The organism is Glycomyces arizonensis DSM 44726 (assembly GCF_000482705.1).
In the GTDB taxonomy this organism is placed as follows: Bacteria; Actinomycetota; Actinomycetes; order Mycobacteriales; family Micromonosporaceae; genus Glycomyces; species Glycomyces arizonensis.
Map to the genome: position 1 here is coordinate 54,861 of NZ_KI519474.1, position 56,183 is coordinate 111,043.

The window sequence follows — 56,183 nt, forward strand, 5'->3', positions numbered from 1 at the left end:
GGTAGGCGCCCAGCAGCCGCGCCAGCGCCGCCGAGGTGGCGGGGGAGGACTCCGAGGGCTTCACGACCACCGCGTTGCCGCAGGCGAGCGCGCCGGCCAGCGGCGTCAGCGTCAGCTGCACCGGGTAGTTGAACGGCCCGATCACCAGCACCAGGCCGAGCGGCTCGCGCAGCAGGTACGACTTCGCGGGCTGGAGGTGCGGCGGCGTGTGCACCCGCTTGGGCCGCAGCCACGACCGCAGGTGCTTGCGCATGCTGCGCACCTCGGCGGCGACGAAGTCGATCTCGGCGAGGAACGACTCGGGCGCGGCCTTGCCGAGGTCCTCGCCGAGCGCGGCGGCCAGCTCGTCGCCGGCCTCCTTGAGCATGCGGTCGAGCCCCTTGAGCTGCGCGAGGCGCCACGGGATCGGTTTGGTGCGCCCCGCATCGTAGTGGGAGCGGAGGCGGGAGACGGTGTCCGAGAGGTGCGCGCTGGCCATGCTGCGAGCGTATCGGGTTCCGGCCTCCGGCGCCGGTCTCGGCGCCTGGCTGCACCCGTTGTTGCGCCGCGCTCCTTGTGGCCTGGTGCACAAGTCGGGCGGCGCGGCGCGGCGGTATGAAAGGATTCCGGCATGGCTGCCGCGATCCGAACACACCTGCTGTCCTGGACCGCTCTCGTGCCCGTCGCCGGGGTGATCCTGCTCGCCCTGGCCTGGGGCCGCGTCCCGGGCGCCTTCGTGGTCGTCATCGTGACCGCCGCGCTGGCCGGGTCCGTCCTGGCCGCCGTCCACCACGCCGAGGTCGTCGCCCACCGGGTCGGCGAGCCGTTCGGGTCGCTGGTGCTGGCCGTCGCGGTCACCGTCATCGAGGTCGCGCTCATCGTCACCCTCATGGCCTCCGGCGGGCCCGAGTCGTCCTCGCTGGCGCGCGACACCGTCTTCGCCGCGGTCATGATCACCGTCAACGGCATCGTCGGCCTCTCGCTCATGGTCGGGGCCGTCCGCTACGGCACGACCGTGTTCAATTCCGAAGGCGCGGGCGCGGCCCTGGCGACGGTCGCCACGCTCGCCACGGTGTGCCTGGTGCTGCCGACGTTCACCGTCTCCGAGCCCGGCCCGGAGTTCACCCCCTCGCAGCTGGTCTTCATCTCGCTGGCCTCGCTCGCCCTGTACGCCATGTTCGTGTTCACGCAGACCCGGCGCCACCGGGACTTCTTCCTCCAGATCGACGACGAGGGCGTCATCCGCGAGGAGGAGCACGCTGTCCCGCCGAGCGGGAAGCGCGCGCTGTTGAGCCTGGCGCTGCTCATGGTCGCGCTCGTGGCGGTGGTCGGGCTCGCGAAGGTCGACTCGCCCGCCATCGAGGCGGGCGTCAAGGCCGTGGGCTTCCCGCCCTCGTTCGTGGGCGTGGTCATCGCGCTGCTGGTGCTCCTGCCCGAGACGATCGCGGCGGTCAGGGCGGCGCTGCGCAAGCGGATCCAGATCAGCCTCAATCTCGGCTACGGCTCGGCCATGGCGAGCATCGGCCTGACGATCCCGACGATCGCGGCGGCCTCGATCTGGATGGAAGGGCCGCTGGTGCTCGGCCTGGGGTCGACGCAGCTGGTGCTCTTGGCGCTGACGGTGGTCGTCAGTGTCCTGACGGTGGTGCCCGGGCGGGCCACCCGGCTCCAGGGCGGGGTGCACCTGGTGCTGCTGGCGGCGTTCCTGTTCCTGGCCGTCAACCCCTAGCCGCGCCAGGCGGCCCACACGTCCCAGCCGAGGCGGGCCAGGAGCGCGAGGACGACGACGAGCAGGATGACGCGGACGAAGCCCGAGCCCTTGGCGATCGCGGTGCGCGCGCCGATCCATGAGCCGATCATCGTCGCGGCGCCCATCGACAGGCCCAGCACCCACCACACGTGGCCCTGGACGGTGAACACGACGAGCCCGCCGAGGTTCGTGGCGACGTTGACGACTTTGGTGTGGGCCGCGGCGGTCACGTAGTCGAAGCCGAGGATCGTCGTGAACGCCACCGACAGGAAGATGCCGGTGCCCGGGCCGATGAGCCCGTCGTAGCAGGCGATCGCGACGCCGCACACGAGCATGACCGCGGCCGAGCGATGCGGGGTGCGCAGCTTCGGCTGCGGTTCGAGGCCGAGTTTCGGGCGGGCCATGACCAGGACGAGCACGGCCAGCAGGATCGCGATGACGATGGGCTTCAACGCCTGCGAGGAGATGGCCGTGGCGGCCGCGGCTCCCGCGCCGGCCCCGGCGAGCGCGAGCGCGACGGTCGGCCACAGCATCCGGTGTTCGAGCTTGATCTTGCCCGCGTAGGTGGCCGCGGAGATCGAGGTGCCGCAGATGGAGGCGAGCTTGTTGGTGCCCAGCAGGACCGCGGCGGGGGCGTGGGGGAAGGCGACCATCAGCGCGGGCAGCTGCACGAGCCCGCCGCCGCCGACGACCGCGTCGATCCAGCCCGCGAACAGCGCGGCGGCCACCAGGAGGGGGATCAGGGAGGCGTCGAGCTCGATGGGCACGGGCCAGAGCTTAACCACCTGCGTCTCGGTCGACACGCCGATGAGGTGAGGAACACGTGTCGGTCCGTAATCGTCTGCTATCAACAGGTGATGGACTTGACGAAACCCATGACCCACTTGGTGAAACGCGGATACGAGTATACGTTCACGCCGGACGCCGGGCAGCGGCGGAACCTCGAGGAGACGCTGGAAGCGGTTCGGGCCGTTTACAACTGGTCCCTGTCGGTGTTCCAGAGCGAGTGGCGGCGCAGGCACCGGAAGCTGACGTACGCCGAGATCTCCGCGAAGCTGACCAGGTGGAAGAACCAGCCGGCGAACCGGTGGGTCAAGGAGTATTCGTCGGTGCCGCTGCAGCAGATCGCGCGCCAGCTCCACACCGAGTACCATGCGTTCACCAACAAGCGGCGGCCCGAGCCGGTGCCCAAGGAGCACGGGGAGCAGCAGGTGCTGGTGTACTCGCGGGCCGGGTACTACCTCAAGGGGCGCGAGGTGAAGCTCGCGAAGCACCAGACGCCGCTGGCGATCCAGTGGGGGCTCGAGCGGCCCAGCCGCGACGACATCACCTCGATCACGGTGATCCGGGAGGACGAGCACGCGTGGCGCCTGTGGATCGTGGCCGAGGAGTTCATCGAGGTGCCGCGCCAGAAGCCCCCGGAATGCGGCGAATGCGGCCGGGTCCTGGAGGTCTAGACCGGGGCAAGACCCCTATAGCCTATAACCACATTATAGGATATAACTTATATCCTATAATGTGGTTATAGGCTATAGGGAAAAGGTGTCGCGAGGGCGAAAAGGTGCCCGGTCGGGGAAACCCTTCAAACCCCGACCGGGCGGTGGTGACTCAGCGCGGCGTTGACAGGGGAGCCGGCGTTGCTGAGCCGTGTCGAGGAGACGTGGCGGACCCTGGCGGCTTCTCAATCGGGCCCGTCGCGCGCTCTCGGCGTCTATTCACTTGAGCGGCGGCGCTTGCCGCCGCAGTCCCGTCCCGGCTCTGGCGAGCCGCCGCGCTGCGCGCGGGCCGCTTCCCACTGTGCTCTCTGCTTCGGGAAGCGGCAACGCTCACTGTCGCAGCTCTGCCACCGCGACCGTGAGCCGCTTTCCGAAGTCCTCATCGGCCTTCGCGAAGTTCCCGATCGCCCGCTCGACGATGTCCTCGCGGCTCACCTTCGCCAGCGAGGAGGACAGGTTCGCGATGAGGCGGTCCTGCTCGCCGTCGGTCATGAGCCGGTACAGGTTCCCCGCCTGCACGAAGTCGTCGTCCTCGGCGTGGCGCGGCGTCTCCCACTCGCCCGTGGCCCCGCTGACCTCCACCGGCGCCCACAGCGGCTGACCGGTCTGGTCCGGGCCGCCGAAGGAGTTCGGCTCGTAGTTCTTCTGGCGGCCGTGGCGGCCGTCGTAGGCGTAGCCGTCGCGGTTGTTGTTGCGCGCCTCGGTGGCGTGCGGGCGGTTCACCGGCAGGCTGTCGGCGTTGATGCCCACGCGGTAGCGGTGCGCGTCGCCGTAGGCGAACAGGCGGCCCTGGAGCATCTTGTCCGGGCTCGGCCCGATGCCCGGCACGAAGTGCGCCGGGGAGAAGATCGACTGCTCGACCTCGGCGAAGATGTTCTCCGGGTTGCGGTTCAGCTCCAGCTTGCCGATCTCGATGCGCGGGTAGTCCTCGTTCGGCCACACCTTCGTCAGGTCGAACGGGTTGAACCGGTACGTCGCGGCCTCGGCGGCCGGCATGATCTGCACGGAGACCGTCCACGACGGGAACTCGCCGCGCTCGATCGACTCGCGCAGGTCCCGCTGGTGCGAGTCGGGGTCGCTGCCGGCCAGCTCGTCGGCCTCCTCCTGGGTGAGGCACTTGATGCCCTGGTCGGTCTTGAAGTGGTACTTCACCCAGAACTGCTCGCCCTCGGCGTTGACCCACTGGTAGGTGTGGGAGCCGAAGCCGTCCATGTGCCGGTAGGACGCCGGGATGCCCCTGTCGCCGTGGACCCACGTCACCTGGTGCACCGACTCGGGGCTCAGGCTCCAGAAGTCCCAGACGTTGTCGGGCTCCTGGCTGCCGGTGTACGGGTCGCGCTTCTGGGTGTGGATGAAGTCGGGGAACTTGATCGCGTCGCGGATGAAGAAGACGGGCGTGTTGTTGCCGACCAGGTCGTAGTTGCCCTCTTCGGTGTAGAACTTCAGCGCGAAGCCGCGCGGGTCGCGCACGGCGTCGGCCGCGCCGAGGTTCCCGGCCACGGTCGAGAAGCGCAGGAACGTCTCGGTCTCCTTGCCGACCGTGTTCAGGAACGCGGCCCTGGTGTAGCGCGAGACGTCGGCGGTGGCGGTGAAGGTGCCGTAGGCCCCGGCGCCGCGGGCGTGCACGACGCGCTCGGGGATGCGCTCGCGGTTGAAGTGCGCGAGCTTCTCCAGCAGCACCTGGTCTTGGATGAGGAGCGGCCCGCCAACACCGGCCGCTTCGCTCTGGTTGTTGTCGGCCACCGGCGCGCCGGACTCGGTGGTCAGCGGTCCCGCGGTGTTGTCGAACTGATCGCTCATGAAGCGCCCTTCCTCACTGTGTTGCATCGGAGTCCGGGCCGGATGCGTGCGGCCGGCCGGGCCTCGGTTCCTTCGACTCGATCCTAGCTTAGACTTCGTCTAATGAAAGATCCAGTCCCACGTCAGTGGTGTCACAGTGTTTCTGCTGCTAGAGTGGGATGGACTCCCGAAAAACGCCCTGAGAGACGACCATGAGTGACCTCGTTACCCGGTTGCGCCGGCACCAATGGCGCATGACTCCGCAGCGTCGAGTGATCGCCGAGACGCTCGACGGGGCCCACGTGCACTACACCGCCGACGAGATCCTCGAACGCGCCTGCGAGCGCATGCCCGAGCTCTCCCGCGCCACCGTCTACAACACCCTCAACGAGCTGGTCGCCCTCGGCGAGGTCCTCGAACTCAACTTCGACGGCCGGTCCAAGCGCTACGACCCCAACGTCGACCACGAGCACCACCACCTCATCTGCGACGGCTGCGGCGCCACCAAGGACGTCCACACCGTCGCCGACCCGCTCGACTGGCTCCCGGGCGACGAACGCCACGGCTTCGCCGTCGCCAAGGCCTCCATCACCTTCCGCGGCCGGTGCCCCGAGTGCCGGGAGGCCCGCTGAGCGCCCGCCGCGCCGCGCGAAAAACCGGACGCCTCCCGACTTCGCCGCGCCGCTCGCTAGGCTTCCTCGCATGAGGCTGACGCAGGAACCCTGGAAATCCCCGATCTGGCGCTCCGGCCCCGCGTTCCTGTACTCCCAGCGGCCCCTGGCCCGCTACGTCGGCCGCCCCGCCGCCGAGTTCCTCAAGATCGAACCGGCCGCGGGCATCGTCCTCCTCGTCTGCGCCGTGGTCGCGATGCTGTGGGCCAACTCCCCGTGGGGCGGCTCCTACACCGGCCTGTGGGGCATGGACGTCACGCTCCAGATCGGCGACTTCACCCTCTCCCACACCCTCCACGACTGGGTCAACGACGGGTTGATGGCGATCTTCTTCTTCGTGGTCGGCATGGAGATCAAGAGCGAGATCGTCTCGGGGGAGCTGCGCAACGTCCGCACCGCCGTCACGCCCATCGCCGCGGCCGCCGGCGGCATGATCGTCCCGGCCCTGATCTACACCGGCTTCAACTTCGGCGGCGAGGCCTCCGGCGGCTGGGGCATCCCCATGGCCACCGACATCGCCTTCGCGCTCGGCGTCCTCGCCCTGTTCGGCAGCCGCATCCCCTCCCCGGCGCGGATCTTCCTGCTCACCCTCGCCATCGTCGACGACCTCGGCGCCATCGCCGTCATCGCCGTGTTCTACACCGACGACCTGTCCACCGGCTGGCTCGCCGTCGCCGCGGCCCTGGTGCTCGCGGCCGTCGCGATGCGGCTGCTCAACGTCTGGTCGGCGCCGGTCTACCTCGTCATCGGCGTCGCGCTGTGGGTGGCGATGCTCGAATCGGGCGTCCACGCCACGATCGCCGGGGTCGTCATGGGGCTGATCATCAGCGCCAAGCCCCTGCTCGACCCCGCCGTCGCCCACGCCGAGGCCCAGCGGATGGCCGAGGGCGGGCTGACCGCCGCCGAGACCGAGCGGCTCGTCAAGCTCACCCGCGACGCCGCCGCGCCGGCCGAGCGCATCCAGGAGCGCTTCCACCCGTTCTCCTCGTTCGTGGTGCTGCCGGTGTTCGCGCTCGCCAACGCCGGGGTGGCGCTCTCGGGGGACCTGCTCGCGGACGCGGCCACCTCACCGGTGACGATCGGGATCGCCGTGGGGCTCGTGGTCGGCAAGATCGTCGGCGTGGGGGCCACGACCTGGCTGGTCGTCAAGACCGGCCTGGGCCGCCTGCCCGAGGGGACGTCGTGGCCGCTGGTGGGGGGCCTGGCGACCGTCGCGGGCATCGGCTTCACCGTGGCGCTGTTCATCACCGAGCTGGCCTTCGGCGGCGGCGACGCCGAACTGCTGACCGACGAGGCCAAGATCGGCGTCCTGGCCGCCTCGCTCATCGCCGCCGTCTTGGGCGCACTGGTGCTCGGGGCGGCCGCCCCGAGACGCGGTGAGGGTGATCGGGACGCCACCGACGGGGGTTAGGCTTGGCTCAGTTCACGAGCGACTCGAACCTAGAGTGAGGACACCGCATTGGCGCCGCAGAATCTCATGTCCCAACCCCCCGCCACACTGCTCCCCGAGGACGCCGAGGCCAGGAAGTACCTCGACGGGCATTCGCCGGAGGACACGGTCCGGCATTTCCCGTGGTTCTGCGCGGCCTGGGCGCGGCTGGCCAAGAACGCCATGGAGGCCGAGGACGACGTGACGGCGTACGCGTTCGCCCGTACCGGCTACCACCGGGGCCTCGACCAGCTGCGGCGCAGCGGCTGGAAGGGCCACGGTCCGATTCCCTGGGAGCACAAGCCGAACCGCGGGTTCCTCAAGTCGCTCTACCAGCTCTCGCGCGCCGCCGCCTCGATCGGCGAGGCCGACGAGGCCGCCCGCTGCGCCCAGTTCCTGCGCGACTCGGACCCGGCCGCCGCCGACGCCCTGACGTAAGGCTCGCCTTCGGCGCAGTCCGGCCCGGTCTCCCGCCCGCTCCGCGGGGCGGCCGCACTGCCGGGCTCGCGGATATGCAGCGATACGGCTGGGACCCGGACGGCATGCCGTCCGGGCCCCAGCCGTCCCCTGTCAACCGCCGCGCTTGCGCGGCCGCGTCCAGCTTGTGTACGGCGCCGTCGGAACGCGGGGCGGAGCCGGCCCTCAGGCGAGGGTGATGCTCCCGTTCTCGACGCTGATCGCCACTTCGGTCAGGCCGGTCTCGGCCGGGCCCTTGAGCAGTTCGCCTTCCATGCCGAACTCGGAGTGGTGGTTCGGGCAGATGATGACGCCCTCGTCGTTCGGGGCGTCCACGATGGTGCCCATGTGCGGGCAGACGGCCGAGAACGCGAGGAACTCGTCGGCGCTCGGCTGCACGATCACGGTCTCGCCGGCGACGATGCCGCCGCCGACCGGCACGTCGGCGGTCTGGGCCAGCGCCTCGGCGCCGCCCTCTCCGCCGCCGTCACTGCCGCTGCCGCCGGTCTCGCCGCCGCTCCCGCTCGAGTCGCCGACGGGTTCGGCGGTGCCGCAGGCGCTCAGGGCTCCCGCGGCGCCGATGCCGGCCAGGCCGCACATGAGTCCGCGCCGCGAAGCGAGGATGCGCCGTGCCACCGCGCGGCCCGTGTCGATGTCGGTCATTGCTGCTCCTCAGTGCCGCCGCGCAATATCGCGGCTTATATGCCTATAGGTGGGTTTGGAGGGGGACCATCCCATTGAGGCGGCCATGCGGCAACAGTACGTCCGCGACATCGAGCTTGTCACACACATACTTCAGATTTCAAGTATTTTGTTGAAGTTTTAATAAAACTCCCAGGGATCGCGCAATGACCATGCGCTGCACCTCGTTCGTGCCCTCGCCGATCTCCAGGATCTTGCAGTCGCGCCAGGCCCGGGCCACCGCCGTCTCGTTCATGAACCCGTAGCCGCCGAAGATCTGCGTGGCCTCCCGGGCGTTCTCCACGGCCGCCTGGCTGGCGTACAGCTTCGCGATCGCCGCGTCGGTGCCGAACGCCTCGCCGCCGTCGGCCCGCTCGGCCGCGTCCAGATAGGCCAGACGCGCGGTGTGCGCCCGCAACCGCATGTCGGCGAGCATGAACGCGATCGCCTGGTTGTCCGCGATCGGCCTGCCGAACGCCTCGCGCTCCTTGGCGTGGGCGAGCGCCTCGTCCAGGCACCCCTGCGCCATCCCGGTGGCGAGCGCGGCGATGGCGACCCGCCCGGAGTCGAGCAGTTCGAGGAACTGCGTGAAGCCACGGCCCCGCTCGCCGACGAGGTTCTCGGCCGGGACGCGGCAGCCGTCGAAGTAGAGCGGCCGCGTGTCCGAGGCCCGCCAGCCCACTTTGGAGTACTCGGGGCCGATCTCCAGGCCCGGCGTGCCCGGCTCCACCGCGATGCACGAGACCTCATCGGGGCCAGTGGAGGCGGTGGCGATGACGAGGTCGGTCATCGATGTCCCGGCGTTGGTGATGAAGCACTTCGCGCCGTCGATCACCCACTCGCCGTCCTCCAGGCGGGCGCGCGTGTCGGTGTGGCCCGCGTCGGTGCCGCCGCCCGGTTCGGTGAGCGCGAACGCGCACAGCCCCTCACCGGCGGCCAGGCTCGGCAGCCAGCGGCGGCGCTGCTCGTCGGTGCCGAACTTCGCGATCGCCTCGGCGCCGAGCGTCACCGACGCCTCGACGGTGACGGCCACCGAGGAGTCGACGCGGGCGATCTCCTCGATGGCGAGGCAGAACATGAGCAGCCCCGCCTCGGCCCCGCCGTGCTCCTCGGGCAGCGTGACGCCGAAGACCCCGAGCTTGCCCAGCTCGCGGACCAGATCGGCGGGGAAGACGCCCCGCTCGTAGTAATCGCCGATCACGGGACGGATCTCCGTCTCGGCGAACTCCCTCACCGCGGCGGCGAACTCCGCCTGCTCCGGGCTCAGTCTCATGGCTCCTCCTACACCGGTGTTATCGGATGTCTGCGGTCCCCGAACCGACGGTCCTTGTGGGACAGTCGGCGGTAGCGTGCGATCAGGTCCCCGCGCAGCTGCGCGGGCTCGACGATGTCGTCGACGACCAGTTCCCCCGCGAGGCGGCGCAGATCGATGTCGGCCTCGTACTCCTCGCGCCTGTCGGCGATGAACCGCTCGCGCTCGGCCGCGTCCTCGATCTTCGCGATCTTGTTCGCGTACACGGCGTTCACGGCCGCCTCGGCGCCCATGACGGCGATCTTCGCGGTCGGCAGTGCGATCACCGCGTCCGAGCCGAACGCGGGCCCGGACATCGCGTACAGCCCGGCCCCGTAGGCCTTGCGCACCACGACGCACACCTTCGGCACCGTCGCCTCGGCGACGGCGGCGATCATCTTGGCGCCGTGGCGGATGATGCCGCCCTTCTCGAACTCGCTGCCCACCATGAACCCCGGCACGTCGGCCAGGAACAGCAGCGGCACGTTGAACGCGTCGCAGGTGCTGACGAAGCGGGCGGCCTTGTCGGCCGAGTCGGTGAACAGCACCCCGCCCTTCACCGCCGAGTTCGAGGCCACGACGCCGACGGGCCTGCCGTCGAGCCGCGCGAAGGCGCAGACGAGCTCCCCGGCCCACCTGGCCTGGACCTCCAGGACCGAGTCGCGGTCGACCAGTCCCGCGATGAAGTCGTGCATGTCGAACGGCGTCGACTCCCCGGGCGGGACCACCGCTTCCAGGTCGGTCTCGACCGGCGGGCGGGCCGCGCGCGCCGGCGGCGGCTGCGTCCAGTTCGAGGGCAGGTACGACAGCCAGCGGCGCACCGTCGCGATCGCCTCGTCCTCGTTGCGGCACAGGAAGTGCCCCACGCCGGACTGCTCGCAGTGGACGCGCGCCCCGCCCATCGCCTCCAATGTGGTCTGCTCGCCGGTGACCATCTCGACCATGCGCGGGCTCCCCAGGTACATCGAGGCGTTGCCGTCCACCATGGCCACGACGTCGCAGAACGCCGGGATGTAGGCCCCGCCGGCGGCCGAGGGCCCGAACAGGGCGCACGCCTGCGGGATCTGCCCCGAGGCTCTCACCTGCTCGTGGAAGATCCGGCCCGCGCCCCTGCGCCCGGGGAACAGCTGCACCTGGTCGGTGATGCGCGCCCCGGCCGAGTCGACCAGGTACACGAGCGGATGCTGCTCGACCTGGGCGGCCTCGATGGTGCGGATGATCTTCTCGACCGTCCTGGCGCCCCACGACCCGGCCTTGACCGTCGAGTCGTTGGCGATCACGCGCACCGGGCGCCCCTGCACCGTCGCCGACCCGCACACCACGCCGTCGGCCGGCAGCGTCGGGTCCGGGTTGGCCCACAGGGCGTCCTCGGTGAACGAGTCGACGTCGGTCAGGCGCCGGATGCGCTCGCGGGCGTGGTACTTGCCCGCCGCGGCGGCGGCCCGGTGGTACTTCTCGGCGCCTCCGCGCAGGATGCCCTCGCGTTCGGCGGTGTAGTCCACGATGCGCGCCCCTTTCACAGCCACGGAACTTAACGATCGTTAAGGTTATCTCATTGTGTCCCGGGAATGAACCGCTGTCAACGCCTTCCCGTCACCGCTTGTGCACGACCCGCTCCAGCGCTTAGGCTCGAAAGGCGATCCCCTCCTCGGCGACGCCGGCGAGTCCCGCACCCCGGGACGGCCGAACCCGTGGCGCCCCGTACCGGGGCGGCCCCGACCCGGAGACCCATGAGCACCGAGACCAGCGAGACCGCAGCGTCCCCCGAACGGCGGCCCACCGGCCGCACCGCGTCCGAGCACCGGTTCCTGCCCGAGATCGAAGGCCTGCGCGGGGCCGCCATCGTCGTCATCGCCGTCTACCACATCTGGTTCAACCGCGTCTCCGGCGGCGTCGACGTCTTCTTGCTCCTGTCGGGCTTCTTCATCACCGGCAGCCTGGTGCGCGCCGTCGAATCGGGCACCCACGGCGACGCCCGCGGAGCCGTGAATTGGTATGGCATCGACCCGGCCCGCTACGCGGCCCGGATCGTGCGCCGCATCTTCCCGCCCGCGCTCATCGTCGCCGCCGCCACCCTCGTCATGGCCGTGGTCTGGCTGCCGCGGGCCGGCTGGAACCAGCAGGTCGGCGACGTCCTCGCCTCCGCGTTCTACATCGGCAACTGGCGCCTCGCCGAGAACGCCGTCGACTACCTCTCGTCCAACAACGGCGCCAGCATCATCCAGCACTACTGGTCGCTGGGCGTCCAGGCCCAGTTCTACCTCCTGTGGCCGATCCTCATCGCCGCCTGCGCCTGGATCGCCGTCCGCACCGGGCGCAGATTGCGAGGCATCCTCGCGATCGCCCTCACGGCCGTGTTCGCCGCCTCCTTCGCGTTCGCGCTGTGGGAGGTCGCGAACAACCAGGCGTACGCCTACTTCGACACCCGGGCGCGATTGTGGCAATTCGCCATCGGCGGCCTCCTGGTCCTCGCGCTCCCGCACCTCAAGCTCGGGCGCCGCACCGCGGGCGCCCTGAGCTGGGTCGCCGTCGTCGCGCTCGCCGCCTGCGGCATGGTCCTGGACTCGACCCAGTTCCCCGGGCTCGCCGCGCTGTGGCCGGTCCTCGCCGCGGCCGCCGTCATCGCCGTCGCCACCGCCCAGCCCGGCGCCGGGGCCGGGCGCCTGCTCCAGACCCGCCCGCTCCAGTCGCTCGGCCGCCTGTCCTACGCCCTCTACCTGTGGCATTGGCCGGTCCTCATCTGCTACCTCGCCACCACCGGCCGGGACCTCGCCACCCTCGCGGGGGGCCTCGGCGTCATCGCCGTCTCCTTCGTGCTCGCCGCCGCCACCCACTGGGCGCTCGAGGTGCGCCTGAAGGCCAGCGGCCTCGGCCAGCGCACCATTCCCGGGGCTGCCGCGCTCGGCGCCGCGAGCCTCGCGCTCGCCCTGGCCGCGTGCGGCTCGCTCGCCGGGTACATCGCCTACGAACGCGACCGCCTCGACCCGGGGAGCGCCGACGCCGACACCTACCCCGGGGCCGCCGCGCTCGCCGAGGGCCTCGACGTCGACCAGGCCGACTTCATCCCCTCCACGCTCGACGCCGCCGACGACCGCGACCCGGCGCTGTCGGGCGAGTGCAACCAGACCATGGAGGGCTACGAGCTGGTCCGCTGCGACTTCATCGGAGACACCTTCGTGCAAGGCGACGAGCGGCTGCCCGGTCCGGCGGACGAGTCCGGGGCCGAGCGGACGGTCGTCATGTACGGCGGCTCGAAGATCTGGCACTGGCTCCCGGCCATGCAGGCCGCCGCCGAGCGCAACGACTGGCACGTGATCACGTTCATCAAGAACGCGTGCATCATCGCCACCGAGCAGCCGAACATGGACGAGGAGCGCTACCGCTCCTGCGCGGCCTGGAACGACGCCGCCGTCGAGGCGATCGTCGCGATCGCGCCCGACATCGTGTTCACCTACGGCTCGCGCGTCGGCTACGACGCGGTCGAATCGTTCCCCGCCTACAACGAGCGCTACGAGCAGCTGCTCGTCAGCGGCGCCGAGGTGGTCGCCGTCCGCGACACGCCGAGCCCGCGGTTCGACATGCCCACGTGCGTCGACCTCGAAGGCGCCGACGCCGAGGAGTGCACCGTCGACCGCGGCGCCTACTATCCCGACGAGGACGCCTTCGACGACCTCGCCGTCCCCGAGAGCGTGCACAAGATCGACTTCACGGACTACCTCTGCTCGGCCGCCGAATGCCCGCCGGTGGTCGGCAACATCCTGGTCTACCGCGACGACGCCCACATGACGAACACGTATGCGGCCACGCTCGCCCCCTACCTGGAAGCTGAGATGCTCGCCGCCCTCGGCCACGCAATGGAGTTATAACCTATAACCTAATCATATAGCCTATAACCTCAAAAAATACTATAGGCTATAATCACCGTGTGGCTATAGCCTATAACACCATCAAGGTAAGTGCAGTGCCGCGAAGTCGGCAACACGCCGACACCCATCCGTCAGACCGCCGCGGCGCCTCAGGCCACCACGGCATCGAGGGCGATCTCGACCATCTCCGAGAACGACTCCTGGCGCTCGGCGGCCGGGAGTTCGGTGCCCTTGAGGATGTGGTCGGAGATCGTGCACACCGCCAGCGCCCGGGCCTTGAACTTCGCGGCGAGCGTGTAGATCGCCGCGGCCTCCATCTCGATCGCCAGGATCCCGTAGTCGGTCAGCAGTTCCTCGACGTCGGGCGCGTCGGTATAGAACGTGTCCGAGCTGTACAGCTGCCCCACGTGCAGGTTGACGCCCCTCGCCTCGGCGGCGTCGACGGCGGCGCGCAGCAGCCCGAAGTCGGCCACCGGCGCGTAGTCGACCACGCCCTTGAAGCGGATGCGGTTCATGCTCGAGTTCGTCGACGCCCCGATCGCGGCCACCACGTCGCGCAGCTCGATGTCATCGTGGACGGCCCCCGCCGAACCCACCCGCACCAGCGTCTTGACACCGTAGACGTCGAGCAGCTCGTGCGTGTAGATCGACGCCGAAGGCTGCCCCATGCCGGTGCCCTGGACCGAGACACGATGGCCCTTGTAGGTGCCGGTGAAGCCGAACATGTTCCTGACCTCGCTGTAGCAGACCGCGTCGGTCAGGAAGTTCTCGGCGATCCACTTCGCACGCAGCGGGTCGCCGGGCAGCAGGACGCTCTCGGCGATGTCGCCGGGCGATGCGGAGATGTGCGCTGTCATGGCGCCAGCATGCCACAAACATCCCATGAATTCGCGGACAGTGCCTGTGAGCCAGATCCCCGATACCCGCTTGCCGCCCCGGTACGACGATCCGGTAGCCTTTTCCGCGGTGGCGTGTCCGAGCGGCCGAAGGAGCTCGCCTCGAAAGCGAGTAAACGTTCACGCGTTTCGTGGGTTCAAATCCCACCGCCACCGCCATTTGGCCCCAGGTCAGCACCGGCATTCAGCCGCTGATCTGGGGTTGCTCTTTTTCGGCATCGCCTGCCGTCGCACCGGACCGCATGCCCTCGCACCTCGATTCCCCCACCCCACCGATCCGAGAGGTCCACGCGCCTCCCGCCTCACGCGAGGCGTTCGGCCCCCCGCCCCGAGCCCTGATGTCCCCCGGCCGCCCGGAGCGCCGCTGGCGCCGCCCGTCTAGGCTGTCCAAGTCGAGCGGCAATGAAAGGCGGGCGAGGAGTGGGCCGGTCCTCAACGGGCGCGAGAGTCTTCAGCGCCATACTCATGGCGGCCTCCCTGGCACTGGCGGCCATGCTGCTCGCTCACCGGTTCATCCCCAACCGCTGGTACAACCTCGGTAGCCTCATCGAGACGTTCCTGCCGTGGTTCGGCCTGCTCATCCCGCCGCTGATCATCCTCGCCGCCATCCGCCGCCGCCCCCTGGCCATCCTCATCGCGCTCCTGCCCGGCCTCGTCTGGCTCAAGCTCTACGCCGGCCTCCTCCCCGACAAGGACGACGGCCCCGGCGACTTCCGCGTCATCACCCACAACATCAACGCCACGAACACCGACACCGAGGCCACCGCCGACCGCCTCCTCGACGCCGACCCCGACATCCTCGCCCTCGTCGAGGTCACCGAGCACCAGCGCGAGGAATACGACCGAATCCTCAGCGAGCACTACGCCTACTCGGCCTTCTACGGCACCATCGCCCTCTGGTCCGACCAGCCCATCGCCGCATCGAACGAGATCAACCTCGAACTGGGCTGGACCCGCGCCTTCCGCGCCGAGATCGACATCGACGGACAGCCCGTCGCCTTCTACATCGCGCACCTCCTGTCGGTCCGCGTCAACACCGAGGGCTTCACCGCGGACCAGCGCAACCGCACCGCCCAACTCCTCGGCAGGGCCATCGCCGCCGAGCAGCTCGACCGCGTCGTCCTCCTCGGCGACCTCAACGGCACCGCCCAGGACCGCGCCCTCGCGCCCATCACCTACCAGCTCGAATCCGCGCACGCCACCGCCGGCAAGGGCTTCGGCTTCACCTGGCCCGCCCAGCACCCGCTCGCCCGCATCGACCAGGTCCTCTACCGCGGCCTGGAGGCCACCGGCGCCGACGTCCTCGAAGCCACCGCCTCCGACCACCTGCCGGTCCAGGCCGACTTCGGCTTCTGACCCGTGCAGCTGACCTCGTGCAACCATCGGCGTCCGCCGACGCGTCTTGAAGACGTGAGGGACGCGGGCACTCGATCCCACCCGCGGTGGCCGCGCCGCTCGCTTGACCTCGTTTCCTCCCCAAGGCGAAGGCCCGCAGGCCCGTCCGTCGACGGCACCGGCGGGCCTTCGCCGCGCGATCAGTCGTTGCCCGGCCCCGGCGGGTTGTCGCCGCCCGGGCCACCTTCATTGCCGCCGCCCTCGCCGCCGGGGCCGCCTTCATCGCCTGCCGGCTCCTCGTAGCCTGAGCCGTTCGAGACCAGGATGTAGATCGGGCTGCCCTCCGGCGCCGAACCGGTCACCGAGGTCGAGAACGCCTGCCCCTCCTTGCATTCGGAGTCGAACTTGCCCGGCGCGATCGACACGTCGAAACCGGCGCTCGCCACTCGGGACTTCGCCGAGCCGGGATCCTCGCAGCCGATGCCCGGGATCGAGACGAGGCCCTCGCCGTTGATCATCTCGTCCGAGGGCGCCGACCAGCCCTTCTCGTCCAGGCCTTCCACGGCGGCCTGGAGGACGTCCACACCGGTCTCGCGGACCACCTCGTGGAAGCCGGAGGCGAGGTTGTCGTTGGCCGAGTTGTCCGGGTCGCCGACGAACGTGGCGGTGGTGGCGTTCGGGGTCGAGCCGATGAACCAGTAGGAGCGGTCGGCGTTGGCCGTACCGGTCTTGCCGATGACGGGGCGGCCGAAGCCGTCGGCCTCGCGGGCGGTGCCGCCGACGCAGCGGGTCTTGTCGGCGTTGTCGTAGACCGGGCAGTGGGCGGCGCTGACGGCCGCCAGGGCGACGTCCTCGTCGATGACCTGCTCGCAACTGGGCGCCGAGGCCTCGGCCCACTCCTCGCCGTCGACGGTGATGACCTTCATCACCGGCAGCGGGTCGCAGTGCAGGCCCCCCGCGGCCACCGTGGCGTAGGCCTCGGCCATGTCGAGCGGGGTCGTATTGTCGGCCATGCCGAGGGTGAACACGCCGTAATGCTCGTCGATGAAGTCGTCGGGGTCCGCCTCCGCGTCCTCCGCGTCGTGGCGGGCCTGTTCGACGCCGCTGGTGGAGCCGAAGTCGATGCCGAGCCGCTCGGCCATCTCGACGGCCTTGGAGGTGCCGATCATCTCCTGGAGCTGCACGAAAGCGGTGTTGGAGGACTTGCCGAACATGCCCCAGAAGTCGAGCAGCTGGTTGGCCGAGTAGCCCTCGGTGGTGGGGCACCAGTTCCAGAACGGGTTGTTGTACTCGTCGTACTGCTTGTTGCATTTGACGTCTTCGTCGGCTCCCTCGCCGACGGTGTACTGCGAGGTGTACTGCTTCGGCGACGACAGGGTGGTCTTGAGCGGCCAGCCCTGTTCGAGCGCGGCGAGCATGGTGAACATCTTGAACGTCGACCCGGCAGGGAAGCCGGAGACCTCGTCGTTGCCGCTCAGCAGCGGGATGGTGGTGTTCGGGTAGTTCGAGGGACCCTCCTCACCGTCGGTGCGCGGGCCGTTCCCGCTCTGGTCGAGGCTGTAGACGCGGTTGACGGCCATGGAGCGGACGTGGCCGGTGCCCGGGGTGATGGCGACCGAGCCGAGCGCTCGGGGATCGTCGTCGTCGATCTCGTCGTGGATGGCGTCCATCGCCGCCGACTGGAGGTCGGGATCGAGCGAGGTGACGATGCGGAAGCCGCCGCGCTTGAGCAGGCTGAGCCGGTCGCGCTCGGTCTCGCCGAAGAGCTCCTGGCTCGCCCACCACTCCTTGAAGTAGTCGCAGAAGAAGCCCCAGTTCGCCGTGGCGACGTCGACGCATTCGGAGCGGGTCTCGCGCGGGTTGAGGCCCAGCGGCTGCGCCTTGGCCTCGTCGGCCTCGGCCTGGGAGACCATGTCGAGCGACGCCATGCGGTCGAGCACCCAGTTACGCCTGTCGACAATGAGGGAATCATCACCCTCGCCGTCGAGGAGGCCGTCGGCGTAGGACGGGAATTTGGGGAGCGAGGCGAGGGTGGCGGCCTCGTGGAGCTCGAGTTCCGTTGGGGGCTTGTTGAAGTAGGTGTAGGAGCCGGCGTTGATGCCGTAGGCCTGGTTGCCCAGGTATATGACGTTCAGGTAGCCCTCAAGGATTTCCTCTTTGGACATCTCGTCCTCGATCGCCAAGGCGTACCTGGCTTCACGGAGCTTCCGCTCGTAGGTGTCCTCGGACGCCTCGATGACTTCGTCGATGGTTGAAGCGGAGTAGATGAGGGTATTACGCACGAACTGCATAGTGAGGGTCGAGGCGCCCTGCGTGTCGCCGCTCTGATTGGCGACGGCGGCGCGCACGATGCCGGCCCAATCGACACCGGAGTGTTCGTAGAACTTGGAGTCCTCCGCGGCCAGGAGGGCGTCGATCATGAGGGGATCGACCTCGTCGAGGGAGACCTCGCGACGGTTCTCCTCGTAGAAGGAGGTGATGAGCGTTTCTCCGTCGGAAGCGTAGACGTAGCTCGTCTGCGGAAGGGTCGGCTGGGTGAGCTCGGTCGGCAGCGACTCGAACGAGTCGATGCTGTCGCTGGCCACGATGCCTCCCGTCGCGACGAGCGGGAAGGCAGCCGCTGCCGCGAGGACTCCCGCGAGGACTCCACATGCGAGCAGGGCTATGGCGTCCCCAAGGGGACTCCGGTCGCGTTTCAACGTCTCCACCGCCTCAGATTAGAACGAACTTGCGATAGCCAGGGACGCTGGGTTGTCAGGTGCCCGGCTTTGATACGCCGCTCGCACTGAGACGAGATGCCCTCGTATCGCGATCGTTATTATCGCGAGGCGCCATCGCGATCCAAACCCTAGGGGTGAAGCCATCCCACAAAGTCCGATTTTAGTCTCGGAGAGTAGTCAAACACTTACAAGAGGTGTAGGGTCCGTTCTTGACAGCGACGTTGTGTGATCGAAAGATTACTGGCGCGAAGCTGTCGGGGGGTATGAAGGGAAAATCTCACGGGGAGGTCATGCAGATGGGACTGCTGATCGACTGGACGACCAAGGCGCTCTGTCAAGAGGGCGACCCCGATGCACTGTTCGTGCAAGGGGCTGAACAGAACAATGCGAAGAAGATCTGCCGCGGCTGTCCGGTCCGGCTCGAGTGTCTCGCTGATGCGCTCGACAATCGAATCGAATTCGGAGTGTGGGGCGGCATGACCGAACGCGAACGACGTGCACTATTGCGCAAACACGCCGACGTCCGATCCTGGAGGTCGGTCTTCGAAGTGGCACTGGAAGAGGAGCAGCGGAGCGCCAGGAAATCCAGCCGGCGCCGCATTCCGGTGGACCTCAACTTCTTACCGCCAGGCCGCCGAAAGGCGGTGAGCGGCCGACCGCGCCCGCGACGGAGACTTCCGTCCGGGCGCGTTGTCATGTCCGCGCCAAGCAGGGCGCCGCGGCTCCTCCCCGGCCAATCCAAAACGCGAACCGGCCATGTCCCGGCCGAGCGAAGCCCCCACCGCGGCGCTACGCCCTCCATCTGGAGCGCGTTGCGGTGTCCCCGGAACTTATCCACAGGTGAGGAAGGCGACCGCAACCTTTCGGAGAACCCGCCGGACCAGCGCAAACACCGCCGAAGCCAAAAGTTATCCACAGGCGAAAAAACATGCCTTGAAAGTCTTGACTTCGCGTGGGAGGGTCCATACAAAAACGGATACCGGAAGTAGTCACCCCATCACAGTCTTTCCCCTAGGTGGTCGGCAGGCCAGCGGTGCAGTGGGATCCGCGGACACCGCATAGAAGATCGCGCGGGGTAGCTCCCCGCGCGGCGCCTGCCGACCGCCGCCGCGGTAAACGAGCGCGGGTGTGCTGGGCGCCCAGCACACCCGCCGCTCACCCTCTCGCGATAGCCCTTCACACGCCCGAGACGCGACCTGGCGATGACCGCCACCCGCCCCGGGCGACATTGGGCGACGGCGTTGTTCGCGATGCGCAGCTGTGTGACGGCTACCCGCGCCCTGGGGCCGACATGCCTTTCGCGCACTCGTGAAGCACCGCCGGCTGCCCGTGCGGGCTGCGGGGGTTCAAATGCCTCCCCGTGCGCGTGAAGTGCTGGGCTCGCGCGTATTGCGCTCGTTCCCAGGCCCAGCGGTCCGTGCCCCGGTTCGGCCGCGGGGCTCGCGCGCGTACTGCGCTCATTCATCTTGGGCCAGGCACGGTTACTCGACTCACGCGGGGCTTGCGCGTACTGCGCTCATGGTGAGGCGGGCCTTTGCGCGCGAGGTGCGTGCCTGCGTTCATGCTCCCCCGGACCGGAGATACGGCGGGCCTTTTGCGCGTGGGGTGCTGTGGGCCTTTGACCAGGTGTGGTTATCGGTCTCGCGGGTCCTTATCGAGTGTTCGCGGCCCCGGAGGCCGTGGCGCCGAAGCTTCTCAGGCCTTCGAGGTCGACCACCTCGGAGCCGAGGGTCGGGAGCCATACCTGGGGGATGTTCGGGCAGGCCGCGCCGTAGCGGGCGGCCACCCGCTGTTCGGCCGTGCGGCGCCGGGCCAGGTCGGCGTGGGTTCGCAGGGCCGCCGCCACCGGGTTCTCGGGGTCGTCCTCCTCCAGCGCCGCCGCCGCGCCCAGGGCCCGCTCGGCGGGCAGCGATGCCCGGACGGGCGTCAGGCGGTTCAGGATCATCCCGTCCAGCGGCATGCGCTCCTCGGTGAGGCGCCGCGAGAAGTACACCGCCTCGTTGATCGCCGCCGGCTCGGGCGTCGCCACGACCAGGAACGACGTCTGGTCGTCCTGCAGGGCCCGGAACGTCGCCTCGGCCCGTTTGCGGAAGCCGCCGAAGGTGTCCTCCAGGCTCGCGGTGAACTCGGCGACGTCGGTCAGGAGGTGGCCTCCGAGGATCTTGTTGAACACCCGCGTGAAGACGGCCGCGCTCGCGCCCATCAAGGACAGCATCGAGCGCCGCGACCCCGGGGTGGAGGCGGACAGGAGCCGGATGATCCGGCCGTCCAGGAAGCGCGCCAGGCGCGCCGGGGCGTCGAGGAAGTCCAGGGCCGATCGCGACGGCGGGGTGTCCAGGACGATCAGGTCCCATCGGCCCGAGGCCTGCAGCTGCCCGAGCTTCTCCATCGCCATGTACTCCTGCGTGCCCGAGAAGGTCGAGGAGACCGCCTGGTAGAAGGGGTTGGCGAAGATCTCCGCGGCGCGGTCCTTCGTCGTGTGCGAGGCGACCACGTCGTCGAAGGTGCGCTTCATGTCGAGCATCATCGCGTCGAGCGAGCCGTCTTCGAGGCCCTTGACCGGGCGCGGGGTGTTGTCGAGGGCCTCCATGCCAAGCGACTGGGCCAGCCGGTGGGCCGGGTCGATCGTGAGCACCACGGTCCGGCGCCCGTGCCGCTCGGCCGCGCGCAGCGCCAGCGCCGCGGCCGTGGTGGTCTTGCCGACGCCGCCGGAGCCGCAGCACGCGATGACGTGCTTGCCCTCGTCGCTCAGCAGTGCGTCCAGGTCGAGGTCACTCATGATCGTCCTGCCTCCAGGGCCGCTCGGCGGGTTTCACTTGCCACCCCTTCGTGTCCGGCCGTGTTCGGCGATGCGCCGGTCGGTTGTCTGCGGGCCGCGTTGCTGGTGGTGCTCGGCACCCGGTCGTGTCGGCCTTGTTCGGCCGCGAGCCGGTCGGCTGTCTTGCGCGGCGCTGCGGGTCCTATTCGCCACGGTCGCCTGCTTCGGGCTCGGTGGCCGCCCGGCGGGTCTGGCCGAGGCTGGTGCGCAACGCGCCTGCGAGCTGGTAGAGGCCCGAGAGGTCGACGCCTTCGGGCAGGAGCGCGAGCTCGTCGATCGGGCGGCCGAGCGTCTCGAGCCGGTCCCGGTAGGAGTCGACCGCTTCGATCTCGACGCGGCTCGACTCGTACTCGTCGAGGAGGTCGGCGATGAGCGCCTCGTCGGACGGGAGGCCGGTCCGCCGCAGGCCGTCGCGCAGCTGTTCGGCGGTGACGCCGACGGCCTTGGTGCCCGTCACCTTGTTGAGCACCACGTGGCCGACCGGCAGGTCGGCGGCGAGGAGGTCGCGGTGGGCGTCCACGGTCTCCTGCACCGGCATCGCGGCGGGGGTGGTGACCAGGTGGACGGCGGTGAGCGAGGAGTGCAGCAGCCGCGACACCGACCGCGAGTGCTTCCCGATCGGGCCGGTCTTGGCGAGGCGGCCGCTCTCGACGGTGACGTTGAGGAACTTCACGACCCGCCCGGTCGGCGGCGCGTCGAGGACGACCGCGTCATAGGCCATCCTGCCCGCCTCGGTCCGCGAGACCGCCTCTTTGAGCTTGCCGGTCAGCAGGATGTCGCGCAGCCCCGGCGCGATCGTCGTGGCGAAGTCGATCGCCCCGAACTTGCGCAGGACCCGCCCGGCCGAGCCGAGCTTGTAGAACATGGTCAGGTAGTCCAGCAGCGCCTCGTCGGCGTCCACGGCCTGGCCGAACACCTCGCCGCCGTCGAGGCCCGCGGCCAGGTGCCGGTCGGCGTACGGCAGCGGGGGAGCGTCGAAGAGCGGCGCGATGCCTTGGCGCCCTTCGACTTCCACCAGCAGCACGCGGCGTCCGGGCCCGGCGAGGGCCAGCGCGAGCGCGGCGGCCACCGTGGTCTTCCCGGTACCGCCCTTCCCGGTGACGATATGCAGTCGCGGTACGGGAGGAGCGGCACTCATTTACCGGAGTGTAGTCACCTGACGGCCATATCGCACACTTGCCACTGCGGGTGGGAGTCCTCGGCGACGAGCGTGAAAGTCCAGGTGATGTCCCTGCCGCCGGTGCTGAGGTCGGCGGCGACGGTGGCCTCGCCCACGCTGCGGCCCGTCTCGGTGACGTTCGACCAGTCCACGCCGGTCTTCTCGTTGATCGCGGCGAGGTCGGCGGTGGCCTCGCTGAGGTCGCGGTCGGCCTTGTCCTCGCACAGCCATCCGCGCGCGGCCTCGGCGTCGTGCTCGTCGAGCAGCGCGCGGAGGAACTCCTCGACGGAGTGCTCGGGCGTGTCGGAGACTTCGGCGACGCCCGCGGCGCCGGCGAACAGGTTCGTCCCGACCACGGCGACGGCGCCGGTGAAGGCGGCGGCCGCGGCGAAGGTCAGGTAGGTCCACATCCGGCCGTGCCGGGCCGGATCGCCGGGCCTTCGCTTCCCGGCCTGGGCCGGTGGTGCGGGTTCGGCGTCGATGCGGGCGGGCCCGCCGCCGTCCCGGTCCTGGCCGGCGGTGCCGGCTTCGCTGCCTTCGGGCCGCTGGGCGACCGTGCTGTCATGCCGCTGGGCGGCGGTGTCTGGCGACACGGGTACTCCCTGTATGAGCGATTCACTGTTGGGGAGGCGACGCACTCTGAGCGTAGCGGTGCGGCGTCGGCGAATCAAGACGCCGTACTGTGGGGCGCATGGATAAATGGGAGTACGCCACCGCACCGCTGCTGATCCACAACACCAAGCAGATCCTCGACATGTGGGGCGAGGACGGATGGGAGCTCGTCACGGTGCTGCCCGGTCAGAACTCCGAGCAGCTCGTGGCCTACTTCAAGCGCAGGAAGGAGCAGTAGATGGCCGGTGTCGAGGCGGCGCTGGAGCGCCTGGGCCTGACGCTGCCCGCCGTGGTGCCGCCCGTGGCGGCCTACCAGCCGGCGGTCAGGTCGGGCGATTACGTGTACGTCTCCGGCCAGCTCCCGATGGTCGGCGGCGAGTTGGCCGCCACGGGGAAGGTCGGCGCCGAGGTCGACGTCGAGCGGGCGTACGAGCTGGCGCGGATCTGCGCGCTGAACGGGATCGCCGCGATCGCCTCGATCGCGGACCTGGACGAGGTGGCCCGGATCGTGAAGGTCACCGGTTTCGTCGCGTCCGCTCCGGGTTTCATCGAGCAGCCGAAGGTCATCAACGGCGCCAGTGAGCTGCTGGGGGACGTGTTCGCCGAAGCTCGCGAGGCGGACGGGAGGCGCAGCGGCGAGGCGGGGCGCCATGCCCGCAGTGCCGTGGGCGTCGCCGAGCTGCCGCTCGGCGCTCCGGTGGAGGTCGATCTCGTCGCCGAGTTGAGGCCGACCGCGAAGATGCGCCTGGTGTAGCGGTGGGCCTGGTCTAGCGAAGGACCGGCGGCCCCGGCCGCCGATGCCGGGTCGGCGCCGCTCGGCGCCGACCCGTCCTGTTCATCCGATCGAGGGAATGACGCGGGTCTCGACTTCGCCGAGGGCGATGGTCGTGCCGCGCGGCCCGGGCGCGGTGGCGGTGATCCTGACGACGTCGCCGTCGCGGAGCCGCCACTGCGGCGATCCGGCCTCGCCGGAGCCGAACAGCATCCCCGGACGCAGCACCGCCCCGTTGGCGGTCAGCTGCGCGAGCTGCTGCGCGGGCGTCCAGTACGCGTCGCCGAAGTCGGCGCCCGCCACGGACACGCCGTTGACTTCGATGCTCAGCCGCAGGTCGAAGCCGTACCGGTCCGATTCCTTGAGGTAGGGCGGCATGTCCATGTCCTGGAGGGGCGCGGCGCTGCGGGCGGCGCCGAGCGCCTCGATGGGGGTGATCCAGGCGCTCATCGACGTGGCGAACGACTTGGACGCGAACGGGCCGAGCGCGTCGGTCTCGAGTTCGGCGAAGTCGCGGGCGGTCCAGTCGTTGAGGAGCACGGCCCCGAACACGTACTGGTCGAACGCGTCGGGCGCGACGGGGCGGCCCAGTTCGGATTCGGAGCCGACGATGAAGCCGACCTCGGCTTCGATGTCGAGCGCCGCGCTGGGGCCGAAGACGATCTCGCCGCGTTCGTCGCGGCGGTGCCCGGAGGGCCGCACGAGTTCCATCCCGGAGGGCATGACGGTGGAGGCGCGCCCGTTGGAGCCGCGCGGCCGCTTGCGGGTGTCGGAGGCGCGCGTGGTGAAGTCGACGAAGTCGGTCACCAGCAGCGGGGCGTGCATCTGGACCTGGTCGAGCGGGGTGAGCCACCGGCTGGCGGCGTCTTCCAGGCTCGGTTCGGTGACGGCCTGCTGGACTTGTCCGCGCACCTTGGCCCAGACGTCGCGTCCGAGGGTGAGCAGCCGGTTGAGGGCGGGGTCGCGCAGCGCGGTGCACGAGGCGCACGTCTGGCAGTCCCCGGCGAGGACGGCCTTGTGCATGTCGAGGACCTGGTCGGCGATGCGGACCCCGATGCGCGGCATGGGCTCGTCGGCGGTCGAGAAGACCCCGTAGGGGAGATTGTGGACGTTGTACGGGCTCTGGTCGGCCCCGGGCACCCAGCTGTTCACGCGTTTCCTCCATCGTCGATGCGCTTCGGAGGATTAACGAGCGCGGAGCGGTGAGGTCACTCGGTGCGACGGTGTCGACGTAGAACTGTGAACCAGGCCACCCAGCATCCGACGGCGATGACGGCGAAGCCCAGCCGCGTTCCGGTGCCCATGTCGCCGCCGAGCAGAGCCGGGACGGCGAAGACGATGGCGAGTCCGAGCAGGATTGACCGGCCGAGGGCGCCGCGGAAGAGGCCGGGCCCGTAGATCTTGGAGCGCCAGTCGGGGTCGTCGGGGTCGGCGTCGACGAAGGAGCGGGCCTGGCGCCGCGCCTCGGGCGGCAGGCGGTACTCCTCGGTGTCGGCGCCGATGCCGGTGGCGTCCGGTTCGAGGTCGGCGGCGGCCTGCCGGGAGCGCTGGGCCAGGTCGGTCAGGGCGAGGCTTTCGGCGACGGCGGCGAGCGTCAGGTGGGTGCGCGGCTGGTCGGGGGCGAGGTTGACGGCGTTCCACGCGGCGTCGAGGGCGGGCTGGCCGGCTCCGGCCCTGCGGGTGATGAGCGCGTAGTGGACGTGGTGGATCCACGAGGTGCGGTCGAGGTCGAGCAGGCTCGCGGCGGCCTGGAGGGCCTCGTCGCGGCGGTCGGCGTCGGCGAGGGCGTAGCCGCGCACGATCATGGCGCGGCGGTGCCGCGGCTCGTGGGCGAGGGCGGCGCCGGCGAAGACGAGCGCCTCGTCGGGGTCGCTCTCGGCGAGGGCGATGACGCCGGCCATGGCGTTGGCGTCGGGGTCGAGCGGGTCGAGGCGCAGGGCCGCGTCGACCTCGTCCCGCGCCTCGCGGACGCGGTTGAGGTCGTACATGAGCTCGGCGCTCTTGAGGTGCTCGGCGACGGTGCGCCGGGTGGGGTCGTCGTCCATGACTACTTCCGGGTGCGAGCATCGGTCTTGTAGAGCAACGCTACCGCGGTCGCGGCCAGGCCCTCGCCGCGTCCGGTGAAGCCCAGGCCGTCGGTGGTGGTGGCCGAGAGCCTGACGGTGGCGCCGACGGCGGCGGCGAGCGCGTCCTCGGCCTCGGCGCGGCGGGGCGCGATCTTGGGGCGGTCGCCGATGATCTGGACGGAGACGTTGCCGATCCGCCATCCGGCGTCGCGGACGCGGCGGGCGGTCTCGCCGAGGAGGGCGGCGCCGGAGGCCCCGGCCCATTCGGGGCGGGAGGTGCCGAAGTTGGCGCCCAGGTCGCCGAGCCCGGCGGCCGACAGCAGCGCGTCGCACACAGCGTGCGCGGCGGCGTCGCCGTCGGAGTGCCCGGCCAGACCGGGGGTGCCGGGCCAGTCGAGGCACGCCAGGCGGCACGGCTGCCCGGCGTCGAAACGGTGCACGTCAGTGCCGTGCCCGACGACCACGGACGGAAATTCGGGACTCACTCGTGTGAAGTTCGGTCGAGAGCCGCAGCTACTGGACGGGGGCCTCCGAGAGGAGGACCTTGTCGAGTACGTTCTCGGCTTCGGCCTTGACGCAGTCCTCGGCCAGCGCGATCTCTCCGACGAGGATCTCGCGGGCCTTGGAGAGCATGCGCTTCTCACCGGCCGACAGGCCGCGCTCGCGGTCCCTGCGCCACAGGTCGCGGACGACCTCGGCGATCTTCAGGGGCGAGCCCGAGGCGAGCTTCTCGACATTGGCCTTGTAACGCCGCGACCAGTTGGTGGGTTCCTCCGTGTGCGGGGCCCGCAGCACGTTGAAGACCTCGTTGAGGCCTTCCGCGCCGACGACTTCCCGGACGCCGACGAGTTCGACGTTCTTGGCTGGAACCTTGACCGTGAGGTCACCCTGCTCGACACGCAGCACGAGGTATTCCTGTTCAATACCGCCGATGACGCGAGTTTCCACAGCTTCAACGAGTGCGGCCCCGTGGTGGGGGTAGACAACGGTCTCGCCGACACTAAAACCCATAGGATCGAAACCCCTTTCGCTGTGTCTAGCCTAACACGTCATCGGGGCTTTCCCCGACAGCGGATCGCCATAAATGCCCTGGTCAATTGGTATGTGACTGACTACTCTACGGCACCTTGGGGTCCCGGAGCCGACGAGCCCGAGACAAATGAGGCCTGCGTCGCTCACTCGGACGGGGCGGCATTCACCGTCATCCGGGTGTGCGCAAAGGGCGCCGAGCGCCGCGGGTGAGACCCACTCCTCGGGCCGCGCCCGGCCCGGCGAGCGCGCGGCGGCCCGTCGTCTAGGCTGTCGACAGCATGCCTGTAGGACTCAGGGAGGACCACCAGTGGCCAGGGGAATCAGCACGGCGACCATCGCCCGTCGCGCGGCGGCGCTCGCGATCGCGGCGGCCGCGGCGACCGGGCTGTCGGCCTGCGGCGCGGGTCAGGTGACCCAGACCGACACCAAGCAGACGGCGATCGCCGGCGTCAACATCGACGAGGGCGAGCTGTCCCTGCGCGACCTCCAGGTCGAGTACGCCACCGGTGAGGGCTTCGAGGAAGGCGGCGCCGCGCCGCTGCGGGTGTGGATCGCCAACGACAGCGACGAGTCGGTCAGCCTGACCGGCATCGAGACCGACGCGGCCGAGAACGTCACCCTCGTCGACGTGGGCGGGCCCGGCGTCGACGTCCAGGAGACCACCGAGCCCCCCGAGAGCAGCGCGACGTCCGAGGCGCCCGCCGCCGGCGACGACGAGGCCACCGACGACGCCACGGAAGCGACCACGGACGGCGCGAGTGACCAGGCCACCGATGAGGCCACTGACGGCGCGACCGAGGGCACCACGGATGAGGCGACCGATGGCGCTACGGACGAGGCGACGGACGGCGCCACCGAGGGCACCACGGAAGCGCCCACCGGCGAGCCCACCGAGGACGCCCTGACCGGCTCGCCCGAGTTCGACATCGAGATCGCCCCCCACGCGTTCGTCCGCCTCGACAAGGGCGTCGAAGACAGCGACTACCTCCTGCTCGAAGGCCTCGCCGAGCCGCTCCTGCCCGGCCAGAACATCACCGTGACGTTCGTGTTCTCCAACGGCCAGGAGATTGCCGTCGAGCTCCCGGTCGGCCAGCCGATGACCGGCGACCAGGACGACCGCTCGTACCTGGAGCACCCCGGCGTCGCCCACTAGGGCCGCCGCACGCGTCTTCGAGGCTTCGCTCCCGCTCGCCGGGGGCGAAGCCTTTTCGCTTTCGCCTCATCTTGCGAGCGGCCAGCGCCGCTCGACGGTCTCGGCCCGCCCCCGGCGCTGGAAGTACGCCTCCAGCGAAGCCGCGTCCTCGGCGTGCCAGCGCACCTGCGCCTCGTGCAGCTCCCGCGGCTCCATGGCGCCGATCTCGGGGAAGCCCGCTCCCAGGACCCGCGCCAGCGCCACCGTCGCCGCCGCGTCCCCCGCCGCCGAGTGCGCCCCGTCGAGCGCCACGCCGTAGTGCGCGGCCGTCGCCCCGAGCGTGCGCTTGCCCTTGCGGAACCGGTCGACGCGCTTGTCCAGCACCGCCGGGTCGACGACCGCGGCCCGCTCCCAGTCGGGCGCGGGAATCCCGTGCCGGTCGAGCTCGAACGCCAGCATCGTGAAGTCGAACCCGGCCCGGAACGCCACCAGCGGGGTGCCCGCGTCGATCGCCGCGGCCAGGCTGGAGGCGATAGCGGCCAGCGCCTTCGCCGGTGGCTCCCCCTCGGCCCTGACCTGCTCGTCGGTGATGCCGTGGACGCGGGTGGCGCCCGGCGGGATCGGCACGCCCGGGTCGATCAGCCACGTCTCGCCCATCCAGGCCGCCTGCGGCTCGCCGGGGCCGACCGCCTCGACCGTCACCAGCGCGGCCTGCACGATCCGGTCGTCGGCGCACACGACGCCGGTGGTCTCGGTGTCGAATCCAAGAAGCGGGCCTTCATACCAATGCATGCTCATGGCGACACCTTAACCGCCGGGTGTGACAACGCCCGATACGATCGCTGCTGTGCGCAAAAGCGCGTAAATCCCTTCTTATACATATAAGCGATCCCCTGGAGGAGCATTGGACTTTCTCGATCCAGTCATCGACCCCATACAGTCGTGGGCGGACGGCCTCAACGCGGACTACGGGGAGGGCGTCGGCAAGGTCAGCGAATTCGTATGGGGGCCGTGGCTGCTCATACCCCTGCTGGTCCTCGTCGGCGTCTACCTCACGACGCTGCTGGCCGGCATCCAGTTCCGCCGCCTCGGCTACGGCCTGTGGCTCGCGCTGTTCAAGCGGCACGAGAACCGCGAGTCCGAAGGCGACATCAGCCACTACCAGGCCCTGTCGGTGGCCTTGGCCGCCACCGTCGGCGTCGGCAACATCGGCGGCGTCGGCGCCGCCATCGCCCTGGGCGGGCCCGGCGCCCTGTTCTGGATGTGGGTGACCGGCCTGGTCGGCATGGCCACCAAGTACTCCGAGGCGCTCCTGGGCGTCAAGTTCCGCCAGGTCAACCGCAAGGGCCAGCAGACCGGCGGCCCGCAGTGGTACCTCTCGGAGGGCATCAGGGGCCCGCTTGGAAAGATCCTCGCGATCGCCTTCGCGATCTTCGCCGTCGTCGCCAGCTTCGGCATCGGCAACGCCGTCCAGTCCGGGAACGTCGCCGGGGCCGTCCAGGCCCAGCTGCCCGAGGACACGTTCTGGACCCCGTCGTGGACGGGCGTGACCATCTTCGTCCTGGTCGGCCTGGTCATCCTCGGCGGCATCAAGTGGCTCGGGCGCGTCGCCTCGGCGCTCGTGCCGTTCATGATCGTGTTCTACATCGCCGGTTCGCTGGCGGTCCTGGTGCTCAACGTCGACGCGCTCGGCGACGCCTTCGCCGAGGTCTTCGAGCAGGCGTTCACCGGCGGCGCCGCGGTCGGCGGCTTCACCGGCGCGGCGATCCTGACCGTCATCCGCGCCGGGGTCTCCCGCGGCCTGTTCTCCAACGAGTCGGGCCTGGGCACCGGCGGCATCGCGGCCGCCGCGGCCAAGACCGACCAGCCGGTGCGCCAGGCGCTGGTGTCGATGACGCAGACGTTCATCGACACACTCATCGTCGTCACCCTCACCGGCCTGGTCATCGTCGTCAGCGGCGTGTTCGGCACGACCCACGTCGTCGACGGCGAGGAGCAGCTGCTCGGGGACGCCGCGCTCACCCGGCTGGCGTTCGAGACGGGCCTGGGCGGCGTCGACACCACCGGCGGCACCATCGGCGGCCTCATCGTCACCATCTCGATAGCGACGTTCGCGTTCTCCACACTCATCGGCTGGTCCTACTACGGCGAGAAGTGCCTGGAGCGGTTCCGCGGCGACTGGCTGATCCTGCCCTACCGGATCGTGTTCGTCGTGGTCGCCTACCTCGGCGCGGTCACCAGCCTCGACCTGCTGTGGGCGTTCTCGGACATCGCCAACGGCCTGATGGCGCTGCCGAACCTCATCGGCCTGGTGCTCCTGTCGCCGCTGGTCTACCGCGAGACGAAGCGGTTCTTCGCGCAGCCGGACTGGCGGATGCTGCCTTCGGACGCCGTCCCGGACGGCCCGGAGGCGAGAGGGGACGCATTGGAGACGGCATCGGAGTCCAAGTCGGATTAGGGCCGTGTCGTAGTCCGCGCCTAGCATGGTGGGCATGTCTGAGACCCGGCCCGGCGGGGCGAAACTGGAGGCGGTCCTCGAACGAGTCACGTACGCGAACGAGGAGACCGGCTACACCATCGCCCGCGCCTCGGCCGCCGGGTCGGGCAGCGAGCTGCTGACCGTCGTGGGCCCGCTGCTCGGCGCGCAGGTCGGCGAGAGCCTCGATCTGACCGGACGCTGGACCAGCCACCCCAAGTACGGCCGCCAGTTCGAGGTCTGGTCGTACCGGACGGTCCTGCCGGCCACCGTCCAGGGCATCGAGCGCTACCTCGGCTCGGGGCTCATCAAGGGCATCGGGCCCAAGACCGCCGGGAAGATCGTGGCCCACTTCGGGGTCGACACGCTCGACGTCATCGACGCCTCCCCTGAGCGCCTGGTCGAGGTGCCCGGGCTCGGCCCCAAGCGCACCAAGTCGATCGCCGCGGCCTGGGAGGAGCAGCGGGCCATCAAGGAGGTCATGGTCTTCCTCCAGTCGGTGGACGTCTCCACGTCGCTGGCCGTGCGGATCTACAAGAAGTACGGCGACGCCTCGATCGGGGTGGTCAAGCACGAGCCGTACCGCCTCGCCAACGAGGTGTGGGGCATCGGCTTCAAGACCGCCGACGCCGTCGCCCGCGCCGTCGGCATCGCGCACGACGCGCCCGAGCGGATCAAGGCCGCGCTCCAGTACACGCTCTCGGAGGCCGGGGACGCCGGGCACTGCTTCCTGCCCGAGCCGAACCTCGTGGCCGACACCGTCGAGCTGCTCGGCCTGGAGGCCGCGCCGGTCGCCCAGGCGCTCGGCGAGCTCGCCGAGGACGGCGAGCACGTCATCGCCGAAGCGGTCCCGGTCGGCGACGCGTCCGTCCCGGCCCGCTACCTGGCGCCGTTCTACCACGCCGAGCGCGGCCTGGCCGCCGGGCTCCTCGCCCTGCTGCGCGCGAACGAGGACCGGCTCGGGGTCTTCGCGGGGGTCGAGTGGGACAAGGCGTTCGCGTGGCTGCGGCGGCGCCGCGACGCCGAGCTGGCGCCGGAGCAGGCCGCGGCGGTGCGCCTGGCGCTGACCGAGAAGGTCGCGGTCCTCACCGGCGGGCCCGGCTGCGGCAAGAGCTTCACCGTCTCCTCGATCGTCGACCTCGCCCGCGCCAAGGGCGCCAAGGTCATGCTCGCCGCGCCCACCGGGCGGGCCGCGAAGCGCCTCGCCGAGCTCACCGGCCACGAGGCCACCACGCTGCACCGCCTCCTCGAACTGCGGCCCGGCGGCGAGGCGGCCTTCGACCGCGACAAGCCGCTCGACGCCGACCTCCTCGTCGTCGACGAATCATCCATGCTGGACACGATCCTGGCGAACAAGCTCGTCAAGGCCGTGCCCGAGGGCGCGCACCTGCTGTTGGTGGGCGACGTGGACCAGCTGCCGAGCGTCGGCGCCGGGGAGGTGCTGCGCGACGTCCTCGCCGCCGAGACCGTGCCGCGGGTGCGCCTGACGCGGATCTTCCGCCAGGCCGCCGAGTCCGGCGTCGTCGCCAACGCCCACCGCGTCAACGCCGGGGAGTTCCCGGCCCTGGAGGGCTACGGCGACTTCTTCTATTTCGCGTGCGACGACAACGAGCTCGTCGCCGACCGCGTCGTCGACATCGTCGCCCGCCGCATCCCGGCCAGGTTCGGGCTGCACCCGGTGCGCGACGTCCAGGTCCTCACGCCGATGCACCGCGGCGGCCCCGGCGCGGGGAACCTCAACCTCCAACTGCAGGAGGCCCTGACGCCCACCAGGGACGGATCGCCCGAGCGCCGCTACGGCGGGCGCGTCTACCGCGTGGGCGACAAGGTCATCCAGATCCGCAACAACTACAACAAGGGCGCGAACGGCGTCTTCAACGGCACGGTCGGCGTCGTGGAGGCCATCGACACCGAGGCGCAGACGCTGCGGGTGCGCACCGATGAGGACGAGGAGGTCGACTACGAGTTCGCCGAGCTCGACGAGCTCGTCCACGCCTACGCGATCACCGTGCACCGCTCCCAGGGCAGCGAGTACCCGGCCGTGGTGGTCCCGGTGACCACGAGCGCGTGGACCATGTTGCAGCGCAACCTGTTGTACACGGCGATCACGCGGGCGAAGCGCCTCGTGGTGCTCGTCGGCTCGAAGAAGGCCCTCGCGGTGGCCGTGCGCACCGCGGGCACCGGCAAGCGCCACACTGGATTGACGCACCGCCTGGCGGCGTGAGACCCGTCTAGCGGTCGGCGGCTTCCTCGGCCGCCTTCGTCCGCTCGGCGGCGGGGTAGACGATCCAGTGCTCGCCTTGCTCGTCCTTCTTGTAGGAGCGCTGCGTGATCACGACCATGAGGCCGACCAGGCCGCCGCCGACGACGAAGAGCGCGAGGCTGACGATGTTGACCAGACCCATGACGACTCCCTATCGGTAATTCGTGAACTGGAGTGCGACGTCCAGCTCTTTGCCCTTGAGCAGCCGGATGACCTCCTGGAGGTCGTCGCGCTTCTTGCCGGTGACGCGGAGCTTGTCGCCCTGGATCTGCGGCTTGACGCCCTTGGGGCCCTCGTCGCGGATGATCTTGCCGATCTTCTTGGCGTGCTCGGTGCTGATGCCCTGCTGGAAGGCCACGTCGATCTTGGTCTCCTTGCCGGACTGGCGCGGCTCGGAGGCCTCCATGGCCTTCAGGGAGATGCCGCGCTTGACGAGCTTCTCCTTGAGCACCTCCAGGGCGGCCTTGACGCGGTCCTCGGTCTCGGCGGACAAGACCGCGGCCTCCTCGCCGCTGCGCTCGACGCCCGCGCCGGTGCCCCGGAAGTCGAACCGGGTCGACAGCTCCCGCTGGGCCTGATTGACGGCGTTGTCGAGCTCGGCCAGGTCGATCTCGGAGACGATGTCGAACGAGGCGTCAGCCATGGAAACCAGTCCTTCCGGTCGGTGGGGGCGACGGGCGTCGCGCGTGGTCGGGCGCGGCCCGCCGTGACCGGAAGCCTACCCGCCGGGGGCGGCGGCGCGAAGGCGAGCCGTGCTGGGCGGCAGGGGGGAGTGAACGCGATCTCATCGGGGGAGAACCCGGTTGCGGTGCCCCGGTGCGGTGACGCTATCCTTGCTCTCGCTACACAGCACGGCAGGTTGCCCGAGCGGCCAAAGGGAGCTGACTGTAAATCAGCCGGCATTGCCTACGTAGGTTCGAATCCTACACCTGCCACCCGCGCGTGAACGGCCCGTGACCTGGCAAGATCCGGTCGCGGGCCGTTTCGTCGTCGGCGATGCGACCGTCGAACAGCTCGGCGAGGCGCCGCCGGTCCGAGACGCCGAGCTTGCGGTAGGCGTTCGACAAGTGGTATTCGACGGTCCGCTTCGAGACGAACAGCCGCCGGGCCGCCTCCGCGTTCGTCGCGCCCGCCGCGGCCTCCCGCGCGACCTCGAACTCCCGCGGCGTCAACCGCGTGATCGGCGAGGGCCGCGCATGGCCGGGCCCGACCCGCCGCTCGCCGCACGCGGCCAGCTCCGAGCGGGCGCGCTCGGCCCACGCCGCCGCGCCGAGCGCGTCGAACACCGCCTCGGCCTCGCGCAGCCGCACCCGCGCGTCCGCCTTCCGACGCAGGCGGCGCAGCCGCTGGCCCCACAGCAGCCGGGTGCGCGAGGTCTCGAACATGTTCGGCGAGCGCTCGTGCAGCGCGATCGCCTCGGCGAACGCCGCGTCGAGGTGTTCGGGCGCGGCCAGCAGCGCCCGGCACCGCGCGGCGGACGCGAGCATCGTCGGATGCGCCATCCGCTCGGCCGCCGCCGCGAACTCCTCCAGCGGCCCGGTCAGCGCCCCGGCCCCGTCCAGCCACCACCGGGCCTCGAACAGGTCGGGGAAGCGCGAGGTGTAGCCCGAGATCACCGACCCCATCTCGGCCTCGATCCGCCCGGCCTCCTCCAGCGCCTTCGCCGCCTCGGCCGGCTCACCTGAGGACAGGCGCGCCAGTCCCTCGACGCAGCGGTCCAGGTGCCGGTGGGCGCGGGTGCGGCCCCCGATGCCCTCGGCGGCCCGTGCCCGCAGCGCGCGGCACTCCTCCGTGCGGCCCCTGGCGGCGAGCAGGTAGGCGTGGCGCAGGAGGATGAACGGGTAGGGGGCCAGGAAGTCCCCTTCGAGCGTCAAGCGCTCGCACGCGGCGTACTCCAGTTCGGCGCGGTCCCATTCGCCGACGCAGTGCATCAGCATCGCCGACATGATCCCGGCCGCGACGCTCGCGGTCGTGGGGCCGGGGGCGGCGGCCGCGACCGCGCGGCAGCGGTCGAGGACCCGCCCGAACGCCGCCACTTCGTCGAGCCAGCCGAGCACCGCCCCGATCATGCCGGTCGGGACGCCGGGGTCGAGGCCCGTCGACCAGTCGAACCGGTCGATCCAGTCCGAGCGCAGCACCTCGCCCGCCCCCGGACCGGCCGTCATCACCGCGATCATGTCGCAGAACAGCCGCTGGGCGAGGCCGAGCCGCTCGTCGGGCACCGCGCGCCGCACCAGGTCCACCGCCGCCTGCGCGGCCCGGTAGTCCCCGGTCGTCTGGTGGCCCGATGCCAGGGCCATGAGCAGTTCGGTGCCGGCCTCGCGCCCGTCGGGGTCGTCGCCCGAGGCCAGACGCGCACCCAGTCGCATGAGCCCGTCGCGGTCGGGCGGGGGCGCGCCCTCCACCCACAGGTCGACGACGGCCAGCCGCCGCCGCCACCGGGCCGATTCCACTTCGTCTCGCGCCTGGTCGATCATGGACCGCAGCAGCGAGGCGGCCTGGGCTCCCGCGCCCGCCCGCATGAACGCCGAGACGGCCTCGGCCCGGAAACGACGGCGGTCCTCTTCGGACGTTGTCAGGCGCGCGGCCCGGTCCCAGGCGCCTGCCGCCTCGGCCCAGCCGCCCTGCGCCTGCGCCCGCTCGGCCGCGGCGGCCAGCGCCGCGACGACCTCGCCGTCGTCGGCCGAGCCGGTGCGCTCCAGATGGAACGCGAGACGGCCCGGATCGTCGCCGAACACCGCGGCGAGGGCGGTGTGCGCCTCGGCCGACTCGCGCGCGGTCGCGCCCGCGCGCACCGCGAACCGGACGCTCGGGTGCGCGAACTCGCAGACGCCCTCGACCAGGCGCACCAGGCCGAGCCGCTCGGCCGCCTCGAACGCCGCGGCCGACAGCCCCGAGCGCGACAGCGCCGCGCGCAGTCGGCCCGCGTCGAGCGGGTCGAAGCTCGCCAGCAGCAGCGCCATGCGCGCGCTGCGGTCGAGCCTCTCGAGCCGGCGCCCGTACAGGCGGCTGCCCGAGCGTCCGGCCGGGAACGTGTCGGGCAGCGGCTCGGCCCCCGAGCGCTGGCCCGCGGAGAGCTCGACGGGCAGCTCGGTCAGCAGCAGCGGCAGGCCCGCGGCGCGTTCGATGATGCGGTCGGCGACGAAGCCGCTCAGCTCCGGGTGGCGGCCGCGCAGCATCCGGCGGGCCTCGGCCCGGTCGAGCGGCCCCAGCCGCACCGCCTCGCCGATCGCGGCGAGGGCGTCCTCGCCTTCGGAGCGGACGCCGAACAGCACGCACACGGCGTCGGCGTCGAGGCGGCGGGCGGTGAAGATCAGCGCCTGGCGGCTGGACTCGTCGAGCCACTGGGCGTCGTCGACGACGATGAGCACCGGCCGGGACTCGGCCAGGAGCGTGACGAGCGAGAGCAGCGCGCCCGCCACGGTGAGCGGATCGGGCGGCGTCCCCGGCTCGAACGACAGCGATCGGGACAGGTGGCGGCGGTGCGGCTCGGGCAGGGCGTCCACGTCGCCGCGGAGTGGCCACAGCAGCTGGTGGACGCCCGCGTAGGCCAGGCCGGTCTCGGCCTCGTGGCCCGAGGCCCGCAGCACCAGGGCGCCGCTCGGAGCCGAGGCGGCGGCGAGGTCGATGAGCGCGGTCTTCCCGGCGCCCGCCGCGCCGCTGAGCACCAGCACCCGCGAGGCGCCCTCGGCGGCGCGGGCGAGGGCGTGCTGGATCCGGCGCACCTCTGCGGCGCGTCCGACGAGGTTCGGGGCGGGCATCAGTCATAGACGCTACCCCGGCGAGGCATCGAGCGGGGGACGGAGGAGTGTGCCGCCGGCCGGGCAAGCGCCGGCGGCACACTGTTCAGGAAAGCTGCTCGACGACGCTGAAGGCGTACCCGACCGCGATCGGGTCGTCGTGGGCGAAGTCGTCGTCCTCGCCGCTTCGGACGCCGACGACGCCGCCCCAGTCGCCGGTGGTGAAGTACACCGACGAGCCCCTGGTGTCGAACGAGCCGAGCCCGAAGATGCCCTTGTGGAGCTGGCCGTTCTCCAGGCCCTCCACGGTGTCGCGCGGCTCGGCGGAGGACTCCAGGAAGTTCGACTCGAAGTCCGCCCTGGTCTGGTACATGATGCTGACGACGGGACCGCCCTCGCCGCCCCAGGTGCATTCCTGCGCCTGGGGTCCGAACGAGCCGTCCTCGGGTTCGGGGACCGCCTCGCCGAAGACCGGGGCCAGCGCGGCGTCGGTGAGCATGGCGCACGCGCCGGACGCTTCGGCGGCGGGCGCCGAGCCGCCGCAGTGCTCCTCGGTGTAGCCGCCGATGGCCTCCATGCCGTCGAGGGCCGGTCCGGCCGTGCCGGTGATGTCGGTCGAGAGCTCGCCGAGGACCTCGGCGGTCGTCTGGCCCTCGGCGATGGCGGCCTCGGCGAACGCGTCGTCGACCGCCGCGTAGAACGCGGTGGCGTCCGCCCACGCGTCGGCGATCTCGGCGGGCGGCTCGGTCGACTCGAGCAGTTCGCGGGCCGCGGCGGCGGACGCGGCGGTCTCGGCGGCGTCGGCCATCATGCCGCCCGTCATGAGCCCGGCGTGCGAGCCCAGTTCCGTGAGCGTCGCGCAGACGTCGTCCCCGGACGCTTCGGCCGCCTCGGTGGCCGCCGTCGACTCGGCGGGGCCTTCGGTGGCCTCGCCGCCGGGGGGCGACTGTTCGCCGCATGCGGCGAGCGCGACGATGAACACGGGCACGACCAGGGCACTGATCTTGTTGGGGATCTTCATATCCCCGAAGTTAACCGCCGGTGGGCCGATCGGAATCCGTAGGCGCTACCGGGGTGTGCGCCTCCTGCCCGGTGTGCGGCAGCCACGCCACGACCTGCCAGCCGCCGCCGGGCCGCGGCTCGGCCCGTAGCTGCCCGCCGACGGCCTCCACGCGCTCGCCGAGGCCCAACAGTCCCATCCCGCCGCCGCTCTGCGCCAGGCGGCCCCGCGCGGCCCGCCCGTCGTCGCGCACGCTCACCTCCAGGCCGCCCGAACCGGCCGCCGCCACGACCACCCGCACCTGCCTGGCGCCCTGCGCGTGCTTGCGGACGTTCGTCAGCGACTCGCGCACGATCCGGTGCGCCGTCGCCGCGATCTCCGGAGCCACCTTCCCGGCCAGCTCCGGGGAGATGAAGCAGGTCGCGTCGGTGCCCTCCCGGCTGAACCGCTCCACCAGGTCCTCGATCTGCGACAGGTCGCCCAGCGGGTTCACGCCGGTCCCGCCGTCCTCGTCGCGGAGCATCTTCACCATCCGCCGCATCGAGGCCAGCGCCGCCAGGCCCGCCTCCTCGATGTCCGCGAACGCCTTCGCCGCATACGGCGGAAGCGAAGCCCCCTCGGGTTCGGGGCGCGGGCGCGGCGACGCGCCCGGGGCGGTGTCGGTGACCTGGGCGGCCTGCGCGAGGACGACGATCCCAGTGACGTGGTGGGCCACGAAGTCGTGCATCTCGCGCGCCAGCTCCAACCGCTCGGCCCGCCTGACCTCCTCCTGCGTCTCCCGGCGCAGTTTGTCGAGCCCGCGCAGGTAGGCGCCGAAGCCGACCACCGTCGACAGGCCCATGCCCGTCATGACCATCCCGCCGAAGACCGAGCCGGGGTAGACGTAGAACCGCAGGCCGATCGCTAGGATCGCCGCGCCGAGCACGAACGCGACCCACCGTCCCGGCGGCGCGTCCCAGTGCCGGACGGCGAACAGCATCAGCAGCAGCAGTGCGAAGCCCTCGGCCACGCCGATGCCCCGCTCCGATGTCGTGAGCAGGTGGGCCAGCGTCGCCGCGAGCGACGCGAACGCCGCCACGGCGATCCAGCGTTTGCGCCCCGGCCGGTAGCACACGTACACGCCGATGACGAACAGCGACACCGCGGCCTGCACCGGCCCTACCAGTGTGGCGATCGCCATGCCCGTGTCGATACCGCTCGAGAGCGACTCGCCCGCCAGCACCAGCAGCAGCCCTGCGATGATGCCGGACTTGAGCGTGCGCGCGCCCATCGCGGTCAGTCGGGCACTCCAGCCGGGTTTCGCGCTCATGCCCTCGAACCTAGCCGGGAAAAACACCGCCTCCGCCGAATGGCCGACCCGCCGGGCCCGAAACCGGTCATCGAGCCGAAGCCGGACCGATGCCCGAACGGCGACAGTGGTGTCATGAACGGATTCCTCGACGTCGGCACGGTCGTCAGCCTCGCCCTCACCGCCGCGTTCCTCCTCGCCGGCACCGCCCTGCCCTTCCTCTCGCACCACCGCAAGGAGCAACGATGAGCGCGCCCATGCTCACCGCCCACGCCCTCCGCAAGCACTACGGCACCGCCGTGGCCCTCGGCGGCGTCGACTTCGCCGTCACCGGCGGCGAATCGGTGGCCGTCACCGGGCCCTCGGGCTCGGGCAAGTCGACCCTGCTGCACTGCCTCGCGGGAGTCATCCGCCCCGACGAGGGCGAGGTGCGCCTGTTCGGCGAGCGCATCGACTCACTCTCCGAACGTGAACGCAGCAGCCTGCGGCGCACCAGGTTCGCGTTCCTGTTCCAGTTCGGACAGCTGCTGCCCGAGCTGCCCGCCGAGGAGAACGTCGCACTGCCGCTCATGCTCGGCGGCACGCCCCGCCGCAAGGCCCTCGGCCCGGCCCGCGAGCGGCTCGCCCAGCTCGGCCTGGCCGGCAAGGAGGACCGCCGCCCCGGTGAGCTGTCCGGCGGCGAGGCCCAGCGGGTCGCGCTCGCCCGCGCGCTGGTCGTCAACCCGGCCGTCGTCTTCGCCGACGAGCCGACCGGCGCGCTCGACCGCGCCACCGGCGACCAGGTGATGGGCGTGCTGCTGCAGACGGTCGCCGAACTCGGCGCGGCCCTGGTCGTGGTCACCCACGACCCGCTCATCGCCGCCCGCTGCACCCGCACCATCGAGATCCGCGATGGCCTGCTCCACACCGGCGAGATGACGGAGGCGCGCCGATGACCGCGCTCGCCTGGCGCCTGACCCGCCTCGGCGGGCGCCGTGCCCTGCTCTCGACCGGCCTGACCGCCTTCGCCGTGGCGGCGACGGCCCTGCTGCTGCAGTTCGTCGTCGCCTGCAACTTCGCGTTCGTCGAACGCGCCGACCGCACCGAATGGCGCGAGCCGCCCGCCGCCGAAGGCGGCTCGGCGATCCTCGCCAGCGCGATCGACTACTACGGCGACGACCAGATCACCCGCATCGACCTGGCGCGGCTCGACGACGACGCCCCCGCGCCGCCCGGTCTGGACGCCTTCCCGGCCCCCGGCGAGGTCTGGGTCTCCCCGGCACTGGCCGAGCTGCTCGAAGGCGTCCCCGATGAGGACTTCCTCGCCCGCTACGACGGGGCGATCGCCGGCACCGTCGGCGCCGAGGCCCTCGCCCACGAAGGCGAACTGCTCGCCGTCGTCGGCCGCGAAGCCGACGACCCCGCCATGACCACCGAACGCAGCGACGGCGACATGGTCTCGCCGCGGACGATCGACGGGTTCTCAGGCGGCGAGGCGTCCATGGTGTACGGCGTCTACCGGCCCGCGGCGATCGTGGCCACCGTCCTGATGGCCGTCCCGGTGGCCGTCTTCGGCGCCGCCGCTGCCAGGCTGACCGTCGCGCGGCGCGACGAGCGCCTGGCCGCGCTGCGGCTCATCGGCGCCACCCCCGCACAGGTGGTGCGGCTGACGCTCATCGAGACCGTCCTGGCGGCCGTGGCCGGGACCATCGCGGGCACGCTGCTGTGGATGGCGTCCACGCCGCTGTTCGCGCGCATACCGATCGACGGCGGGCCGTGGTACGTGGCCGACCTGTGGGGCGGGGCGGCGTGGATGCCGGTCGTCGCCGCGGCCGTGCCGCTCATGGTCGCCGTCTCCGCCGTCGTCGGCCTGCGCGGCGTCGTCATCAGCCCGCTGGGCGTGGCGAGGCGGGTGCGTCGCAAGGGACTGGGGGCGATCCGCCTGGCGGTCTTCGCCGCCGTCGCGGTCGCGTTCCTCACCCTCAGCCAGCTGCTGGGCAGCGGCGACATGATCTTCACGGCGGTCTTGCTGGTGCTGTTCGGCGCGATGATCGCGGCGCTGAACCTGACGGGGCCGTGGGCGGTGCAGCAGATCGGGAAGATCCTGGCGGGCACGGCCCGCGGGCCCGCCAGGATGCTGGCGGCCAGGCGGCTGCTCGACGACCCCAAGGCGGCCTGGCGGGGCGTCGCCGGTGTTGCGCTGGCCGGGTTCATCGCCGGGTCGATTGCCCTGGTCCCCATGGGGCAGCCCGAGCTCGAAACGACCGCGACCGAGACGCTCTCGGCGGTCGTCGACTCAGGGCACGCCGAGGAGCTCGCCTCGCGGGCCGAGGCGGCCCTCGACGGACTGGCCGAAGTGGAGCTGCACGAGCGCACCGACCGGTTCGACGAGAGCGAGACGGTCGCCGTCGTGACCGCGACGACGCCCACTGGCGAGCTCGAACACGTCAGGAGCATCCTCACCGCGACCCTCGCCGGGGACCCGCCGCAGCGCGCGACGGACCAGACGATCCTGTCGAACCAGATCATGGCCAGCGTCCGCGTCGGCGCGATCGTCGTCCTGGCGGTCGTGTTCGCCACCGCGGCGCTCTCGGCGGGCATCTCGTCGATCGGCTCGGTCCTGGACCGCCGCAAGACCTACCGGCTGCTGCACCTGTCGGGGACGCCGCAGCGCGTCCTGGACGCCGCCAGGCGCCAGGAGACACTGCTGCCGCTGGCGGTCATCGGCGGCGCGTCGGTGCTCGCCGGGATGGCGCTGAACGCGCCCCTGATCGGCTCGCAGGGCCTCCAGGACGCGAGCGGGGCGCTGATCCTCGGGGTCACGCTCGCCATCGGCACGGCGGCGGTCATCGGCGCCGGGGCCCTCTCGCGCCCGCTGCTGCGCGCCACCATGAACGACGTCAGCCCCCGGCCGGACTGACCGGTGCGCCCGTCCCGCTGGGAGATCACCGAAAGATCAGTACGAACAGCGTGATGAGCACTATCAGGATCGAGGCGGCCGCGGCCCGAACCGCCCACCATGCCATGAGCATCTCGGCCACTGTGGGAGGTTCGGGCCGCGGCCGCGGGGAATCGGGGCGCTCCCACGGCCACGGGCGTTCCCGGTGCTCGCCGCCATCCCGGTCGCCGGGCGTCTCGTCATGGGGCATCGAGACCTCCAGTTTCACATGAGTCCACATCGGGCGCTTCGCGGACGAGAGCTTCGATCACCGGAACTCGGAGGCCCGGCGGGGGACGCGCCGCCACAGGCGGTCGGCGATGTCCACGGCCACGGTCGCGACGAACGGCGCGGTGGCCAGCAACAGTACGGAAGCCAGCTCCGGTGGCAGTTTGCCGTCGATCATCAGGTTCCAGGTCAACGGCAGATTCACGATATTCACCGGGATGAGGATCGCGAACCAGAGCGCCGACCGCCACGGGAAGAGTACCGACGACAGCTCCAAGCGGAGCTCCGAGTCCCAATCCGGTCGCCGTGTGGCTTCGAGGAACAGCAGTTTCCTCGCCTCATCGTCGTGTTGCGCCAGGTACTCGTCCACGTCTGGGAAGGTCGTCCCGCCGAGCTTGCAGTCCCGCACATAGGACCTGAAGGTGCGGTCCTCTGCCTCCTTCATGGTGTTATATCTCCGCAGGAATACGACCATGAGGGCGTATACGGCCACCGAAAATCCTATGAGGACCATCAACCAGTACATTATGACGCGGACCTCCTATTCTCAGTGCAGGGATGGGCCTGAGCTCGCGCGGTCCGCCGCACGGCACTCACCGGCAGACCGGTCACGGAGACAGGACCGTGACAAACCCGTCCTCGGCTTCCTGATACTGCTCCCTCGCCATCTGGACTGTCGAGGCGATCCCTTCCAGAATGGTGTTCAGGTTCGCGAAGGACTCGTCCCACCGGGCCTTCCGCTCCTCGTACGCCTCGCGATCGGAGCCCATCCAGTCCAAACCATCCAAGCTGGTCCGAAGACCGCCGAGCGTCTCCTCGATCTCCTCCTTGCCCGTGTTCATCTCCGAGACCGCCGCTTCGAGCTCCTCGTATTCGACCTTGATCACTTCACTGCCCACGTCGCAACTCCCAGAATCGTCGTGTCGCTTCCTTCTGCCTGGCTTCGCTTTCCTGCCGCTCCTCGATCTCCTCATCGGTGAAGAACCGGCGGTCGGTGACCACTCCCGGGCCACGGGGCTTGGATATGCCGCGCCGCACCGCCCCCTTTCTGTTGAATATCGCGACGGCCTGCAGCAGCAGTGAAGGGAGGAAGAGAGCCAGCAATGTCAGATGCATCGGCCGTTCCCCCTCGTTGATGAGGATCGCGAACCCCTCTTGGAACGCTATGAGCGATATGAGGACGAAGTGGAACCGAAGCGGGCGCTTCCAAACATAATCCGGCGTGTACGGGAAGAACGAGACATGGCCCATCCACACCTTGAACCGATATCGGGAGTGGAGCAGCGCCGCTCTGCCGTGCAGTCGGTTGCCGTACTCGTCCACGAACGGCATGACCCGGCTCACGCACCACGGCACCGCCCAGACCACACCGGAGGCGATCGCCAGGATCAGCGCCGCCAGTGCCATGCTGAGGACCGCGCACAGTCCCCATTGCGCGGACAGGGTGAGGACGGTATCGCCGAGATCCATCTTCGTCATCGGAAGGGCTCCTTCCCCTGCGTGGTGGAGGGCCGCCGGGAAAGCCACTTCATCCGGATCACCACGCCCAGGATCGCGGCGGCGATGGTCAGGAGCCCGAGCCCGAGACCGGTCGCCGCGACCGCGGCGAACAGCCTCAGGAACCCGTCGACGACCTCAGGTTCGATCATCGATGTCAGCCTCGGTGGACGCGTCCCCGTCTTTGACGCCGGTGATCGTGCCGCGGAACCCGGTCGCGGTGATGCCGCCCGCGATGTCCTCGGCTTCGAGTATCGGATTGACTCGCCCGGCATTCGGGCTGTTCCTCAAAATGTCATCCACGCTGTCGGGGCCGGTGAACGCGTCGGCCATCTGGTCGTACGCGCCTCGCGCCGGGTCTCCGGTTCCCGGGGGAATGGTGTAGAGATCGATCTTGAGGATACTGGCGTTCTTTTTTATGAAGTCGTCGAACATGCCGTCGAAATTGCGGATCAGCTTGCCGAGGTTCCCCGCGACACCATCGACCGCGTCGAACACGCTTGAGCTGAGCTTCCCGAACGCGTTGCGGGCCTTGCCGATCTTCCCGAGCAGCTCGCCGACCTTCGCCAGCATCTGCGCGACCTTCGCGCCGATCCTCGCTGAGGTCTCGACCGCGCTCTCGATCGTCATGGCGATGCCGACGCCGATCGAGCCGCCGAAGGTCAGCGCCGCACTCGCCAGCGCCCCGAGCAGGATGATGATGACGCGGGAGACGAACTCGCAGAGCAGCTCCATGACGATGGCCTTGACCGTCGCCGCGACGATGCCGATGGCCGCGTAGCAGCCCGACACGGCCTGCGCCGCGCTCGCGGTGCCGCTCAGCATCTCCGCGAACGCCGTCGTCGTGTCGCGGTACGCCTCGGCGGCCTCGCCCTGCCACGCGGCGAGCTGCTCGACGAAACCGGCCATGTCCGTGCCGGCGTTGTCGAACGCCTGCGAGATGTTCGACCAGGTCTGGGAGATCGCGGTGATCGCGGCCGAGTCCCCGGTGAGCATTTCCAGCGGTTCCCGCAGCCAGTCGACGTGCTCGATGATCCAGCCGACCCCGGCCATGATGAACTCTTTGAACGGGTTGAGCGCGAAGGCGAGGACGTCGAGCGCGGCGACGGTGCCGTCGATCGCCAGCGCGGTACCGCTGAAATCCTCGGAACCGGCGGCCATGAGGTCTTTGCCGACGTTGGTGAGACTGTCGCCGAGGCGCAGCCCCGAGGTGGCGGACGGGCCGGACTCGGCGGTGTAGATGCCGGTGTCAGTGGGATTGCTGAAGGTGGCGTCGCTCATTCCCCGACCTCCTCTGCGATCCTCTCAAGGGCCGTGCACACCTGGTCGTCCACGCCCGTGTAGCACTCCGCTATGCCGTTGAGGGCCTGGGTGAGAGTCTCCGAGAGTTGCAGCGCCGCCCTGATGCCGTCCTGCGCCTGCCCCGCGACGATTTCCATCGCCGGCCAAGCGAGCGGGCTGAGGATGACGCCGTACTGGAGGTTCTCGTCTTCGTCAGCGCGTTCGGCGGCCGTGAGGCACTCCTGCAGGCGAGCGGTGATACCGGACTCGATCAGGGACGCCTGCGTCTGCAACGCTTCGGGGTCCACTTCGAAACCGCCCATCAGGCGTCTCCTCCGGGTGCGTACCGGCGCATGACGCCGATGGCTTCCGAATCCTCGCCGAGGATGTCGGACAGCACGTCGGTGGTCCGAGAGGAGGCTTCGGCGACGGCCGCATGGTAGGTGTCCATGATGAGCCGTGCGAGGCCCTGCCCCGACAGGTGGCGGTGGGCGGGGCCGAACTCGATCGACTGGAGTGCGCCGCTCGTGTTGACGGTGACGGTGACCTCCTCCTCTTCGGAGGTGGCGGTGGCGTCAGCCGCGCGCAGTCCTTCCTGCAGCCGGTCCGCGTTCGCCTTCATCGCCGCGATCCGGGATTCGAATTGGCGCATATACGCTTCGGGGTCGGTCGCCATCGACGGCCGATGGTCCGATGGGGGTGTGTGATCGTTCATGGGCTCCGATCTGAGCAATATTGAGATATTTAGTCTCTTGTGGACATTCGATGAGCGGCCGAGATCCTCGGCTCGCCCGGCGAACGGCTCCGGTTGTGATCGATGTGGATGATCGAGGGTGAGGCGGCCCGGCACCGGGGTTCGGCCGCCGCCTCTGTTCGGTTCTGGTCGTGCCCGCCCGGGTGAATTCGCAGCGGACCGGGCGGGCACGAGTTCAGATGGTGCGGGGTCAGGCGTAGGGGTCGCTGTCCTCGTTGCCGATGCCCCAGACGTCGTCGTCTTCGGTCAGCCAGGTCTCGCGGCCCTCGTTGTCCTCGGACGATCCGGTGCCGCCGCGGCCGCCGCCCATCATGCCGCTGCCCATCCGACCGGACTTGCCGCCCGCACCGGCCGCAGCTTTCCCACTGAGGCCGCCCGCACGGCCACCCGCGCCCATGCCGCCGCCACCGCGGCCGCCGCCCGCGCCGCCGATGAGGCCGCCACCGGCACCCAGCCCGGCGCCCCCGGGCCCCGCACCGATACCGCCGCCCGCGCCGGTAGGCAGGCCCGAGCCGCCTCCGAGGCTGCCACCGAGCCCGGCCCCCGGACCCGAGGCCAGACCACCGCTGATGTCGTCGGGATCCTCACCGGCATAGGAGGACCACGGGTTATCACTGTCCAGACCGGTGCCCGAACCGTCGGTCCCGTAGTCGCCGAGACTGCCGCCGCCTCCGCCGCCGAAGCCGCCCGAGCCGCCGCCGAAGGAGCTGGTCGACTCCGGCGGGTTGAGCCCGTCGATGCCGCTGGAGGTCGGCGACCCGTTGAAATCGCCGCCGCCGGGCGGTGAGTACCCGTTGTCGGTCAAATCGTCCCCGGACTCGCGGAACGTCGTGTCCTCCGAGGGCTCGGCCGTCGGGGTGAACTCGCTGGTGGAGACCTCCGCGTCGGTCCAGCGGGCCATGACCGTCTCGTTCTGCTCGGCCGCCCTCGCCTCATAGTCCTGATCGGCCTCTTCGTAGTCGGTGGCGGCACGGTCGTTGGCGTCCTGCTCGGCCAGCTGCTCGGCCTGCGTGTGCAGTTGGGCCAGTTCGGCCTCGGTCGCTTCGGGGTTCTCGGCCTTGAGCCGCTCGAAGTGGTACTCGGTCTGATCGGTCTTGTACTGGTTGAGCTCGTTGGCGTACTCCCCGTCGAACCCGCCCAGCTCCATGGCCTCCTCGGCGTCGCCGTCGCCGTACATGCATCCCTCGGCGACCTTGCAGTCCCCATCGGTGAACGGCGCTCGGACGTGGACCTTCGGGTTGGAGAACAGGCTGCCCTCGTCCTCGGTCCAGTACTGCGGCGCGGGGTAGGGCAGTTCGTGCGAGTCGCCACCCTGCAGGGCATAGATTTCGTCGGCCTTCTGCTTCAACAGGCCGATCATGCCCGAGGAGTCGTTGCCGATGTCGGCCGCGATCCGTTCGCAGTTCGAGAACACGGTCTCCATCTGCTCGGCGAACGCATCGAAGTCATCGCCCTGCCAACCATCCGACAGATGACCCAACTTCGTGTCCAGGATTGGAGCAACCGCGGAGTCCGGATTTTCTGAAAAGTCGTAGTTGAAGTTGAACCACTTGTCTGCGAGTGTTCGGAGTGCGTATTTGTCACCGTCGGTGGGCCTGATCTGGTAGACCAGTGACTGGACTTCCTCTGGGGACGGAGCGGCGGTGCCTCCGGCCACGCACTTGAAGCTCTCGACTTGCCCGGCGACCGGGATGGCCGAGACGAGCTTGACCCATGCCTCTTCGGCCGGGTTCGAAGTGTTGGTGCAGTCGCCGTTAGAGCAGGGAGCACCGTTGAGGAGGGCGGAGTTGGCAGTGGACTGCTGTTGCGCGATCGCCTCTGATCCCTCCATGCCTCCGTAGGTGTCGGTCTCGAACTCGATGTTGTCACCCATGATCACTGCACCTCCGCGATCAGGTTGTTGACAGTTTGGTTCACTTCAGGCAGATAGGTGTCAACGAACCATTGGTTCAGTTCGTCATCGGTAAAGGCGAGTGCGGGGTCGCCCCCACCACGGAGTCCGAAGTCATTGGTGTGGTAGAGCTGGATATGGAAAACCCACTGTCCGTCGCGGGCAACGACTTCGACGTTTGGTTGATCAGCATCGCCAATCCAAGAGACCATGGTTCCTTCATCCCAAGGATCCGCGAACTCCTCGGTTGCGGCGTCCGTCCACTCGGACGCCTCGGTCTCTGCGGAAGTAGCCCGGTCTTCGTAGGCGGCAGCGGCCTGGTCTTCGCCCTCGGTCGGGATGATCTTGACCTTGAGCTCACCGCTCATCCCGAAAGAATTTCCGCTAGAGGCCCCTTCCAGGCTGCCGAGGTAGATGATGCTGCCGCAGCCGATGGCTTCGGGGTCGAACGTGTTGCCGATTTCCTGGTTGCCCGGCTCGCCGCCTTCGGCGGTGGAGGAACCGTAGCCCTTGATGTCCATGTAGTCGGTGATGGGCTGGAGGTTGTCGAGCACCTCGCAGGCGTTCCAGGACGCCATTTCGGTGTAGACCGGGTTTTCGGATGCGGAGTCGCCGGAGGAGCCGTCATCACCGCCTGAGCCGTCTTCGGACTGGCAGGCGGTCAGAAGCAGTGCGGCCGCGCCGGTGGCCGCGAGGGCCTTGAAGAGTGTGTGCTTCATCGGAGTGTCGTGTCCTAGCTGTCGAGGTCGTTCTCGTGGGCGGAGGTTTCGGAGACGTTGGTCTCCTCGGCTTCGGCGTGCAGGCCGAGCGACTCGTTGATCGTCACGATCGCGCCGTTGAGGTCCGCCCTGAGCTTCTGGAGATTGTCCCAAGTCCTCTGATGGGCCTCGGTGTACTGATTCCTGGCCTCCTGGGACGCGTCGAGAAGGCCGAAGCCGGGCTCGACGCCCAACTCGTTGCCGGTGCGCATCTGCTCGACCAGGTCAGTGACGAAGTCGAGTCGGTTCTGCAGTTCGTCCCGGTACGAGGTCAGGTAGTCGGGGTCAAGAATCCGCTGGGCCACGGCACGGTCCTCCTGGGGGTCTTCGCTGGGGGTCTAAAACAGACGACCATCAGGTTATCAAGTCATCACAAACCGTGCGGTACAGGCGATGGTGGATCGGGAAGTTGATCATGGAATGCGGCTTCAAGGCATGTTAGCGATCAATTGCGAAGCGAAGGTTTGAGATCGCGCTGGCACGTACAGTGCTTGCACGCAAGAAGCGTGAGGTTTCGGTTGCGCGGCGGCGTCACTGGAGCTGTGGGAATTCGGGGCGATGTCAGATGCGCCACATGGGTGCATCGCGTGTCCCTTACGAACAGAACGGTATCGCGTTACGGCGATCTCGTGGGTCCCCATTGCTGTCAAGAAGATGACACGACCGGAGGAATACGCGTTTCGGTGGTTGATTTTGTGCCCCAGCTGTGCGATACATGATCTTCAACTGAATATGGACCGCGGGCCGCCGTCCAAGCGATCAAACAAAGTCGGCGGCCCGCTCAACCACCAGAGAGGAGAACCTCCCATGGTTAGGGCCACCCTACGCCAAAACCAGGTCTCGGTTCCAGAGCGAAACGCCTTCAACCACCCGAACGGCGCACCCGCATGGGCGGTGCCCGGCTTCCGGGCCGCCCCCGGTGCCCCGGCTCCGAAGAGCCCCTGGGACGCCTGGTCCGTGCCGCCGCGCCAGCGCAAGCCCTTCGCGCCGAATGTCCGCAAGCCGAGTCCGAAACCGGATCCGCTCGCAGGCTTCCGTCCTTGGCGGATCGACTTCGAATCGGAGTCCGCCAGTGTGGGGCCCGCCCAGAGCCGCCGTTACCCTGACGACCGAGCGCCCCAAAGCGGCCAGCTGCACCGGCTCCGGGAACCGCACGAACACGTCGACGCCCGCGCCTCTCGGAACGGATATCCGCACCAGCTCCAAGGGAGCCGGGAGCATGTTGACGCCTCGGCGCCACAGAACGGCCGTCTGCACCAGCTCCAGGAGCACCGTGAGCCCGCCGACGCCCGAGTACCCCAGAGCGGCACGGCCGCCCCGCCTCTCGCGGGGACCGCGAAACCCCGCAGCCTGACCAAACGGGTCATGCTCTTCTTCGGCTTCGCCTACCTCCTGCTCTCCGCGCTGACCTCCGGTCTGGTGTGGTCCTCCTTCGTCCTTCCACTCGGAGACGAGGAACCGCTGTTCACGCCCTACGCGCGAGAACGGCCTCGTCGTCGACTCCCGCGAGCGGATGAGAAACCGCAGCGCCCGCCCCGCGAGCCATCGCCCGAACCGGTACCCGATCCGACTCCTGAGCCGGTATCCGATCCGACTCCCGACCCGAGCAGTCCCGGCCTCCACATCCGGCCAGACGGGTCCCGTTTCCTCATCATGCGCCTGCCCTCCGACATCGCCGATCGGCTGCGAGGACGCGCCCCGTTCCTGGCGATCGGAGGCGCGCGATGAAGCCGCACCGCATTCGTGAGATCCGCCGCCGCTACGCCCGCGCGCTGGACGACATGCCCCTTCTCGTGCAGCCCACGGCGCTGCCCGACCCCGACAGGATCACCGTGCTCGGCACCGCCGCCGTCGCGGGCCGCGGCCTCCGGTTCGGCACCCAGGCGGACCTGCCGCGCCTGTGGGTCGCGTTCGCCGACGTCGAACCGGCGCTGCTCGGCTACGTCGCCGGACTCGTCGTCGGTGAACCGCAGCTGTGGATCTGCGACCGCGCGCACGAGTCCTGGGCGCTCGCGAACACGTCCGAGGTCAAGCGGGCCGCCGCAAACGTCTGGTTCGACTGCCAACGCGTCTGCGAAGGCTGACCGGTCGGCGTTCCCGAAGAGGCGCGGGCGGCGATTCGAACTGTCTATTGTGTGGCATCTCAGTTCAGCACTGTGGACGTAGGTGTCGCACAATAGAATTTCGCCTCCCGTGCCTCGTGGCCCTCTTCCGTTCCGTAACGGTTCAGCCACAATAGACTGATCGTCGCGGGAGTGTCCCCTACGGGACGGGGTCATGCCATTACGATCAGTGCTGCCGCGGCGTAGAGGGCCTACCCCGCCCGTCTCAGCGGCGCCATGGACCAACTCGGCGACGCGCCGGGTTCCGCGCCGCACTGCTCGCGGACCACCGCCTATTGCAACCAATACGAGGAAGTCTCATCGTGTACCAAGCCCAAGCCGTTCCGCCGCAACCTGCCCACCCGCCCGCGCCGCCGCGCAAACCGGCCTCGGTGGCCCTGGTCCAGACAGCGGTGTTCATCCCCGCCATCGCCACGCCCGCGCTCATCGTGCTGATGCTGCAACGCCTGGTCGACCTCATCGAGGCGCGCCGGCAATGGGATTCGATGGGGCTGGAGATGATCGAGGCCGGAACCACCCCGATGGACCTGGCCACGAGCGAGTTCCTGGGGGCGTTCAGCGTGCTCATCGCGCTTCCGGTGGTGCTGGCGTTCCTGGCGGTCCTCTCGGCGGTCGGACTGCACCGGCGTCGGCGCTGGGCCCGCGTCCTCACCGTGATCCGCAGCAGCGTGCTCCTGCTGCCGCTGGCGGCATGGGCGGTCGGCTGCCAGATCCTGGTGCTGGCCGTCGCGAAGCCCACCGCTGAGGACTACTACATCGGCCCGATCGACCCGTTCACGCTGAACGCCATCGCCGCGACCACCGCGTTCGTCGCCGAGCTGCTGGTGTTCATCCTGGTGCTCACCCGCCCCTCGCGCCGATGGGCGCCCAAGCGCTCCGCGGCGGCCGTGCCCGGTGGCCAATGGCCCCCCGCTCCCATGCCGCAGCCGTCGTACCCGAGCAGGTACTGAGCGGCCGGTGCGGTGCTTGCCTGGGGAGGGGTCGCGACCCTGCGCGCAACGAATGAGGCGCGTCCGCTTCGGGGTTCGGCGGGCCGGACTATCCGCGGAGCGCCTCGGTCTGCGCGTGGATGGACTCGACGTTCGAGACGAGGCCCGCGAGGGCCTGCTGGAGCTGTTCGAGCCCCTGCTTGATCCGCTCGATCTCGCCGACCTTGTCCTCGCTGCCGAGCGATTGGAACTGCCCCGACAGCTCGTCCGCGCTGCTCATCGATGCGGCGACGCTCGCGTTCGCCTGCTCGATCGCTTCCTTGTTCGCGCCGATCGCGCTCGACAGCTCATCGATGTTGGCCATGATGCACAGGCTCCGTTCTGTTCAGGGAAACCGCTGGCGGCCTTGGCATCAGACCCAGGCCCGCGAGACGACTGCCTTTCACGGTAGCGGATCGCGCTGTTCCTGTCATCGCACGCCGCACCGCTGGAAAACCGCCTCAGTGCGCTGTGCGGCGCATCGCCGGTTCGTCGGGGCTCTGGAAACCGAGCTGCCGGTACAGGCCCTCGCCCTGGCTGGAGGCGTGCAGGTCCACCGAGCGGATGCCGCGGTCGTCGAACCACCCGAGCAGCGCCTCCATGCACGCCCTGCTGAAGCCGCGACGCCGCCAGACGGGGTCGGTCGAGACGTTGAAGACCCAGCCGGACAGGCCGGTGTGGTGGAGCGGCGAAGGAAGCCGTTCAGTGATCACCCCGGCAGCGCAGGCGGCCAGCGTGCCCGGTCCGTCCGGCGTGTCGACGACCGTCACGGCCATCGTCGGCTCGGTCTCGCCCAGGCGTCGCCTCAGGATCGCCGCCGTCTCCTCCCGCCAGCCGTTGTCGTGGCACTCGAGCCATTCCTCGAGCATGACCTGGCGGAGGCGGACGATCTCGTCGATGTCGTCGTCTACGGCGAACCTCGCGATACCCATGTCCGTGAGAGTACTGTGGAACGTTGATGACCGTCGATTCGTCTTCGGACGTCCGGGACGGACAATCAGGCATCATGGGTTCCCTTGAGGCATAAAACATGTCATTATGTTCATATGGCCCATCGTCCCCGGAACCTGAGTTCCGAAGAGCTCCGCTTCATCCGGCAGCGCCCGGTGCGCTGGATGTCGCCGCGGACGCTCGCCGAGACCGCCGCCCGCTTCGGGCTCGCCCGGCTCCTCGGCGGATACCTCGACAAACGCGAGATCTTCGGCTCGCGGCCCCAAGACGTGTTCGCCCACGACGCGGGCGAGGAACTCTGGATCGACTACGTCGCCGACATCGGCGACGGCTTCGACGCCACCTATTCGATCGCCTACATGACCGCGCAGAAGGAACTCGAAGTCGAAGGCGAGCACCTGCCGCGCGGCTCGGTCCTCATCATGGGCGGCGACGAGGTCTATCCCGCGGCCAACTGGCACGAATACGAGCACCGCATGCGAGGCCCCTATGCGGCGGCCAACCCCGGCACCCCGGTGTCGCTCTATGCGATCCCCGGCAACCACGACTGGTTCGACGGGCTCACCGCCTTCAGCCGCCAGTTCGTCGAGGGCCGCACCTTCGGCGGCTACCGCACCGCGCAGGCCCGCTCCTACTTCGCCCTGAGCCTGCCGCACAACTGGTGGCTGTTCGCCGTCGACGCCCAGTTCGACGCCTACCTCGACCGCCCGCAGCTGGAGTACTTCAAGCGCGCCGCCGAAGACCTCGGCCCCGGCGACCACGTGATCCTGTGCGTGCCGCAGCCGTCGTGGGTGTGGACCGAGGACAATCCGCGCTCGTACGACCGGATCGCCCACTTCATCCGCGACATCATCGACGAGCGGGACGCCGACGTGCCGCTCATCCTCACCGGCGACCGCCACCACTACGCGCACTACGCCGAGATCGACGGCTCGCGGCACCTGGTGACCGCCGGAGGCGGCGGGGCCTACCTGTCGCCGACCCACAACCTGCCCGACGAGCTGACCGCGCCGCGCAAGTCCGTCAGCGAACCCGATGCGGTGCAGAAGCACTACAAGCTCACGCAGACCTACCCGAGCCAGGCGCGGTCCCTCCGCTACGCCTTCGGGATCTTCGGCCGACTGCCGCTGCTCAACAAGGGCTTCGTGCTCCTGATGAGCGTCATCATGCTCATAGGGACCGTGTCCATACTGGAAGGCACCGGCCCGTTCGTGGCCGTGGCGGCGGTGCTCCTGGCCGCCGGGGTCGGCTTCGCCCACCCCGGCCAGGGCACCAGAGGCGTGCGGCACTATCTGCTCGGCCTCTGCCACGGCGCGGCGCAGGTGGGGCTGGCGTGGGCGGGCGCACGGGTGGTCGACGCGCTGCCGTGGGCCGACTTCTGGTCGTTCGTGGCCTACGCGCCGGTCGCCGGGCTCGTCTCCACCTGGCTGGTGGGCCTGTACCTGGTGGTGGCGAACCGCTTCGGCGTCAACGCCAACGAGCTGTTCGCCGGTCTGTCCATAGCCGACCAGAAGTGCTTCCTGCGGATCAGGATCGGCCCCGAGGGCGCCACGGTCTACCCCATCGGGCTCGACCGCCGCGGCCGCCAGTGGGTCGCCGATCCCGAAGGCGCGCCGACCGACTCGTGGATCAAACCGGTCGAGCCGCTGCGCCCGCGCCTGATCGAGAAGCCGTTCAAGGTCCCGCAGCCGGGCCCGAGCCGCGCCTCGCTGCCGCAGCAGAGCCCGGTGCGGCGGCTCGTCGCGCAGGCGGGGGAGTGGCTCGGCCGGGACGATTGACGCCGCCGCACCGCGCTGATAGCGTTTTCCTCATGAGGTCTGACCATCCCGGCTCCTTCCCGCTGCGGCTGCCCGAGATGCCGCTGCACGACCCGTACATCGTCGCCGACGCCGAGAGCGGCCTGTACCACCTCTACACCGCCAATCAGGGCTTCACCGCCGGTGCGACCGGCCCGGTCGCCCCCGGCGGCGTCGGCACCATGGTCTACCGGTCCGAGAACCTCCGCGACTGGGCCGAGCCGGTCCCGGTGTTCCTCGTCGAGGACCAGGACGGGCCGTGGGCCGGGCACGGCGCGTGGGCGCCGGAGGTCCACCGGTGGAACGGCGCCTGGTACCTGTTCACCACGCTCCACGACGAGAACGCGGTGCTCGAAGTGCCGCCTCCCGACCAGTACGGCCTGCCGGTGCGGCTGCGCAATCACCGCCGCTCGACGGTCACGGCCGTCTCGGACTCGCTCACCGGTCCTTTCAGGATGATCAAGCCGGAAGGACCGATCCTCCCGGCCGAGCTCATGACGCTCGACGGGACCCTGTTCGTCGACGACGACGGCGGGCCGTGGATGGTCTACGCGAACGAGTGGCTCCAGCGCGTCGACGGCACCATCGAGGCCTTCCCGCTCACCGACGGCCTCGACGCGGTCGCGGGCGAGGCCGTCATGCTCTTCAAGGGCTCCGACGCCGCCTGGATCACCCGTGAGCTCCCCGCCGGGGTGCCGCACCAGCTCGCGCCCTATGTCACCGACGGGCCGCAGCTGTACCGCACGCCCGCGGGCGCGCTGGTGTGCCTGTGGTCGACCTACGAGAAGAACCGGGTCACCGGCGGCCGGATCGACGGCGATTACGTGCAGACGTACGCCGTCGCCGCCAGCGGCAGGCTCGAAGGCCCTTGGGTGCAGGGCGAACCGCTGGTGCGCGGCGACTCCGGCCACGGGATGCTGTTCACCGACTTCGAAGGGCGGCTGATGATGGTGCTGCACCGCCCGTTCACCGGCGCCCGCGGCAAGCTCTACGAGATGGAGCTGTCCGATGCGGACCTGCGGGTCGTCCGCCAGCGCACCGACCTCGACGGCGACGCCTGATCCCACCGACCTTGTGTTTACGTTCACATTGCTCTATGCTGCAAAGACAATTGATATATGTCTATCTTTTGGAACCTGAGACCGGACCGTCCCGGTCCGTCCCGGCACCTTTCGGGCTCCATCCGCACCGGGCGCGCGACCCCACTTCGCAGCGCGCCCCAGACATCCCTGCACATGGAGATAGAGCACATGACATCTCATACAACCGGCGGAGCCGTGCGCGGCCGCCGCCTCGCGGCCGCCCTCGCCGCGGCCCTCGGAGCGGTCCTCGCCGCCACCGCGGCCCTGTTCGCCACCAGTGCCGCGCACGCCGCGGTCGACACCGGCACCTGGTACGCCATCGAATCCCGGCACTCCGGCCTCGTCTTCGACATCGAAGGCGGCTCGACCGAGCCCGGCGCCGAACTCACCCAGTGGGGCTACGGCGGCAGCGAGAACCAGCAGTTCCGCTTCATCGACGCCGGAGGCGGCTACTACCGCGTCCAGGCCCGCCACTCGGGGCTCGTCCTCGACGTCTACGAATGGAGCGCCGAGAACGGCGCCACCATCGCCCAGTGGACCGACCTCAATGGCACCAACCAGCAGTGGCGGATCACCGAGAACGCCGAAGGCTACGTCTCCTTCGTCAACCGCTTCTCGGGCAAGGCCCTCGACGTCTGGGAGTGGTCCACCGCGCACGGCGCCCGCATCTCCCAGTACGACCCCACCGGCGGCACCAACCAGCAGTTCCGGCTCATCCCCGTCGAAGGCGACGGCGATGACGACGGCGGCGGCGACATCGACGCCGACCTCACCGTGGCCGCCGACGGCTCGGGCACGCACACCAGCGTCCAGGCCGCCGTCGACGCCGCCTCCGACGGCTACACGATCCTCGTCAAGCCCGGCACCTACCACGGCAACGTGACCGTGCCGAGCGACCTGACGGGGATCACCTTCGTCGGCTCCACCGGCGACGCGGCGGACGTGGTCATCACCGACGACCGCTGCGCCGGATGCGACAACGGCTCGGGAGGCACCTGGGGCACCACCGGGAGCGCGTCGGTCACCCTCAACGGCAACGACTTCACCGCCGAGGACCTGACCTTCTCCAACTCCTACGACGAGGCCGCGAACGGCAACAGCCAGGCGGTGGCCGTCAAGGTCAACGGCGACCGGATGGTCTTCGACAACGTCCGCTTCCTCGGCAACCAGGACACGCTGTACGCCAACTCCCCGGACGAGGACGAGGCCGGCAGGCAGTACTACCGCAAC

53 protein-coding genes, 2 tRNA genes and 1 pseudogene (2 of these 56 cut by a window edge) are annotated in these 56,183 nt (G+C 69.9%); 22 read left to right on the forward strand and 34 right to left on the reverse strand.

Annotated features, from left to right (window positions below):
• Window positions 1-478, reverse strand: the start of a protein-coding gene (locus tag H613_RS0120900; RefSeq protein ID WP_026925310.1) for an aldehyde dehydrogenase family protein. 902 nt of this gene lie to the left of the window's left edge; only the first 478 of its 1,380 coding nucleotides appear in the window; the start codon lies at window positions 476-478; its stop codon lies off the left edge, out of view.
• A 132-nt stretch (window positions 479-610) separates the two neighbouring features.
• On the opposite strand from H613_RS0120900, the gene H613_RS0120905 reads away from it, so the two are divergent.
• Complete coding sequence (locus H613_RS0120905) at window positions 611-1,708, forward strand: calcium:cation antiporter (RefSeq protein ID WP_026925311.1); 1,098 nt, start codon at window positions 611-613, stop codon at window positions 1,706-1,708.
• Here the strand turns inward: H613_RS0120905 and H613_RS0120910 are convergent.
• The gene (locus H613_RS0120910) at window positions 1,705-2,496 is read right to left on the reverse strand and encodes a sulfite exporter TauE/SafE family protein (RefSeq protein ID WP_026925312.1); all 792 of its coding nucleotides are present in this window, start codon (window positions 2,494-2,496) and stop codon (window positions 1,705-1,707) included. The two genes, H613_RS0120905 and H613_RS0120910, sit on opposite strands and share 4 nt — an antisense overlap.
• Before the next feature lie 96 nt (window positions 2,497-2,592).
• Between H613_RS0120910 and H613_RS0120915 the strand changes: the two genes are divergently transcribed.
• On the forward strand, window positions 2,593-3,186 hold the full coding sequence (locus H613_RS0120915) for a helix-turn-helix domain-containing protein (protein ID WP_169732032.1): 594 nt from the start codon (window positions 2,593-2,595) through the stop codon (window positions 3,184-3,186).
• 369 nt (window positions 3,187-3,555) lie between these two features.
• On the opposite strand, the gene H613_RS0120920 is transcribed toward H613_RS0120915, so the two are convergent.
• Complete coding sequence (locus H613_RS0120920; RefSeq protein ID WP_026925314.1) at window positions 3,556-5,025, reverse strand: catalase; 1,470 nt, start codon at window positions 5,023-5,025, stop codon at window positions 3,556-3,558.
• Between the two features lie 191 nt (window positions 5,026-5,216).
• On the opposite strand from H613_RS0120920, the gene H613_RS0120925 reads away from it, so the two are divergent.
• From H613_RS0120925 to H613_RS0120935, 3 genes are all read left to right on the forward strand, one after another.
• Window positions 5,217-5,636 (forward strand): transcriptional repressor, encoded by a 420-nt coding sequence (locus tag H613_RS0120925; RefSeq protein ID WP_026925315.1) that lies wholly within the window; start codon window positions 5,217-5,219, stop codon window positions 5,634-5,636.
• 70 nt (window positions 5,637-5,706) lie between these two features.
• On the forward strand, window positions 5,707-7,086 hold the full coding sequence (gene nhaA / locus H613_RS28105; RefSeq protein WP_051393641.1) for a Na+/H+ antiporter NhaA: 1,380 nt from the start codon (window positions 5,707-5,709) through the stop codon (window positions 7,084-7,086).
• A gap of 66 nt (window positions 7,087-7,152) precedes the next feature.
• The gene (locus tag H613_RS0120935) at window positions 7,153-7,542 is read left to right on the forward strand and encodes a DUF3151 domain-containing protein (RefSeq protein ID WP_035738940.1); all 390 of its coding nucleotides are present in this window, start codon (window positions 7,153-7,155) and stop codon (window positions 7,540-7,542) included.
• Between the two features lie 204 nt (window positions 7,543-7,746).
• Here H613_RS0120935 and H613_RS0120940 read toward each other — a convergent pair whose 3' ends face one another.
• The 3 genes from H613_RS0120940 to H613_RS0120950 form a co-directional block, all read right to left on the reverse strand.
• A complete protein-coding gene (locus H613_RS0120940) occupies window positions 7,747-8,223 on the reverse strand; it encodes a QcrA and Rieske domain-containing protein (protein WP_051393642.1) in 477 nt (158 codons plus the stop codon).
• A gap of 139 nt (window positions 8,224-8,362) precedes the next feature.
• Window positions 8,363-9,514, reverse strand: coding sequence for an acyl-CoA dehydrogenase family protein (locus H613_RS0120945; RefSeq protein ID WP_026925318.1), 1,152 nt, complete (start codon window positions 9,512-9,514; stop codon window positions 8,363-8,365).
• Between the two features lie 8 nt (window positions 9,515-9,522).
• The gene (locus H613_RS0120950) at window positions 9,523-11,034 is read right to left on the reverse strand and encodes an acyl-CoA carboxylase subunit beta (RefSeq protein ID WP_342673031.1); all 1,512 of its coding nucleotides are present in this window, start codon (window positions 11,032-11,034) and stop codon (window positions 9,523-9,525) included.
• Between the two features lie 228 nt (window positions 11,035-11,262).
• On the opposite strand from H613_RS0120950, the gene H613_RS0120955 reads away from it, so the two are divergent.
• Window positions 11,263-13,398 (forward strand): acyltransferase family protein, encoded by a 2,136-nt coding sequence (locus H613_RS0120955; RefSeq protein WP_051393643.1) that lies wholly within the window; start codon window positions 11,263-11,265, stop codon window positions 13,396-13,398.
• 149 nt (window positions 13,399-13,547) lie between these two features.
• Here the strand turns inward: H613_RS0120955 and deoD are convergent, their stop codons facing one another.
• Complete coding sequence (gene deoD, locus H613_RS0120960) at window positions 13,548-14,255, reverse strand: purine-nucleoside phosphorylase (protein ID WP_026925321.1); 708 nt, start codon at window positions 14,253-14,255, stop codon at window positions 13,548-13,550.
• Between the two features lie 108 nt (window positions 14,256-14,363).
• Here deoD and H613_RS0120965 point away from each other — a divergent pair.
• Together H613_RS0120965 and H613_RS28110 are read left to right on the forward strand one after the other, a co-directional pair.
• A tRNA-Ser gene (locus H613_RS0120965) sits at window positions 14,364-14,453 on the forward strand.
• 306 nt (window positions 14,454-14,759) lie between these two features.
• The gene (locus H613_RS28110) at window positions 14,760-15,650 is read left to right on the forward strand and encodes an endonuclease/exonuclease/phosphatase family protein (protein WP_051393644.1); all 891 of its coding nucleotides are present in this window, start codon (window positions 14,760-14,762) and stop codon (window positions 15,648-15,650) included.
• 179 nt (window positions 15,651-15,829) lie between these two features.
• On the opposite strand, the gene H613_RS0120975 is transcribed toward H613_RS28110, so the two are convergent.
• Window positions 15,830-18,214 (reverse strand): transglycosylase domain-containing protein, encoded by a 2,385-nt coding sequence (locus H613_RS0120975; RefSeq protein ID WP_051393645.1) that lies wholly within the window; start codon window positions 18,212-18,214, stop codon window positions 15,830-15,832.
• A 431-nt stretch (window positions 18,215-18,645) separates the two neighbouring features.
• Here H613_RS0120975 and H613_RS32710 point away from each other — a divergent pair.
• Window positions 18,646-18,921, forward strand: a pseudogene (locus tag H613_RS32710) (WhiB family transcriptional regulator); the annotation flags it as partial.
• Window positions 18,922-20,000: 1,079 nt separating this feature from the next.
• On the opposite strand, the gene H613_RS0120980 reads toward H613_RS32710, so the two are convergent.
• The 3 genes from H613_RS0120980 to H613_RS0120990 all read right to left on the reverse strand — a co-directional run bounded on the left by H613_RS0120980 (window position 20,001) and on the right by H613_RS0120990 (window position 22,919).
• Window positions 20,001-21,128: an ArsA family ATPase gene (locus H613_RS0120980; protein WP_035738870.1), complete on the reverse strand. Its 1,128-nt coding sequence runs from the start codon at window positions 21,126-21,128 to the stop codon at window positions 20,001-20,003.
• 181 nt (window positions 21,129-21,309) lie between these two features.
• Complete coding sequence (locus tag H613_RS28115; protein WP_051393646.1) at window positions 21,310-22,305, reverse strand: ArsA-related P-loop ATPase; 996 nt, start codon at window positions 22,303-22,305, stop codon at window positions 21,310-21,312.
• 14 nt (window positions 22,306-22,319) lie between these two features.
• A complete protein-coding gene (locus H613_RS0120990; RefSeq protein ID WP_026925324.1) occupies window positions 22,320-22,919 on the reverse strand; it encodes a hypothetical protein in 600 nt (199 codons plus the stop codon).
• A 98-nt stretch (window positions 22,920-23,017) separates the two neighbouring features.
• Here H613_RS0120990 and sp36 point away from each other — a divergent pair, with 98 nt between their 5' ends.
• Window positions 23,018-23,176, forward strand: coding sequence for a Sp36 family protein (sp36, locus tag H613_RS31535; protein ID WP_169732033.1), 159 nt, complete (start codon window positions 23,018-23,020; stop codon window positions 23,174-23,176).
• Window positions 23,177-23,692, forward strand: coding sequence for a RidA family protein (locus H613_RS0121000; RefSeq protein ID WP_026925325.1), 516 nt, complete (start codon window positions 23,177-23,179; stop codon window positions 23,690-23,692).
• Window positions 23,693-23,773: 81 nt separating this feature from the next.
• On the opposite strand, the gene H613_RS0121005 is transcribed toward H613_RS0121000, so the two are convergent.
• Genes H613_RS0121005 through H613_RS28125 form a run of 4 tightly spaced genes read right to left on the reverse strand, consistent with a single transcriptional unit; the run spans window position 23,774 to window position 26,787 of the window.
• Window positions 23,774-24,862: a fumarylacetoacetate hydrolase family protein gene (locus tag H613_RS0121005; RefSeq protein WP_026925326.1), complete on the reverse strand. Its 1,089-nt coding sequence runs from the start codon at window positions 24,860-24,862 to the stop codon at window positions 23,774-23,776.
• A gap of 56 nt (window positions 24,863-24,918) precedes the next feature.
• A complete protein-coding gene (locus H613_RS29555; protein WP_051393647.1) occupies window positions 24,919-25,755 on the reverse strand; it encodes a tetratricopeptide repeat protein in 837 nt (278 codons plus the stop codon).
• Between the two features lie 2 nt (window positions 25,756-25,757).
• Entirely contained in the window at window positions 25,758-26,261 is a 504-nt protein-coding gene (gene ispF / locus H613_RS0121015) for a 2-C-methyl-D-erythritol 2,4-cyclodiphosphate synthase (protein WP_035738871.1), read from the reverse strand.
• Between the two features lie 28 nt (window positions 26,262-26,289).
• A complete protein-coding gene (locus H613_RS28125) occupies window positions 26,290-26,787 on the reverse strand; it encodes a CarD family transcriptional regulator (RefSeq protein ID WP_035738872.1) in 498 nt (165 codons plus the stop codon).
• Between the two features lie 328 nt (window positions 26,788-27,115).
• Between H613_RS28125 and H613_RS0121025 the strand changes: the two genes are divergently transcribed.
• Entirely contained in the window at window positions 27,116-27,961 is an 846-nt protein-coding gene (locus H613_RS0121025; protein ID WP_026925328.1) for a copper chaperone PCu(A)C, read from the forward strand.
• Between the two features lie 66 nt (window positions 27,962-28,027).
• Here H613_RS0121025 and H613_RS0121030 read toward each other — a convergent pair whose 3' ends face one another.
• Entirely contained in the window at window positions 28,028-28,738 is a 711-nt protein-coding gene (locus H613_RS0121030) for an exonuclease domain-containing protein (RefSeq protein WP_026925329.1), read from the reverse strand.
• A 136-nt stretch (window positions 28,739-28,874) separates the two neighbouring features.
• Here H613_RS0121030 and H613_RS28130 point away from each other — a divergent pair, with 136 nt between their 5' ends.
• The gene (locus H613_RS28130) at window positions 28,875-30,398 is read left to right on the forward strand and encodes an amino acid carrier protein (protein ID WP_051393687.1); all 1,524 of its coding nucleotides are present in this window, start codon (window positions 28,875-28,877) and stop codon (window positions 30,396-30,398) included.
• Between the two features lie 34 nt (window positions 30,399-30,432).
• Complete coding sequence (gene recD2 / locus H613_RS0121040) at window positions 30,433-32,640, forward strand: SF1B family DNA helicase RecD2 (RefSeq protein ID WP_211234916.1); 2,208 nt, start codon at window positions 30,433-30,435, stop codon at window positions 32,638-32,640.
• A 7-nt stretch (window positions 32,641-32,647) separates the two neighbouring features.
• Here recD2 and H613_RS31135 read toward each other — a convergent pair whose 3' ends face one another.
• Both H613_RS31135 and H613_RS0121050 read right to left on the reverse strand, forming a co-directional pair.
• Window positions 32,648-32,821, reverse strand: a complete 174-nt coding sequence (locus tag H613_RS31135; RefSeq protein WP_156926171.1) for a hypothetical protein — start codon at window positions 32,819-32,821, stop codon at window positions 32,648-32,650.
• Window positions 32,822-32,830: 9 nt separating this feature from the next.
• A complete protein-coding gene (locus H613_RS0121050) occupies window positions 32,831-33,322 on the reverse strand; it encodes a YajQ family cyclic di-GMP-binding protein (protein ID WP_026925331.1) in 492 nt (163 codons plus the stop codon).
• A gap of 210 nt (window positions 33,323-33,532) precedes the next feature.
• Between H613_RS0121050 and H613_RS0121055 the strand changes: the two genes are divergently transcribed.
• A tRNA-Tyr gene (locus H613_RS0121055) sits at window positions 33,533-33,614 on the forward strand.
• Here the strand turns inward: H613_RS0121055 and H613_RS30405 are convergent.
• The 3 genes from H613_RS30405 to H613_RS29560 all read right to left on the reverse strand — a co-directional run bounded on the left by H613_RS30405 (window position 33,603) and on the right by H613_RS29560 (window position 38,728).
• A complete protein-coding gene (locus H613_RS30405; protein ID WP_026925332.1) occupies window positions 33,603-36,440 on the reverse strand; it encodes an ATP-binding protein in 2,838 nt (945 codons plus the stop codon). The two genes, H613_RS0121055 and H613_RS30405, sit on opposite strands and share 12 nt — an antisense overlap.
• A gap of 85 nt (window positions 36,441-36,525) precedes the next feature.
• Window positions 36,526-37,440, reverse strand: coding sequence for a hypothetical protein (locus tag H613_RS0121065; protein WP_026925333.1), 915 nt, complete (start codon window positions 37,438-37,440; stop codon window positions 36,526-36,528).
• A gap of 10 nt (window positions 37,441-37,450) precedes the next feature.
• The gene (locus H613_RS29560) at window positions 37,451-38,728 is read right to left on the reverse strand and encodes a sensor histidine kinase (RefSeq protein WP_156926172.1); all 1,278 of its coding nucleotides are present in this window, start codon (window positions 38,726-38,728) and stop codon (window positions 37,451-37,453) included.
• Window positions 38,729-38,952: 224 nt separating this feature from the next.
• On the opposite strand from H613_RS29560, the gene H613_RS0121080 reads away from it, so the two are divergent.
• Window positions 38,953-39,642: an ABC transporter ATP-binding protein gene (locus tag H613_RS0121080; RefSeq protein ID WP_026925335.1), complete on the forward strand. Its 690-nt coding sequence runs from the start codon at window positions 38,953-38,955 to the stop codon at window positions 39,640-39,642.
• Entirely contained in the window at window positions 39,639-41,606 is a 1,968-nt protein-coding gene (locus tag H613_RS0121085) for an ABC transporter permease (protein WP_026925336.1), read from the forward strand. Before H613_RS0121080 ends, H613_RS0121085 begins: the two co-directional genes overlap by 4 nt.
• A gap of 25 nt (window positions 41,607-41,631) precedes the next feature.
• Here the strand turns inward: H613_RS0121085 and H613_RS0121090 are convergent, their stop codons facing one another.
• From H613_RS0121090 to H613_RS0121140, 11 genes are all read right to left on the reverse strand, one after another.
• The gene (locus H613_RS0121090) at window positions 41,632-41,835 is read right to left on the reverse strand and encodes a hypothetical protein (protein WP_156926173.1); all 204 of its coding nucleotides are present in this window, start codon (window positions 41,833-41,835) and stop codon (window positions 41,632-41,634) included.
• 57 nt (window positions 41,836-41,892) lie between these two features.
• A complete protein-coding gene (locus tag H613_RS0121095) occupies window positions 41,893-42,369 on the reverse strand; it encodes a hypothetical protein (RefSeq protein ID WP_156926174.1) in 477 nt (158 codons plus the stop codon).
• A gap of 91 nt (window positions 42,370-42,460) precedes the next feature.
• Window positions 42,461-42,751 (reverse strand): WXG100 family type VII secretion target, encoded by a 291-nt coding sequence (locus tag H613_RS0121100; protein WP_026925339.1) that lies wholly within the window; start codon window positions 42,749-42,751, stop codon window positions 42,461-42,463.
• Window positions 42,741-43,331 carry a hypothetical protein gene (locus H613_RS0121105; protein WP_026925340.1) on the reverse strand — a complete coding sequence of 197 codons (591 nt, stop codon included), beginning with the start codon at window positions 43,329-43,331 and terminating at the stop codon, window positions 42,741-42,743. Before H613_RS0121105 ends, H613_RS0121100 begins: the two co-directional genes overlap by 11 nt.
• Entirely contained in the window at window positions 43,328-43,501 is a 174-nt protein-coding gene (locus H613_RS31140) for a hypothetical protein (RefSeq protein ID WP_156926175.1), read from the reverse strand. Before H613_RS31140 ends, H613_RS0121105 begins: the two co-directional genes overlap by 4 nt.
• Window positions 43,488-44,630: a WXG100 family type VII secretion target gene (locus H613_RS0121115; protein WP_026925341.1), complete on the reverse strand. Its 1,143-nt coding sequence runs from the start codon at window positions 44,628-44,630 to the stop codon at window positions 43,488-43,490. Before H613_RS0121115 ends, H613_RS31140 begins: the two co-directional genes overlap by 14 nt.
• Window positions 44,627-44,953 (reverse strand): hypothetical protein, encoded by a 327-nt coding sequence (locus tag H613_RS0121120; protein WP_026925342.1) that lies wholly within the window; start codon window positions 44,951-44,953, stop codon window positions 44,627-44,629. Before H613_RS0121120 ends, H613_RS0121115 begins: the two co-directional genes overlap by 4 nt.
• Window positions 44,953-45,282 carry a YbaB/EbfC family nucleoid-associated protein gene (locus tag H613_RS28155; protein ID WP_169732034.1) on the reverse strand — a complete coding sequence of 110 codons (330 nt, stop codon included), beginning with the start codon at window positions 45,280-45,282 and terminating at the stop codon, window positions 44,953-44,955. The genes H613_RS0121120 and H613_RS28155 overlap by 1 nt, the downstream gene beginning before the upstream one ends.
• A 292-nt stretch (window positions 45,283-45,574) precedes the next feature.
• Window positions 45,575-47,257 (reverse strand): hypothetical protein, encoded by a 1,683-nt coding sequence (locus tag H613_RS29565; RefSeq protein WP_156926176.1) that lies wholly within the window; start codon window positions 47,255-47,257, stop codon window positions 45,575-45,577.
• Between the two features lie 2 nt (window positions 47,258-47,259).
• Window positions 47,260-47,994: a hypothetical protein gene (locus tag H613_RS0121135; protein WP_026925343.1), complete on the reverse strand. Its 735-nt coding sequence runs from the start codon at window positions 47,992-47,994 to the stop codon at window positions 47,260-47,262.
• A 14-nt stretch (window positions 47,995-48,008) separates the two neighbouring features.
• The gene (locus tag H613_RS0121140) at window positions 48,009-48,338 is read right to left on the reverse strand and encodes a hypothetical protein (protein WP_026925344.1); all 330 of its coding nucleotides are present in this window, start codon (window positions 48,336-48,338) and stop codon (window positions 48,009-48,011) included.
• Between the two features lie 1,419 nt (window positions 48,339-49,757).
• Between H613_RS0121140 and H613_RS0121145 the strand changes: the two genes are divergently transcribed.
• Together H613_RS0121145 and H613_RS0121150 are read left to right on the forward strand one after the other, a co-directional pair.
• Window positions 49,758-50,117, forward strand: a complete 360-nt coding sequence (locus tag H613_RS0121145; RefSeq protein WP_026925345.1) for a hypothetical protein — start codon at window positions 49,758-49,760, stop codon at window positions 50,115-50,117.
• 341 nt (window positions 50,118-50,458) lie between these two features.
• Complete coding sequence (locus H613_RS0121150) at window positions 50,459-51,106, forward strand: hypothetical protein (RefSeq protein WP_026925346.1); 648 nt, start codon at window positions 50,459-50,461, stop codon at window positions 51,104-51,106.
• A gap of 88 nt (window positions 51,107-51,194) precedes the next feature.
• Here H613_RS0121150 and H613_RS0121155 read toward each other — a convergent pair whose 3' ends face one another.
• Both H613_RS0121155 and H613_RS0121160 read right to left on the reverse strand, forming a co-directional pair.
• On the reverse strand, window positions 51,195-51,449 hold the full coding sequence (locus tag H613_RS0121155) for a hypothetical protein (protein ID WP_026925347.1): 255 nt from the start codon (window positions 51,447-51,449) through the stop codon (window positions 51,195-51,197).
• A 136-nt stretch (window positions 51,450-51,585) separates the two neighbouring features.
• Entirely contained in the window at window positions 51,586-52,056 is a 471-nt protein-coding gene (locus H613_RS0121160; RefSeq protein ID WP_026925348.1) for a GNAT family N-acetyltransferase, read from the reverse strand.
• A 114-nt stretch (window positions 52,057-52,170) separates the two neighbouring features.
• On the opposite strand from H613_RS0121160, the gene H613_RS28165 reads away from it, so the two are divergent.
• The 3 genes from H613_RS28165 to H613_RS31845 form a co-directional block, all read left to right on the forward strand.
• Complete coding sequence (locus H613_RS28165) at window positions 52,171-53,853, forward strand: metallophosphoesterase family protein (RefSeq protein WP_051393651.1); 1,683 nt, start codon at window positions 52,171-52,173, stop codon at window positions 53,851-53,853.
• 32 nt (window positions 53,854-53,885) lie between these two features.
• Window positions 53,886-54,932, forward strand: a complete 1,047-nt coding sequence (locus tag H613_RS0121170; RefSeq protein ID WP_026925349.1) for a glycoside hydrolase family 43 protein — start codon at window positions 53,886-53,888, stop codon at window positions 54,930-54,932.
• A gap of 189 nt (window positions 54,933-55,121) precedes the next feature.
• Window positions 55,122-56,183, forward strand: the 5' portion of a protein-coding gene (locus tag H613_RS31845; protein ID WP_211234917.1) for a pectinesterase family protein. 468 nt of this gene lie beyond the right edge of the window; 1,062 of the gene's 1,530 nt are visible here — the first part of the coding sequence; its start codon is at window positions 55,122-55,124; its stop codon lies beyond the right edge, outside the window.

Coding starts and splice junctions, on each gene's coding strand:
- H613_RS0120905 (WP_026925311.1), top strand. CDS start 611: ATGGCTGCCGCGATCCGAACACACCTGCTGTCCTGGACCGCTCTCGTG.
- H613_RS0120920 (WP_026925314.1), bottom strand. CDS start 5,025: ATGAGCGATCAGTTCGACAACACCGCGGGACCGCTGACCACCGAGTCC.
- H613_RS0120925 (WP_026925315.1), top strand. CDS start 5,217: ATGAGTGACCTCGTTACCCGGTTGCGCCGGCACCAATGGCGCATGACT.
- nhaA (WP_051393641.1), top strand. CDS start 5,707: ATGAGGCTGACGCAGGAACCCTGGAAATCCCCGATCTGGCGCTCCGGC.
- H613_RS0120935 (WP_035738940.1), top strand. CDS start 7,153: ATGTCCCAACCCCCCGCCACACTGCTCCCCGAGGACGCCGAGGCCAGG.
- H613_RS0120940 (WP_051393642.1), bottom strand. CDS start 8,223: ATGACCGACATCGACACGGGCCGCGCGGTGGCACGGCGCATCCTCGCT.
- H613_RS0120945 (WP_026925318.1), bottom strand. CDS start 9,514: ATGAGACTGAGCCCGGAGCAGGCGGAGTTCGCCGCCGCGGTGAGGGAG.
- H613_RS0120955 (WP_051393643.1), top strand. CDS start 11,263: ATGAGCACCGAGACCAGCGAGACCGCAGCGTCCCCCGAACGGCGGCCC.
- deoD (WP_026925321.1), bottom strand. CDS start 14,255: ATGACAGCGCACATCTCCGCATCGCCCGGCGACATCGCCGAGAGCGTC.
- H613_RS28110 (WP_051393644.1), top strand. CDS start 14,760: ATGGCGGCCTCCCTGGCACTGGCGGCCATGCTGCTCGCTCACCGGTTC.
- H613_RS0120980 (WP_035738870.1), bottom strand. CDS start 21,128: ATGAGTGACCTCGACCTGGACGCACTGCTGAGCGACGAGGGCAAGCAC.
- H613_RS28115 (WP_051393646.1), bottom strand. CDS start 22,305: ATGAGTGCCGCTCCTCCCGTACCGCGACTGCATATCGTCACCGGGAAG.
- sp36 (WP_169732033.1), top strand. CDS start 23,018: ATGGATAAATGGGAGTACGCCACCGCACCGCTGCTGATCCACAACACC.
- H613_RS0121000 (WP_026925325.1), top strand. CDS start 23,177: ATGGCCGGTGTCGAGGCGGCGCTGGAGCGCCTGGGCCTGACGCTGCCC.
- H613_RS29555 (WP_051393647.1), bottom strand. CDS start 25,755: ATGGACGACGACCCCACCCGGCGCACCGTCGCCGAGCACCTCAAGAGC.
- H613_RS28125 (WP_035738872.1), bottom strand. CDS start 26,787: ATGGGTTTTAGTGTCGGCGAGACCGTTGTCTACCCCCACCACGGGGCC.
- H613_RS0121030 (WP_026925329.1), bottom strand. CDS start 28,738: ATGAGCATGCATTGGTATGAAGGCCCGCTTCTTGGATTCGACACCGAG.
- recD2 (WP_211234916.1), top strand. CDS start 30,433: ATGTCTGAGACCCGGCCCGGCGGGGCGAAACTGGAGGCGGTCCTCGAA.
- H613_RS31135 (WP_156926171.1), bottom strand. CDS start 32,821: ATGGGTCTGGTCAACATCGTCAGCCTCGCGCTCTTCGTCGTCGGCGGC.
- H613_RS0121050 (WP_026925331.1), bottom strand. CDS start 33,322: ATGGCTGACGCCTCGTTCGACATCGTCTCCGAGATCGACCTGGCCGAG.
- H613_RS30405 (WP_026925332.1), bottom strand. CDS start 36,440: ATGCCCGCCCCGAACCTCGTCGGACGCGCCGCAGAGGTGCGCCGGATC.
- H613_RS0121065 (WP_026925333.1), bottom strand. CDS start 37,440: ATGAAGATCCCCAACAAGATCAGTGCCCTGGTCGTGCCCGTGTTCATC.
- H613_RS29560 (WP_156926172.1), bottom strand. CDS start 38,728: ATGAGCGCGAAACCCGGCTGGAGTGCCCGACTGACCGCGATGGGCGCG.
- H613_RS0121080 (WP_026925335.1), top strand. CDS start 38,953: ATGAGCGCGCCCATGCTCACCGCCCACGCCCTCCGCAAGCACTACGGC.
- H613_RS0121085 (WP_026925336.1), top strand. CDS start 39,639: ATGACCGCGCTCGCCTGGCGCCTGACCCGCCTCGGCGGGCGCCGTGCC.
- H613_RS0121090 (WP_156926173.1), bottom strand. CDS start 41,835: ATGCCCCATGACGAGACGCCCGGCGACCGGGATGGCGGCGAGCACCGG.
- H613_RS0121105 (WP_026925340.1), bottom strand. CDS start 43,331: ATGACGAAGATGGATCTCGGCGATACCGTCCTCACCCTGTCCGCGCAA.
- H613_RS31140 (WP_156926175.1), bottom strand. CDS start 43,501: ATGATCGAACCTGAGGTCGTCGACGGGTTCCTGAGGCTGTTCGCCGCG.
- H613_RS0121115 (WP_026925341.1), bottom strand. CDS start 44,630: ATGAGCGACGCCACCTTCAGCAATCCCACTGACACCGGCATCTACACC.
- H613_RS0121120 (WP_026925342.1), bottom strand. CDS start 44,953: ATGGGCGGTTTCGAAGTGGACCCCGAAGCGTTGCAGACGCAGGCGTCC.
- H613_RS28155 (WP_169732034.1), bottom strand. CDS start 45,282: ATGCGCCAATTCGAATCCCGGATCGCGGCGATGAAGGCGAACGCGGAC.
- H613_RS29565 (WP_156926176.1), bottom strand. CDS start 47,257: ATGGGTGACAACATCGAGTTCGAGACCGACACCTACGGAGGCATGGAG.
- H613_RS0121135 (WP_026925343.1), bottom strand. CDS start 47,994: ATGAAGCACACACTCTTCAAGGCCCTCGCGGCCACCGGCGCGGCCGCA.
- H613_RS0121145 (WP_026925345.1), top strand. CDS start 49,758: ATGAAGCCGCACCGCATTCGTGAGATCCGCCGCCGCTACGCCCGCGCG.
- H613_RS0121155 (WP_026925347.1), bottom strand. CDS start 51,449: ATGGCCAACATCGATGAGCTGTCGAGCGCGATCGGCGCGAACAAGGAA.
- H613_RS0121160 (WP_026925348.1), bottom strand. CDS start 52,056: ATGGGTATCGCGAGGTTCGCCGTAGACGACGACATCGACGAGATCGTC.
- H613_RS28165 (WP_051393651.1), top strand. CDS start 52,171: ATGGCCCATCGTCCCCGGAACCTGAGTTCCGAAGAGCTCCGCTTCATC.
- H613_RS0121170 (WP_026925349.1), top strand. CDS start 53,886: ATGAGGTCTGACCATCCCGGCTCCTTCCCGCTGCGGCTGCCCGAGATG.